This window comes from Litorivivens sp. (assembly GCF_041624475.1).
In the GTDB taxonomy this organism is placed as follows: Bacteria; Pseudomonadota; Gammaproteobacteria; order Pseudomonadales; family Spongiibacteraceae; genus Litorivivens.
Genome location: NZ_JBFJUX010000007.1, coordinates 57,672 through 115,342 on the forward strand (window position 1 = coordinate 57,672; position 57,671 = coordinate 115,342).

The window sequence follows — 57,671 nt, forward strand, 5'->3', positions numbered from 1 at the left end:
ATTCGCGCTTCAAGTTTTTCTAGTAGGCCTTGTGCTCCATACAGCCATTGCTCTGACTATAATTTCAGGTGCGCTTACGATTTATTCTCTAATTTCTGGCTTACTTAAAGCTTTTTCTGTGTGCACGGATCAGTTTGCTTTGGCTATTGTAACATTCCTGTTGTTAATTAAAGCTCTTATTGATTTTTTAGTGGATGCAGTAGTAGGTATAGTTGCGACGCTGCTAGGTGTATTTATTCCAGAACCTGAGTGGAATTGTTAAAGTTATGGACAGAGCAGAGCGAGGTAGTAATGAAGTCTCTGTATTTACAAGATTTGAGCGTTAAAGGTAGCGTAGATATCACGCTTACTAGGTTTGAGTATTTGATATTCTGTGCAGTTGCACTGCGAGTGAAATATGCGCGGTCAAATGCGTCTGACCTTGTTGTGGGCGATGGGGTTTATCTGCTTTTGCGTTTTCCTTTAGATTTTCTGTTGTTAACGTATATGCATATCAAGTGTCCTCACTTAAAGCCAGTTTATTCCCTTCTCATTGAAAACCCTGATGTTGACTACAGAGAGGAGCGCGTGGCAAATAACGATGAGGGGTATTGTAAAGTTTCCCTATACAAAACATAGCTAGAAACTTAGGGGCAGTCTGCAAAAAAAGGAGGCAGAAAGAGTATTTATAAAGTCTATCGTTTAACACTATTTGTTCATTGGATTTCGACTGTTCATGGAAGTAGACTGCTCTAGATCTTAATTTGTAGTCCTAGTTTGCGATATTTCCCCCCATGATTTTTTTTGCTGCGGCCGTCATAACAGCGACGGCTGAATTGCGCCCCATCAAGCCCATAATGCGACTTCCTATCCGCAGTTTGCGCGAGATAATTCGGGTGGGTCCTTTGTCGATGTAACGCAGGGCTTCTTCGGCAACAAACGATGAGGGGGTGGCGCCTTTAGGCGCTTCGTCCATGCTGGCGATTTTTCCTCGAATCAGCATCTGATGTCGTAGCGTTGGGGTGTCGGTATCGGCAAGCATCACACAAAGCACATCCACGCCTTGAGGCTTCAGCTCTCCCCAGAGCGCTTCCGCAAACAAAAGATCAAAGGCCTTAGTGCCTGCGTAAGTGGCCAGTCCCGGCGCACCGGCGCCGGCGGCGCCGGAGCTCATAATGACAATTCCGCCTCGGCCGCGTTCGACCATCTGTTTGCCATAGTGGTGGCATACGCGCATCAGCAAAGTGCAATTGCGAAACAGCAACGCCTCCTCACTTTTCAGGTCACGCTCCAGAAAATCACCGTAGTGCGCATCGCCGCCGGCGCAGTTAACCAGAAAGCCAACTTCCAGATCGGCGGTTGCGGCAATCAGTTGCTCCATGGCGTCCGGCGCAAACAGATCGAGCGCCAGTGTTCGGGTTTGAATGCCAAAGTCGCTTTCTGCCTTTGCTGCGACTTCTTCGATAACCTGCTGACGCCGAGATATCAGGAGAACGTTCAAGCCTTGTGCGGCCAGCATCTCGACAAAGGCGGAGCCGACGCCTTCGGAGGCGCCCAGTACAACGGCCCAGGGGCCGTAACGTTGAACGAGATTGTCTGCTTTGCGCATGTTTGCTTTCGCTTTATTTTTGATGAAACAGAGCGTCCTGAATTGGGCGCTCGCGATGTCTTACAAGTGGACCAGCTTGCCCGAGGGCGGAACCGTTTCTTCAGCCCAGCGTTCAGCGCTGTCGCCATAGGACTTCGCAACCCGATCCCAGTGGCTTTCGCTGTTGTTCTTGAATTCGATATTGAATTGGGTGGCGTTGCGAAATTCCAGTACTTCGACGCCCTCGGGGCCAGCTTCATAGCTGTAGGGCGCATCGGCCGGCACGAAAAAACCGTCGCCTTTGCCCAGTGTTTGATTACCCAGTTTCAGCTCGCCGGCGATGATGTAGTACATGCAATCGGCATTGTGGGAGTGGCGGGGCAGCACGAAGCCACTTTTGAACCACGCATGACAGAGGCTCATGCCGTTTTCTTTGGGTTCTCTGAACAGGCAGCGGACGGTCTCACCTCCCGGGTCTCCGCCGGTGGCCTCCATTACCTTGGCGAAACCGGCCATGACGCTTTCATCAATGCCTTCCATGGGCATTTGGGTTTCGGAGAGGGGTTCGCCGGCATCAGCCCGAAAAACTTCAATGCCGCGACGTGTCTTTTCGGTGGTGGGTTGCTGTTCGCTCATGGAAAGGCTCCTTGTCGGCGTTCTCTGGCAGACAGAGGCATTACCCAGATAAGGAGGTGGGAAAGCCTGCGAGTCTGCACCATCAGGTGCCATTGTCGCAGGCGGTTTCGGCTTTCCCTAGCCTTTGCGCGTGAATCTTTGTTAAGAAAGTGGGCGCTTAGGCGCCGGTTTCATAGCTCTCAATGGGAGGGCAGGCGCAGAACAGATTCCGATCCCCGTACACATTGTCGATACGGTTGACCGCAGGCCAAACCTTGTGGGCTTTCAGGTGGGCCACCGGGGTGCCGGCCTGTTCGCGGCTGTAGGCGCGATTCCAGTCGGCGTCGAGCATATCGGCCATGGTGTGAGGTGCGTTCACCAGCGGGTTGTCTTCTAGCGACCACTCACCGCTTTCGACTTTGGCGGCTTCTGCGCGAATGGTAATCATGGCTTCACAGAAGCGATCCAGTTCTTCCTGGGCCTCGCTTTCGGTAGGCTCGATCATCAGGGTGCCGGCTACCGGGAAGGACATGGTCGGGGCGTGGAAACCATAGTCCATCAAGCGCTTGGCGATATCTTCTTCGGTGATGCCGCTGCTCTCTTTCAGGGGGCGCAGGTCGATAATGCACTCATGGGCTACCCGGTCATTGCGACCGGTATAGAGCACTGGATAGTGGCCGCTCAGACGGTTGGCGATGTAGTTGGCATTCAGTATCGCCACTTCGGTGGCGCGGGTTAGGCCGCGCGCGCCCATCAGTGCAATATACGTCCAGGAGATGGGGAGAATGCCTGCACTGCCGTAAGTGGCAGCAGAAACGGTAACGTTCTCTTTGTTCAGGCCGTCGATATCCAGCACCGGGTGATTGGGCAGGAAGGGCGCGAGATGAGCTTTAACACCGATCGGGCCCATGCCGGGGCCACCGCCACCGTGTGGAATACAGAAGGTTTTGTGCAGGTTCAGGTGGCTAACGTCGGCACCGAACTCACCGGGCGCGGCCAGGCCGACCAGCGCATTCATGTTGGCGCCATCCACGTAAACCTGACCGCCGTGCTGATGAATAATCTCGCAGATTTCGCGAATGCCTTCTTCAAACACGCCGTGGGTGGACGGGTAGGTGACCATCAGGGCGGCAAGCTCGTTGCTGTGGCGCTCGGCCTTTTCACGCAGATCGTCAATATCGACGTTGCCTTTGTCGTCACAGCCGACGATAACCACTTTCATATCTACCATCGCCGCTGAGGCGGGGTTGGTGCCGTGGGCTGAGGAGGGGATCAGGCAGATATTGCGCTGATGATCGCCATTGCTCTCGTGGTATTTCTGGATGGCGAGCAGGCCCGCGTATTCCCCTTGCGAGCCCGCATTGGGTTGCATGGAGAAGGCGTCATAGCCCGTGCATTGAATCAATTGCTGTTCAAGCTCGCCAATCATTTCCAGATAACCCTGCACCTGGCTTTTGGGGGCGAAGGGGTGGATGCGGCCAAATTCGGGCCAGGTGACCGGAATCATTTCAGCGGTGGCGTTAAGCTTCATGGTGCAGGAGCCCAGCGCAATCATGCTGTGGTTAAGAGCGATGTCGCGGCTCTCGAGCTGCTTCATGTAGCGCAGCATTTCCGTTTCGCTGTGGTGGGTATTGAAGATCGGATGGGTCAGATAGGCACTCTGACGCTTCAGCTCAGCGGGGATGGCGGGCTCGTCTTCCAGTTCGGCGTCGATGGCGTCGAGGTCGGGTTTAAAGTCGCCTTCAAAGATGGCCCACAGTGCTTCGATATCGGCGCGGGTGGTTGTCTCATCCATGCTGATGCCGAGTGCGCCATCGAGCTTGCGCAGGTTGATCGCTTGTTCCTGCGCTTTTTCAAAGAACGTATCGGTGTTAACGCCGGTTTCGATCACGATGGTGTCGAAGTAGTTGTCAAAGCGAATTGAAAAACCAATCTGCTCAAAGCCTTTGGCGGCTATTGCGGCGAGTCGGTGGCAGCGCGCGGCAATAGTGCGCAGGCCTTCCGGGCCGTGATAGATGGCGTAAAACACAGCCATGATGGCCAGCAGCGCCTGCGAGGTACAGATGTTGGAGGTGGCCTTCTCCCGGCGAATATGCTGTTCGCGGGTCTGCATGGCCATGCGCAGTGCCTTGTTGCCGCGCTTGTCGACGGAAACGCCGATAATGCGGCCGGGTACCGAGCGCTTGAAGCTATCTTTGGTGGCAAAGAAGGCGGCGTGGGGGCCACCGAAGCCCATCGGAACACCAAAGCGCTGGGCGCAGCCGACGACGACATCCGCGCCCATCTCGCCGGGTGGCGTTAGCAGAGTGAGGCTGAGCAGATCGGCGGCGACGACGACCAGGGTGTCGGCATCGTGGGCTTTTTGAATCAGTCCGCTCAGATCGACGACTTCGCCGGTAGAGCCGGGGTATTGCAGCAAGGCGGCAAAGGCGGGCTGGTCGGCAAGGCTGTCACGGGGTCCGACGACAATCTCCAGGCCCAGCGGCTTGGCGCGGGTTTGCAGTACCGCCAGCGTTTGCGGATGGCAGTTTTCATCGACAAAAAACACATTGCTTTTGTTCTTGCGGGCGGAGCGTTTGCAGAGAGTCATGGCTTCGGCAGCGGCAGTGCCTTCGTCCAGCAGGGAGGCGTTGGCCAGCTCCATGCCGGTCAGATCCATCACCATCTGCTGGAAGTTGAGCAGGGCTTCCAAACGGCCTTGGGCAATTTCCGGCTGGTAGGGCGTATAGGCGGTATACCAGCCCGGGTTTTCCAGCACGTTGCGCAGGATGACATTGGGCGTAATGGTGTCGTAGTAACCCATACCGATATGGGTGCGGGCCACGGTGTTCTTTTTAGCCAGTGTTTTCAGGTAATCCAGAACCCGGGTTTCCGACTGGGGCTCTGGCAAATCCATGGCCTCGCGGCGAATGCTGGCGGGCACGGTCTGGCCGATCAGGTCGTCCAGGGTGCTGACGCCCAGTGTTTCCAGCATACTTGCAATCTGCGCGTCGTCGGGGCCAATATGTCGGCGCAGAAAATCGTCCTGTTGCTCAAGTGCGGACAGCGTGCTTGCCATGGATGATAAATCTCCGGGTTTGGGCGTCGTTTGAAGGCGCGTATTAAAGCATATTGAGGGCGGATTTTCCTTGGCTGACCAAGACGCGAAAGTCATCGCCAGTGATAGCGGCCATAAGCTGCATAAATTATTGGCCGAGGTGCGCGCCTGCCGCCTTTGCGAGGCAGATTTACCCCTTGGGCCCAACCCGGTGGTCCGCGCCAGTAGTGCCGCCCGGCTTCTGATTGTCGGGCAGGCGCCGGGCACTCGGGTGCACAAGACGGGGATACCGTGGAATGACCCTTCCGGTGATCGATTGCGGAGCTGGCTGGGCTGGTCGCGCGAGCAGTTTTACGATGAGTCGCTCACCGCCATTGTGCCCATGGGCTTTTGTTATCCCGGCAAGGGCAAGAGCGGTGATTTGCCACCGCGCCCTGAGTGCGCATCGGCCTGGCATGACAAGCTGCTGGCCTTGATGCCGCATATCGAGCTGGTGTTGCTGATCGGGCAGTATGCGCAAAAGCATTATCTGGACAAACCCTATGGCACGCTGACGGAAACGGTGCGGCACTTTGCCGATTACGGGCCTCTCTACCTGCCCCTGCCGCATCCGTCGCCGCGTAACCAGCTTTGGCTGCGGAGAAACCTTTGGTTTGAGCGGGATGTTGTGCCGGAATTGAAGCGCAGGGTCAGTCGGTTCTCTGGCTGATGTTGGGCCTCAGGCCGCTCTGCGAAGCAGTTGAACTATTGAGAGAGGAAGTATGAAAGCAGTACTCCGGGCGCTGGTCGTCATTGTGGTGTGTCTGGCGCTGGTCTTTGGGTTGGCTTATGTCGTGGGTGATAGCGAGACCCATGTGGCGGGCTGGCCGCTGCTGGTGGTGCTGGCGGCCATAGCCATGGGCGTTCAGTGGCTGGTGTTTATTCCTTCCTTTATTTATCAGACCGAGCACTACTATGATCTGACCGGTAGCCTGACCTATCTGGTGATTGTTGGTCTGGCGGTACTGCTGGCTGGCGGCGCGCTGGATGCTCGCGGCCTATTGGTGGCGGCGCTGGTCAGCTGCTGGGCACTGCGGCTAGGCACCTTCCTGTTTCGCCGGGTTAAGAAAGCGGGCAAGGACGGTCGTTTTGATGTTATTAAAACCCGCTGGTCGCGCTTTCTGGTGACCTGGACTCTTCAGGGTGCCTGGGTGTTCATTACATTGCTGGCGGCGCTGGTTGCCATTACCAGTACTCGTCAGGCTCCGCTTGGGTTGCTTGCCTATATCGGCTTGCTGATTTGGCTGGCGGGCTTTTGCATTGAGTCCATCGCCGATTATCAGAAGTCGGCTTTTAATGGTAAGCCTGAAAATCAGGGTCGTTTTGTGGATGTCGGTTTATGGCGCTGGTCGCGGCACCCCAATTATTTTGGCGAGATCCTGCTGTGGATGGGTATTGCCGTGATCGCCATGCCGGTTTTTGAGGGGCTGCAGTGGCTGGCGCTGATCTCTCCCGTGTTTGTAGTGTTTTTGCTGGTCAAGATCAGTGGTATTCCGCTGCTGGAAAAGCGCGCTGAACAGAAGTGGGGCGATTCCCTCGACTACCACGTGTATAAAAAAGAAACGCCGCTATTAATGTTGCGGCCTCCCCGGAAATAGCATTTGCACTTTCTCCTTTAGCCCGGTTTTGCCCTTTCCCGTCTACACTGAATGGTAGGCGTCAGCGATGTGGAGGTGTCAGTGATTATCGGTCTGCCCAGGGAAATCAAGGCACAGGAGTACCGGGTTGCGCTTATGCCAGAGCAGGTGGCGAGCCTGCGCAAGGCGGGGCATGAGGTTCTGGTGGAGCGCGGTGCGGGTGTTGGTAGCGGTTTTGAGGACGAGGACTATCAGACCGTTGGTGCTGAACTGGTGGATGGCGCTGAGCCTGTTTTCAAGCGCGCTGAACTGATTGTCAAAGTTAAAGAGCCCCAGCCTCGGGAGTGCGAACTGTTGCGGGCCGGGCAGGTACTGTTCACTTATCTGCATCTCGCACCAGACGCCTCTCTGGTTGATCGCTTGCTTGCCACCGGCGTTACGGCGATTGCCTACGAAACCGTGCGCGACGCCGAGGGTCGTCTGCCGCTGCTGTTCCCTATGAGTGAAATTGCCGGCCGGGTTGCGGCGCAGGCGGCAGCGCGCTGCCTGGAGAAAAATGCTGGTGGTCGGGGGGTGTTGCTGGCGGGCGCCACCGGTGTGACTCCGGCCCGGGTGCTGGTGCTTGGCGGCGGTGTTGTCGGGCTCAATGCCGCGCGAATACTGGCGGGTATGGGCGCTTTGGTCACGGTGCTGGAGGCGGCCGAGGGCCGTCGCAAGCAATTGCAGGCTGAATGGGAAGGGGTTTTTGAAGTTGAGCCTTCGGGTGAGTCAGGGTTGGCGAAGCACTTGCCGGAGGTGGAGGTGGTTGTCGGCGCCGTGCTGGTGCCGGGCGATGCCAGCCCAAAACTGATCAAGCGAGCAGATCTAAAGCGGATGAAGTCAGGCTCGGTGCTGGTGGATGTGGCGATTGATCAGGGTGGCTGCTTTGAGAGCAGTCGGCCCACAACCCACGATCAGCCCACCTATATAGAAGAGGGTGTCGTTCACTACTGCGTTGCCAATATTCCCGGCGCGGTGCCGCGCACAGCAACCGCGGCACTGTCGCGGGCGACCTTTCCGTATATCAGTGCCATTGCCAGCGAGGGCTGGCTTCAGGCGCTGTCGGCAGATGCAGGCTTGGCTGCAGGGCTGAGTGTAAGCGGAGGCAAGCTCTACTGCCCCGCCGTAGCGCGGGCTCAGGGGCGCGCATACGAGGCCTCGCCCTTTGTGCCGACAACCGCGAAGGGGTAGGTGTGTTTTTCGTATGAATAGCGTCAAATCGTATGATAAGAGGCGTTGATATAACCTATAACTATAGGAATGCGTAAATATACTCCCTTGGGATTACGCATATCGCTTGCTTCGGGCCCGCCCCCTGACTACACTTGGTGCTCAATTTTTCTGCCAGAGCTATTGAGTCAGGCATGTCACAGAATCCTTCACTACCGTTAAGTTTACCCGCCCTGGTGGCCTGGGCGGCTGACGAATACGGCGACAAAACAGCGATCAAGGAAGGGGAGCGCCGGGTCAGCTATGACGAGCTGGCGCAGCTCGGTTGTCGAGCGGCAGCGGCGTTTGTTGCCGCCGGTGTCGAGAAGGGCGACCGGGTGGCGATCTGGGCGCCCAATATGGCCGAGTGGATTGAGGCGGCGATTGGTTTGGAATCTGCCGGGGCGGTTCTGGTGCCGCTTAACAACCGCTTGCAGGGCAATGAGGCGGCCGACATTCTGCGTCGCAGCGGTGCCCGTATTTTGCTCACCTATACCCAGCTGGAAAAAGGCGAGCCGTTGACCCTGCTGGAAGGCGAAGATCTTCCGGCGCTGCAGCATAAAATACTGCTGCGGGGCAGCGATCATCGCGCCCAGAGCTGGGAGGCCTTCCTGGAACAGGCCGATGAGGTCGAGATCGAGGCGCTGGAAGCGCGGCTGGCCAGTGTTGAGCCTGACGATGTGGCCGATATGCTGTTTACCTCCGGTACCACGGGCAAACCCAAAGGCGTGCTTTGCACACACCGTCAGAATATTCAGGTGTTCAAAACCTGGGGCGATACCGTCGGCCTGCGCAGCAGCGACAACTACCTGATCATCAATCCTTTCTTTCATACCTTTGGTTACAAGGCCGGCTGGCTGGCGGCGATTATTTTTGGCAGCACTATCCTGCCGGTGATGGCCTTCGATAAAGAAGCGGCGATGGCTCAGATCGAGCAGGATAAGGTCACCATGCTGCCGGGCGCGCCCTCGCTCTATGAAATGCTGCTGGCCGATCCCGGACGCGACAAATACGACCTGTCCAGTCTGCGACTCGGCGTGACCGGTGCCGCCTCTGTCCCCGTCAAACTGGTTAAGGACATGCGCGATGTGCTCGGTTTTGAAACCGTTGTGACCGCTTACGGCCTCACGGAATCCACCGGTGTGGTGACGATCTGCCGCCCCGACGACGACGCCGAAACCATCGCCACCACCTCAGGCCGCGCCATTGAGGGTGTCGAGGTGAAATGCGCCAACCCGGATACCGGCGAAGAAGTCGCGCGCGGCAGCGAGGGTGAGATTTGGGTGCGCGGCTATAACGTGATGAAGGGCTACTTTGATATGCCCGAAGCCACAGCTGAAAGCATTACCTCCGAAGGCTGGCTGCGAACCGGCGATATCGGCGTAATGGATGAGCGAGGCTATCTGCGCATCACCGATCGCCTGAAAGACATGTACATCATGAACGGCGAAAACGTTTATCCGGCTGAAGTGGAGAAAACCCTTTACGGCATGGACGGTATTGCCCAGGTGGCGGTTATCGGTGTGCCCAAGCAGCCTCAAGGCGAAGTGGGTATGGCATTCGTGGTGTTAAAGCCCGGCTTCGAGCAGAACAAACAGGCGCTGCTGGATTATGCCGGCGAGCATCTGGCGCGCTACAAGGTGCCGATGCATGTGGCCTTTGTCGACAGCCTGCCGCTGAACGCCTCGGGTAAGGTTGTTAAGCCGGAGCTGAAAAAACTGGCGAAAGAACTCGGCCATGGCTGATGGCGTGCTGAAAGACGCCGTGGCTGAACGCATCCCCATGCATTCACTGGAGATGGAAGAGGCCGACCACAAGCTGGTTTCCCTGCTGCGCCAGGACGGGCGCATGGCCTTCAAGGCGCTGGCAGAGAAAACCGGCTTGACGGAAAACACCGTTCGCAGCCGTTTGCGGCGTCTGGAAGAGCAGGATTTGCTGCGGGTGGTTGCGGTCACCGATTTTGAGGCCGCGGGCTTTTCGCTGATGCTTGCCGTCGGCGTGCAGGTGGAAGGGCGCAGCGCTGCTGACGTGGCAACTGATTTGGCCGCCTTCCCAGAAGTGTTTTCAGTCTGCCAGGTGGTGGGCAGTCACGATATTGAATGCCTGATGGTGGCTGAAGATCAGGAAGCGGTTTCGCAATTGCTGACCAAACGTCTTGCCAGTGTGCCGGGTGTGCGCCGTTTGCTGCCGGCCATGGCAATTGATGTGCTGAAGAATCAGCCCAACTGGGTGTTGTTTGATAAAGCGCGCGGTGCTGTTGATGAGCCTAGCGCCGCTGGCAAAATAGGTGCCGCGTGACCAAACGCCGCCTTGATGAGCTGGATCAGAAAATTGTTGATGCATTGGCAATCGATGCGCGTACCAGCAACCGCAAGATTGCGGCGGAGCTCGGGGTTACCGAAGGCACGGTGCGCGGCCGCATCAAACGCATGGAAGATGAAGGGCAGATCCGAATAACGGCGGTGACCAATATTGATCATCTGCGCAATCCGACGTTGGCCTATATCTGGGTTGAAGTGGACAGCGCAATGGAAGTGAAGGATGTCGCACAAGCGCTGGCGGATACCCCGCAGATAGGTTTTGTGGCGGTCACGCTGGGGCGCTTTGACATACTTGCCATTACGCTGGTGCAGAACAACGGCCAGCTGGCAGATTTTTTGAATACGAAGGTGAGTGTAATTCCCGGTGTGCGCCGAACCGAGTGCTCGCTGGGCGTGACCTTCGTCAAGCACGATTACCGCATGTCGAAGATTTTGACGTGATTAACAGGGTGCCGGTATTCAGTCCGGCGCAAAACAAGGAGTCGATATGAACAAGCAAATGAGCCTGAAGGAAGTGGTCGGCCAGTTGCGCGATGGTATGACCATCGGCATTGGTGGCTGGGGTCCGCGTCGCAAACCGATGGCGCTGGTACGCGAAATCCTTAATTCCGACCTGAAAGACCTGACCATCGTGGCCTATGGTGGCGCCGATGTCGGCATGCTCTGCGCGGCAGGCAAGGTCAAGAAAGTGATATTCGCGTTCGTTACCCTCGACTTTATCCCGCTGGAGCCTTACTTCCGTCAGGCGCGTCAGAGCGGCGAACTGGAAGTCATGGAAATCGATGAAGGCATGATGTTGCTGGGTCTGCGCGCTGCTGCCTGGGGTTGCCCCTTTATTCCCACCAAGGTTGGTCTGGGTACGGATGTCATCAAGTACAACCCGGACATCAAGGTCATCGACAGCCCCTACGATGACAAAGAGTGGGTGGCGATGCCGGCTTTGAAACTCGACGCGGCGCTCGTTCATGTGAACAAAGCCGACACCCGCGGCGTGTGCCAGATCACCAGTCCTGACCATTACATGGACGACTGGTTTGCCCGCGCGGCTGAAAAAACCTTCGTTACGACCGAAGAAATCGTCGATACCGAATTTTTTGCCGATGAAGCGCAAGCCCGTTTTGTTTTTTGGGAGCGCAGTCAGACGACGGGTGTGGTTCACGCACCGGGCGGCGCTCACCCCACATCCTGTGCGCCGGACTACGGCTTCGATGTACCGCATTTCAAAGAGTACAACGCCTCAGCTAAAGAGGGTGGCTTTGCCGTTTACGCGGACAAGTACATCACCGGCAAAAGCGAAGACGACTATCAGCAGGCGGTTGGCGGCATAGACGCCATCAAAAAACTGCCCCTGCCCACTTACTAAGGAGACGACAATGGCTACGCCTGCAAAAGATTACACCTTGGCGGAACTGATTATCTGCGCCAATGCCGCCGCCTACGAGAATGACGGTGAAGTTCTGATTACCGGTATTGGTGTGTTACCGCGCATCGCCGCCAGTCTGGCGATGAAAACCTGCAATACCGATATCATGATGACCGACAGTGAAAGCTGGTTGTTGTCTGAGCCCAATCCGCTGAGCCGCGATAAGGGCTACAAGCAGATGAACGAAACCTGGATGGGTTTCTCGCGCATCTTTGACAATGTGTGGAGCGGTCGCCGACATATTACCGGTGGCCCCACTCAGATCGACCGCTTTGGTCAGAGCAACATCTCCGCCCTGGGCGGCACTTACCAAAAGCCGAAAGTCCAGATGCTGGGCACGCGCGGCTTTCCCGGTAACTCCATCTGTCACGCCAATTCCTTCTTTGTGCCCTCACACAGCACGCGTGTCTTCATTGAAGGCGAGTGCGATGTGGTCTGCACCATTGGCTATAACCCGGAGCGTATGCCCAAGGGTTACACCAATGACGATATCGATCTGCGCATGATTTTTACCGATCTGTGCGTGATGGATTTTGGCGGTCCGAATAATCAGATCCGTCTGGTCAGCCTGCACCCCGGTATCACCGTGGAGCAGGTGGTGGAGAACACCGGTTTTGAAATCTGTATTCCCGATAATGTTCCGACCACCCCGGCACCGACGGAAGAGCAGCTGGCGATTATCCGTGAAATCGATCCGCAGGATCTGCGCAGCAAACAGCTGAAGGATAACCCTCCGGGTGATCGGAGCTAATGTGGAATTCCCTCACCCTGTCCCTCTCCCAGAGGGAGAGGGAACCGATTATCCAGCTTCCAAGCGCCCCCTCTCCCTGGGGAGAGGGTCGGGGTGAGGGGAACAGCGCGAGACCGGAATACGAGTAACACTATGACAAACGTACTCAACACAAGAATCACCGACCTGCTTGGCTGCAAATATCCCGTCATCCAAACCGCGATGGGTTGGGTGGCAGATCCGAAATTGGTGGCGGGCACCTGTAACGCCGGTGGCTTCGGTTTTCTGGCGGGTGCGACCATTCCCCCAGAGGAAATGGAGCGCGACATCCTGCGCGTAAAAGAGCTCACCGATAACCCTTTCGGTGTGAACTTTCATATGTACCAGCCCAACGCCGCCGAGATTGTCGATCTGGTGATCAAGCACGGTGTCAGGGCGGTCAGCTATTCGCGCTCGCCCGGCCCTGAATTCATCAAAAAGCTTAAAGACGCTGGCGTTGTCTGTATGCCTACCGTTGGACTGCCCAAACACGCCATTAAAGCGGTTGAGCTGGGCGCCGACGCGGTAACGGTACAGGGCGGCGAAGGCGGTGGTCACACCGGTTCGGTGCCGACCACCTTGCTGCTGCCGCAGGTCGTTGATGCTGTTGGCGACAAAGTACCGGTGTTAGGCGCCGGTGGTTTCAAGGACGGTCGCGGATTACTGGCTGCTATGAGCTACGGCGCTGACGGTATTGCCATGGGAACGCGCTTTCTTTTAACCAAGGAAAGCCCGGTGCCGGAAGCCACCAAGGCGCGTTATATCGACTGTAAAAATCCCGGTGAGATAGTTGTTTCCACCGCGATGGACGGTCTGCCCCAGCGCATGATCATGAACAAGGTGCTGCGCGAACTTGAATCGGCCAGTGCCTTGAAAAAGCTGATCATCGCTTTGCGCAATGGTCTGGCCTTTCGCAAGTTCACCGGTGCCAGCCTGATAGGTTTGCTGAAGTCGGCGATGGCCATGACCAAGTCCGGTGACCTTACGCTGGCGCAGGCGATCATGTCGGCGAATGCGCCCATGATCATTCAGAAAGCGATGGTCGAAGGCCAGCCGGAAGAGGGCGTGCTGCCTTCAGGTCAGGTGGCCGGTGTTATTGATCAACTGCTTTCTTGTGAAGATTTAATCAACCAGATAGTCGCTGAGGCTGAAGCCGGACTGGCGCGCATGTGCAGTACTGCGCCTTCCGAGTCACGCCCTGCGTCAAGCGAGTGAAACTATGAGCAAACCTTTCAGCCTCAATATTACCGACAACGGTATAGCGGAAATGATTTTCAACAAGCCGCCGGTCAATGCCTTTGATAGTGCCGGCTGGTTTGCCATTGCCAATGAAATCGAAGCGCTGGGCAAAAACGATGCCGTGCGTGTGATTATTATTGCCGCCGAGGGTAAGGGCTTTTGCGCCGGCGTGGATATCAAAGAACTGCAGGCCGACGCCAGCAAAATCACCGCCGTGAACAAGGGTAATTACGACACCTTCAAGGCGATTCACCGCAATGAGAAGCCGGTGATTGTGGCTGTACACGGTTTTGTATTGGGTGGCGGCATTGGTATCAGCGGCGCGGCTGACATTATCGTTGCCTCCGAGTGCGCGACCTTTGCCGTCCCGGAAGTGGATCGCGGTGCGATGGGCGGCGGCGCTCACTTGCAGCGTATGTTCCCGGTGCAGAAAGTGCGCTACATGTACTTTACCGGTGAAGGTATTGACGCACAGGAAGCCTACCGTCTGGGCGCTGTCGAGAAAGTGGTTCCCCGTGACCAGCTGCTTGATACTGCCCGCGAAATGGCAGAGAAAATTGCCGATAAATCACCGCGCATGATTCAGCTGGCGAAAGAAGCACTGACTGGCATTGAAGACGGCAATCTGGAAGACAAGTACCGCTGGGAGCAGGGCTTTACCCAAGAAGCTTATGCGTCAAAGGATTCCCAGGAAGCACGGGATGCCTTTGTCGAGAAGCGTGACGCCAGCTTCTAAGAGGGGGAAGCGCCCCGTCGAGCAACAAATACCAAGAGGTTACGAATGGACCTGACATTTACCGCAGAACACGAAGCCTTTCGCCAGGAAGTGCGCGAATGGCTTGCCGCCAATGTTCCCAGTGAGCCGTTGAAGACTTTCGATACGGAAGAAGGTTTTCAACAGCATCGCGAATGGGAAAAGAAACTCTACGAAGGTCGCTGGGGCATGATTACCTGGCCCGAGGAAATGGGTGGCCGCGGTGCCGACCTTATCCAGTGGCTGATCTTTGAAGAAGAATACTATGCTGCCCGGGCACCGCTGCGGGTAAACCAGAACGGTATTTTCCTGCTCGGCCCGACCCTGATGGAATACGGCACCGAAGATCAGAAAAAGAAATTCCTGACGGGTATGGCGACAGGCGAAGACATCTGGTGTCAGGGCTGGTCTGAACCCAATGCGGGTTCGGATATGGCGGCGATTCGCTCCAAGGCTGAGCTGAGCGAAGATGGTAGTCATTACGTGATTAACGGCCAGAAAACCTGGTCGACGCGCGCGGTCTGGGCCGACTGGTGTTTCGGTATGTTTCGTACTGATCCTGAATCCCAGCGCCACCATGGCCTGACTTTTATTTTGGTGCCTCTGGATCTGGAAGGCATCACCGTGCGACCCATCCCCCAGCTGGACGGCTTGCCCGGCTTTGCGGAAATCTTTTTCGATAACGTTAAAGTACCGGCTGAGTACCGTTTGGGTGGCGAAGGCGAGGGCTGGAAAGTTGCCATGGCTACCGCCGGCTTCGAACGCGGTTTGATGTTGCGCTCCCCCGCACGTTTCCAGGAAACGGCGAAACGTCTGGTTAACCTGTACAAGGAAAATCAGGCGAGTGCCGATCGCGACCCGGCGATTCGCGAGGCGGTATTGCGCGCCTACATGGACGCCGAAGCTTATACCCTGACTACCTATCAGACAGCCTGCCGCTTGATCAAAGGCGGCAAGATTGGAGCGGAGGCCTCGACCAACAAAATTTTCTGGTCGGAGCTGGATCAGCAGATGCACGCCACAGCGCTGAGCATACTGGGTGCGCGCGCAGAATTGCAGCCGCACGCTCCTGATGCCGCGGGTGTTGGGACTTGGCTGGACGGCTGGATGTTTGCGCAGTCCGGGCCGATTTATGCGGGAACAAACGAGATTCAGCGCAATATTATTGCTGAAAGAATGTTGGGAATGCCTCGAAAGTAATCCCTCACTCCAGCGCCATCTTTGTGGAAGAGGGCAGGGTGAAGGAAGGTAAACGAGAGAGAATTATGGATTTCACATTTTCAGAAGACCAGCTCCTGTTTCAGGAGTCCGTTCACGACTTTCTGGTTAACGAAGTCACGCCGGAAAAAATTCGTGAGCTGTGGGAAAGCGAAACTGGCCGCAGCCCTGAGCTGTGGGCGCAACTGGCCGAAATGGGACTGACGGGCATCACGGTGCCTGAAGACTTTGGTGGTCTGGGCATGCAGATGCTGGACTTTGTGCTGCTGGGACAGGAGTGCGGCTATGTAGCGCTACCGGCCCCGCTGGTGCATACCGCGATGGTTGCGGTGCCGCTGCTTGTTAATAGCAAGAGCGACAGCCTGAAGCAAACCTGGTTGCCGAAAATTGCCGCCGGTGAGGCCGTGGTCATGGTCGGGCTGGAACAGAATGTTTTTGTAGAGGATGCGCACATTGCCGATCTTCTGATTCTGGAAAAAGCCGGTGCTTTGTATGCGGTTGACCCTCAAGCCGCTGCGCTGCGAGCCAACGAATCGGTCGATCTGTCGCGCAAACTGTTTACGGTTGAGTTTGACGAAACCAAAGCAGAAAAGATCGCCGACGGCGCCGCTGCGCAAACGTTGACAGAGGCGGCCCGCAATGGCGGCGCTCTGGGCGTGGCAGCAGAAGCCCTGGGGCTTGCCCAGCGCATGGTGGATATTTCGGTGCAGTACACCGGCGAGCGCAAGCAGTTTGGTGTGGCGATCGGGACCTTTCAGGCGGTGAAGCACCACATGGCGAACATCGCCTACCGACTGGAGTATGCCAAGGCGCCGGCAGCGAGAGCAGCCTACGCCATCGATAACGGGCAAGACTGTATAGCGATGGCGGTCAGCCACGTGAAGCTGGCGGCTTGCGAAGTGGCCAACCTGGCAGCGAAGAACTGTATTCAGGTGCACGGTGCCATGGGTTACACCTGGGAAGTGGACCTGCATATTTATATGAAGCGCGCCTGGGCTTATGCCAATACTTGGGGCGATGCAGCCTTCCACAAGCAGCGGGTTGCGGCCTATGTGCTGGCGGATGACGCCAAGCTCGGTGCTGGAAATACTTTTTGAGGATGATGTCCTCATCCACTGACAGGAGGCAATCATGCCAGAAGCCTACATAGTAGATGCAGTAAGAACACCCACAGGCCGACGCAAAGGCGGTCTGGCCCACGTACACGGTGCCGACCTTGGCGCCCACGTGCTCAAAGCCATAGTTGAACGCAATGGTATTCCAGACAGCGAATACGACGACGTCATTTTCGGTTGCGTTGACACCATCGGTCCGCTGGCTGGTGATATCGCCCGCACTTGTTGGTTGGCGGCGGGGCTGTCTGATGAAGTGCCGGGCACTACGATTGACCGTCAATGCGGATCTTCACAGCAATCCGTTCACTTTGCCGCGCAGGCGGTCATGTCTGGCACGCAGGATGTAATCGTCGCCGGTGGTGTTCAGACCATGACCCAGATTCCGATTTCATCAGCTATGATTGCCGCCGAGCCTATGGGTTTTAAAGACCCCTTCTCAGGCTCGCAGGGCTGGGTAGCCCGCTATGGCGCGGAGCCGCCGACACAGTTCAAGTCTGCGCAGATGATCGCCGACAAGTGGGGTTTTTCTCGCCGCGATCTTGAAAAGTATTCGCTGGAGTCGCACAACCGTGCGTTGAAGGCTATTGAAGAAGGTCGCTTTGACCGGGAAATCATTCCGATGGAAGGGGTGGCGATGGATGAAACGCCACGTAATTCCACGCTGGAGAAAATGGCGGAGCTCGATTACCTGTTTGGTTGTGACAAGGTGACTGCGGCGGTATCGAGCCAGACCTGCGATGGCGCCAGCGCGATGCTGATTGTCAGCGAGGATGCGCTCAAGCGCTACAACCTCAAACCGCGTGCCCGCATTCACCATATCAGTGTGCGCGCTGCCGACCCAATCTGGATGTTGACCGCCCCCATTCCCGCCACACAGTACGCGCTGAAAAAAGCGGGTATGACGATGGACGATATCGATCTTGTCGAAATCAACGAAGCGTTTGCGTCAGTGGCAATGGCCTGGTTGAAAGATACCGGCTACGACCACGCCAAAACCAACGTCAATGGCGGCGCTATAGCGCTGGGTCACCCCTTGGGTGCGACCGGTACCAAACTGATGACGACGCTGCTGCACGAATTGGAGCGCAGCGGTGGCCGCTATGGTCTGCAGACCATGTGTGAAGGCGGTGGTCAGGCAAACGTAACGATTATTGAGCGACTGTAATAGCGTCGCTAGCAAGGACATCAAGAGGAAACAACTATGGGAATTCTGGACAATCGAGTAGCCATCATCACCGGCGCCGGTGGTGGACTGGGTGCAGCTCACGCGCGTGTTTTTGCAGGTGAAGGCTGCGCCGTTGTGGTCAACGACATCAACGAAGAGGCAGCGCAGAAGGTGGTCGACGAGATCACGGCGGCTGGTGGCAAAGCCATCGTTAATACCTCTGATATCACCAATTACGACGACAGCCTCAATGCGGTAAAGCAGGCCATCGATACCTATGGCGACCTGAATATCGTGTTGAACAACGCCGGCGTCAATCGCGACCGCATGTTTGCGTCCATGACCGAGCAGGAGTGGGACACCATCATGGCGGTTCACCTGAAGGGGCATTTTTGTATCAGCTCGCATGCCGTTCATTACTGGCGTGGTCAGAGCAAGGAAGGCAAGGCCGTATCCGGACGTATTATCAACACAACCTCCGGGGCCGGCTTGCAGGGCTCCATTGGCCAGAGCAATTACGCGGCGGCTAAAGCCGGTATTGCTGCACTGACCTTGAATCAGGCAGCCGAACTCGGTCGCTATGGCATTACCGCCAACGCGGTTGCGCCTTCGGCTCGCACCGGCATGACCATGGGTGTGCCGGAAATGGCGCAGCGCATGGCGCCGCCGGAAGACGGCAGCTTTGACCATTTCGCCCCGGAAAACGTGTCGGTTTTGCTGGCCTGGCTGGGCAGTGCGGAGTCTTCACATGTCACCGGGCGTGTATTTGAGTCAGAAGGCGGTAGAATCTGCATTGCCGATGGCTGGCGAACCACTGAAGGCGTGGATAAAGGCGCTCAGTGGCAGCCTGCTGAAATTGGCTCTGCGATGGACGAACTGCTGAAAAAAGAAGTTCCGGCGCAGAAAGTGTGGGGAACCTGATATCAGGGCCCCGCTATAAGGAACCAATACCGCACAGGGGTAACACCATGAAGAAAGCGCTTTTTCTGCTGGCAGCACTGGCAACACCGGCTTTGGCCAACGACCTGAGTTTCCGATTCAGCGATGATGTGGCGGGCTTGTCTCTCAATGCCAATTCGCCGGATGGGAAAGCGTCGGTGGAATTCGGCGCTAACCACAACGAAGACGACGATGTGGAAATTTACAATGCCGGTTTTTATGCCAATGGTCAGCGCGGTCGCCTGCAGGGGCGCGTCGGGGTGAAAGGCTTTTACGCGGATCTCGACGGCTTTGAAGGCCCGGGGCTGGCCTTTGGTGTGGACCTGAAAATGCCGACCAGTGATCTTTTCAGTCTGGTTGCCGCGTATTACTACGGGCCGTCGTCCACCTCCTTTGATGATATGGACGGCTACCGGGACTGGAAAATTGGTGCCCAGTTGATGTTGTTTGAAAACTCCGCGCTGGAGTTTGGCCTGTCGGATATTGAAGTACAGGTCGAAGACGTGCGCGGCGACTATGATTTTCAGGACGGTGCCTACGTTGAGCTGAAACTGCTCTTCTAGAAGGCGCCTTGAACCGAGGCAAAGAATGGATTTTGTATTTACCGAAGAGCAGCAGATGATCCGCGATACCGCGGAATCATTTCTGGCTGAGGTGTCCACCAGTGAGGCCGTGCGCAAGGCAATGGCTTCCGACACCGGTTTTGACGACGCACTCTGGCAGCAGATCTGTGCCGAGATGTACTGGCAGGCCATCCACATCCCCGAGGAATTCGGTGGTATGGGGCTGGGCTATGTTGAGCTGGTGGCAATGATGGAACAGATGGGGCGCTACCTGTTGTGTGCGCCTTTCTATTCAACGGTTTGTCTCGGAGTTAACACACTCCTGCTGGCCGCGAGCGAAGAGCAGAAGGCTAACTATCTAACGGCTATCTGCGAAGGCAGCCTGACGGCCACGTTGGCCTACTGTGGTCCTCGTGGAGGGCGCGGCGCCGATGCGGTTACCGCTACGTATCGTGAAGACGGCGACAGTATTGTCATCAACGGTGAGAGCAGCTTTGTGGTCGACGGCATGACGGCGGGCTTGATTCTTGTTGCCGCGCGCGCTGAAGGTTCCCGTGGTGGCGAAGGTGTCAGCCTATTTGCCGTGCCGGCGGATACCGCTGGTCTTGAGCGCAAAAGCCTGCCGACTTTGGACCAGACGCGAAAAATGGCCTCTCTGTCATTCAGTGAGGTGAAGGTTTCTGCTGACAATCGGCTCGGTGGTGCTGGTAAGGGCTGGGCGGTACTGGATAAGGCACTGGATCTGGCGACCATTGCGCTGGCGGCGGAGCAGATGGGTGGCAGTCAGCAACTGCTCGACAGCACCGTGGAGTACACCAAAGAACGCGTTCAGTTTAACCGCCCGATTGCCAGCTTTCAGTCAATCAAACACAAAGCGGCGGATATGATGCTGCGGGTTGAAGCGGCGCGCTCTGCGGTTTATTACGCTGCCTGTGTGGCCGATGAAGCATTGCAAAACGGCCCACTGGCCAATGAGCTGGCGGAAGCCGCGAGTATTGCCAAGACCTATTGTTCCGAGGCCTATTTCAAGAACGCCGGTGAATCCATGCAGATGCACGGTGGCGTCGGTTTTACCTGGGAGTACGACGTACATCTCTATTTCAAACGCGCCAAAGGCTCCGAGCACATGCTGGGCAATCCCAGCTGGCACCGCGAGCGTCTGGCTGGCGTCGTACTGGACTGAGGAGGAGTAGTCATGAAGTTGAGTTTCAGTCCGGAAGATGAACAGTTTCGCGAAGAAATCGCGGGGTGGTTGAAAGACAACCTGACCGGGGAATTTGAAAAGCTGAAGTTTCGCGGCGGCCCCGGCGACGAGCACATGTTTCCGGAAGAGCGCAAAGTCTGGGAACAGAAGCTGGCCGAGGGCAAATGGACCTGTGTGGGGTGGCCCAAAGAATACGGTGGGCGCGGACTGTCGATCGAGCAGCAGGTTATCTTCTTTGAAGAATATGCCCGCGCTGGTGCGCCGGGGCGGGTCGGTCATATTGGTGAAGGCCTGGCCGGCCCGACCATCATTGCCTTTGGCAGTGAGCAACAGAAACAGAAATACTTGCCGGGTATCGTGGCGGGCACCGAGTTGTGGTGCCAAGGCTATTCTGAACCCAGTGCCGGCTCTGATCTGGCCAACGTTAAAACCAAAGCGCGCTTCGACGAGGCCAAAGGCAAGTGGATCATCAATGGCCAGAAGGTCTGGACCTCGCTGGCCCACGAATCCGACTATTGCTTTGTGATTGCCCGCACTGATCCTGACTCCAAGGCACATAAAGGGCTCGGATTTTTTCTGATTAAAATGGATCAGCCCGGTGTTATCGTGCGCCCCATCGAGCAGATCACCGGCACATCGGAATTCAACGAAGTCTTTTTTGACGACGCTGAATGCGATGCCGAGGACATCGTTGGCGAGCCCGGCGATGGTTGGAAAGTCGCCATGGGGCTGCTGGGCTTTGAGCGCGGCGTATCCACGCTTGGTCAGCAGATGGCTTTCCAGAATGAACTGGATGAAGTGGTCAAGGTTGCCAAAGAGAGTGGCGCTCATAAAGACCCCGTTATTCGCCAGCGGATCGCCGATCTGTACCTGCGTTTGAAAATTATGCGTTTCAACAGTATGCGCATGCTCTCTGACGATGTGGGCGATGGCAGCCTGCAGAAAGAAGCCCTGATATACAAACTGTACTGGGCGACCTGGCACCGCGATCTGGGTGAGCTGGCCGTGGATGTGCAAGGCGAAATGGGGCAAGTGCTCGACGGCGCACCCTATGAACTGACCCGACTGCAATCGCTCTACCTGTTTGTGCGCTCGGATACGATCTACGGCGGTACCAATCAGGTTCAGCGCAATATTATTGCGGAGCGGGGGTTGGGGATGCCCAAAGAACCCAAATGGTAGACGGGCTTCGTCTGAGGCACGCTGGCGGCGTTGAAGCTCACATTCAGATCGGTCATTTACTCGTTGTAAACTCCCTCACTGAATGCGAGCTTCGCCTTGCCCGCGCACCACAGCCAAACCCCTTGGTTCTGTCGTAAATTAAACACTGACGAATACAGCAAGAGATTCTTATGGATATTAAAAACCCCACCTACGTTCCCGGCCACGGCCTGTTGAAAGACAAGGCGGTACTTATTACCGCAGCAGCCGGCGCAGGCATCGGCTTTGCCGCCGCCAAAAAAGCGGTTGAAGAGGGCTGCCGCGCTATTGTGATCAGCGATATTCACGAGGGACGTTTGGACGCTTCGGTGGAAAAACTGAAAACCGAAACCGGTCTGCAAAATGTGTGGGGTAAAACCTGCAATGTGGCCGTCGAAGACGACGTTCAGGCGCTGATAAACTTTGCTGAAGAGAAACTCGGCGGTGTCGATATTCTGATCAATAATGCCGGCCTCGGTACCTCCAAGCTGCTGATCGATATGGACGATGATGAGTGGAATAAGGTTATTGACGTAACGCTGAACGGCACCATGCGCATGACTCGCTATATGATGAAAGTCATGAAAACGCGGGGTACAGGCGTAATCGTTAACAACGCATCGGTGCTTGGCTGGCGCGCACAGAAAGAACAGGCCCACTATGCCGCGGCAAAAGCCGGCGTCATGGCCCTCACTCGATGTGCCGCGGTAGAAGCTGCAGACTTTGGTGTGCGCATTAACGCGGTGTCGCCATCGCTGGCGGTACACCCCATGCTGAAAAAATCTGCGCCAGAGGAACTGCTTGCCGAATTGGAAGGGCGCGAAGCCTATGGCCGCGGCGCGGAAGTCTGGGAAGTGGCGAACGTGATGATGTTCCTCGCCTCGGACTACTCATCGTACCTGACAGGTGAAACCATCAGCTGCTCTTCCCAACACGCTTGATTTAAACGGCAGCCCGGCTGCCAACAGGAGATGAATCATGAAAGAAGCCGTAATAGTTTCAACCGCACGTACTGCCATGGGCAAAGCCTTTCGCGGTGCCTTTAACGACACTGATGCGCCGGTACTGGGCGGCCATGTTATCCGCCACGCCGTAGAGCGCGCTGGCATTGAGGGTGGCGAGGTAGACGATGTGCTGATGGGCGCGGCAGCCCAGCAGGGCAGTCAGGGTTACAACATAGCGCGCTTGAGCGCGATGGCAGCGGGTTTGCCGGTGACTGTGTCCGGCGCCTCACTGGATCGTATGTGTTCTTCTGGTTTGATGACTATTGGCTACGCCGCCAAGGCCATCATGACTGACGAAATTGATATTGCTGTTGCCGGTGGTCTGGAGTCAATTTCCCTGACCCAGAACAAGCACAAAAACGGCTACCGTAATGTGTCTAAGGCGGTGACTGACCACACCCCTTACATGCACATGGCGATGATTGAAACAGCGGAAATTGTCGCGGATCGTTACAACATCTCTCGCGATGCCCAGGATGAGTTTGCCTATCAGAGCCAGATGCGCACTGCCGCTGGTCAGGAAGCGGGCAAGTTCGACGACGAGATTGTGCCGCTGACTACCACCAAAGCGGTATTCAACAAAGAAACCAAAGAGACCACCTACGAAGAAGTGACTCTCACAAAGGACGAAGGCAATCGTCCGTCCACCACACTGGAAAGTCTGCAAGGTCTCGATCCGGTTTTCAAAGACGGTATGCTGATCAAGGAAGGCAAGCACATCACTGCCGGTAACGCCTCGCAACTGTCTGATGGCGCCTCAGCGGTCTGTCTGATGGAAGCGTCCATGGCCGAGAAGCGTGGCTTGCAACCCTTGGGAGCCTACCGTGGCATGGCGGTAGCCGGTCTGGCACCGGAAGAAATGGGTATCGGCCCAGTCTTTGCCATTCCCAAGCTGCTCAAGCGTCACGGTTTGAAAGTGGGTGATATTGGTCTGTGGGAAATCAACGAGGCCTTTGCCTGTCAGGCACTGTATTGCCGCGATCAGCTGGACATTCCCAATGAGCTGCTGAACGTCAATGGCGGCGCCATCTCTATTGGTCACCCCTTTGGTATGAGCGGTGCGCGCATGGTCGGTCACGCCCTGATCGAAGGTAAGCGCCGCGGTGTTAAATACGTGGTGGTGTCCATGTGTGTGGGAGGTGGTATGGGTGCTGCCGGTCTGTTCGAAGTACTGTAAAATGCCCCACCTTGTTTGAGAACGGGGCCTGTTGGCCCCGTTTTTCTTTTCAACTGCATAGGCCCCGGGCCATGAAAAGCCTCGACCCACAATCGCGCTGGACACTCTGGCTGATGTCGGCCTTTGTCGCCTTCGGTCCCTTGTCGACCGATATGTACCTGCCGGCTCTGCCGTCGCTGGTGGCGTATTTCGATACGACGCTGCCCGCGGTGCAGTGGACCCTAAGCGCCTATCTGATCGGTTTCGCGGTATTTCATCTGCTCTGCGGCCCCATGGCCGATCGCTTTGGTCGCAAGCCGATTCTGCTCGGCGGTATTGCCCTGTTTACTATTGCCTGTGTCGGCTGTGCCCGGTCCGAGACGGTGGAGTCCTTGGTGTTTTGGCGTTTTATTCAAGGTATCTCCGCGTGTGTGGGCCCGACGCTGGGGCGGGCCATGGCTCGGGATATCTATGGGCCAACCCAGGCGGCGAAGGCGCTGGGCTATATGGCGGCGATTATGGCGATTGCGCCGGTCATTGCGCCCTTGCTGGGTGGCTGGATGCTGACCTTCACCGGCTGGCAGGCGATTTTCTGGAGTCTGGCGGGCTACGGTTTTCTGGCGCTGGTCACGGTATGGCTGGTGCTGCCTGAAACACTGGCCAAGCCGACCCAGTTCAAGCTGTCAGTCATTCTCGCGAATTATCGCTTTCTGTTGGGCCATAAGCATTTTGTGATTTCCACGCTGGGTATTGCGACCATGTACTCTGGCGCCTTTGCTTTTATTTCGGGCAGCAGCTTTGTGCTGATTGATTTTATGGGCGTGCCGCCAGAGCACTTCGGTTGGTGGTTTATGTTGATTGTTGCCGGTTACATGGGCGGCAGTCTGTTCACTGCCCGACTGGCTCACCGGCTCGATCCGGTGCAGACCATGATTGGCGGTGCCGTGCTGGCGGCGAGCTCTGCCGGCGTTATGGCGCTGCTGGGCGCCGTTGGTTGGCATCACCCGCTCGCCGTTGTCTTGCCGATGGTGTTCTATACTGCGGCGGTTGGCAGTACCATGCCGCAGGCCATGTCGGTGGCGCTGGCGCCTTTTGCGGATATGGCAGCTACCGCGAGCGCATTGCTGGGCTTTCTGCAAATGGGCACCGCTGCACTGGCGGGCGCCTTTGTCGGCAGTCATCTGGACGGCACTGCGGTACCCATGGCGTTGACCATGATGTCGGGCGGTCTGGTAGCGTCCTGTGGTTTTTGGCTGTTACGGCCTCAGAAAAATTGAAGTGTTGCTATGCTTAAGGCTGTTGCTGGTCGCGAGCGATAAAAAAAGGTTTGTTCAATGAAGTGGTTACGGCGTTTAGCGTTTGTCTTTGTTCGGGTGTTGCTGCGGCCGGTGTTGTGGGCTGTGAAGCCCCAGGTCATCCCTGAAAATCTGGATGCGCTGCGTGAAACCCTGCAAGGCAAGCCGGTATGCTACGTCTTGCGCCAGCACAGCTGGTCTGACCGGCTGGTGCTGGAGCGGCTGTGCCGACAATTGGATTTGCCGGTTGTTAACACGCCCTCCGGTGATCTGCCCACTGCCGACAGCGCAGCTTGTCTTTATTTGCCTGTGATTGCCGAGCTGGATGAACAGCGCTCGCCACAGCAGCTGGTGCAGGTTATCGCAGGCGCAGCCGGTCAGCACGATGTGGGCATCCAGATCCTCCCCGTATCCATTTTCTGGGGGCGTGATCCGGGCAGTGAGACCTCTATTCTTAAACTGCTGGTCGGTGATGCGGAATTCGCCGGCGGTTTGCGCAAGTTACTGATCATGTTGGTTCAGGGGCGCTCAGCGCTGGTGAATTTTGCCGAACCGATCGACTTTGACAGCTTTTTAAAGCGTCAGCCGAACCACCTGCGCGCCGCCGAGTTGCTGCATCGCGGTCTGTCGTTTCACTTCTTGCGGCAAAAGACGGCAACCCTCGGGCCGAGCCTGTTGTCGCGTCAGCATATGATCAACGTCACTCTGCGTCGCCCGCTGGTGCAACAGGCGCTGCAGGAAGAGGTGCAGGACCAGAATATCAGCCGCGACGAGGCCTATAAGCGCGCACGGAAAATGGCCAATGAAGTGGCCGCCAATTTTGATCCTCGGATGATTCGCTTTTTGGATATTGTCCTGAGCTGGGTCTTTCGCAAGATCTTCAGCGGTGTTAAAGCCTACAATGTGGATCGGCTGCGCTCGGTTGCCAACAAGTATCATGTTATTTACATGCCGTCCCACCGCAGCCATCTGGATTACCTTCTGATTTCCTGGACCCTCTACTATCAGGGGCTGGTGCCGCCGCATATCGCGGCGGGCGTGAATCTGAACTTCTGGCCTGCTGGCGGCCTGCTGCGCCGGGGTGGGGCCTTCTATATTCGCCGCAGTTTTGCCGGTCAGCAGCTGTATTCCGCGGTATTCAGAGCCTACCTCGATGTGCTGTTGGGGCGCGGTTATCCGGTGGAGTTCTTCCCGGAAGGTGGGCGCAGCCGCACTGGCCGTTTGCTTCCCGCCAAGCGCGGTATGCTGTCGATGGTGGTTGAAAGTTTCCTGGCGCAGCCGAGCCGCGCGGCGGCGCTGGTGCCGGTATATGTTGGCTACGACAAGCTGGTGGAAGGCGGCAGTTATGCCAAGGAGCTGCGCGGGGCGGGCAAGAAGAAAGAGTCCGCGGGCGAGTTGCTGAAGGCGCGCAAGATTTTTAAATCCTCTTACGGCAGTCCGCACGTTGCGTTTGGCGAACCCATCATTCTGTCCGAAGCGCTTAATCGTCTGGAGCCCCAGTGGCGAAACCGCTGGCAGGCCGGTGATAAAACCTGGCTCCCTCTCGCCATCGAGCGGCTGTCGCGCCTCAACATGGAGCGCGTTAATCAGGCTGCGATCGTCAATCCAATTGGCCTGGTCTCGGCGATTCTGCTGTCGAGCCCGCAGCGGGCGATGGCAGAGACTGAACTGCTAGAGCAGATTGAGCGTTTCCTGACATTGATGCGTCGGGTCCCCTACAGCCAGGATATTGTTCTGCCGGAGCAATCAGCGGCGGAGATATTCGAAGCGGCGGCGCGAACGGCCGGCCTGTCTCGTATAGAACACGCCTGGGGGCCGATTATTACGGTCACCGGTAATGAAGCCGTCATGCTCACCTATTACCGCAACTCGGTGATGCATGTACTGGCTTTGCCCTCCTTGATTGCGCGTTTTCTCAGACACAGCAACAGTATTGATGAAGAGGCGCTGGTACAGCGCTGTGTCGGCTTGTATCCATTCCTAAAACGTGAACTTTTTCTACATTGGCCGATAAGAGACGCGGAAGAACGGGTGCGAGAGCTAATTGAGGCCATGGTTGAGCTTGGTCTGTTGAACCGCAGTGGCAGCAAACTGTATCGTCCGGATATCGGCTCGAGCGAGTACAGCGCATTGATCGGGCTTGGCCGTCTGCTGCGGGAAACTCTGGAACGCTACACCATGTGCAGCCTGTTGCTGGTGTATCAGCTCAGCGAGCGACCCACCGAGCGGTCAGCGATCGAGCAACACATTATCTTTATGGTACAGCGCCTTGCAATTCTGACCGGCAGGGAAGCGCCGGAATACTTCGATAAAACCCTGTTCCGTATTTATATTGATGCGCTGGTCGATCAGGGGCTGCTTGAAGAAGAGGGCACATTGTTGAGTGTAAACCCGCGCCTGCAGGAACTGGCGGAACAGTGGGTTTGGTTGCTGGGCCCTGCTGTACAGCAGGGGATGCAACATCTGGTGCGCGACCCGCGATTGTCTCTGCAGAAACTGGAAGACGGTGAATCACAGGAGCAGTGAAAGTGACCTAGCTGTCACAAAACTGTTTCTCAACTGACATTTGACTGTCACTGCCACTCGCTAGTCTGGCTCCGTGTTAAAGCGCGGAGCCAAACCAGTGAGCACTCCCTTGCTGCGGTACAAAGCAGTCTGGTTGTCTGATATTCACCTGGGTTTCAGGGACTGTCGGGCCGACTACCTTCTCGATTTTCTCAATAGCGTCGACTGTGAAACCCTCTATCTGGTGGGTGATATTGTCGACCTCTGGTCTTTGAAAAAACGCTTCTTCTGGCCTGCCGCCCACTACGATGTGCTGCGCGCTATCCTGAAAAAATCCCGACACGGGACCCGGGTGGTTTACATTCCGGGCAATCACGACGAACCCTTGAGGGACTACGTTGGCGAGTCGCTGGGTGCGGTGGAAATCAAGCACGAAGCTGTGCACACCACCGCCGATGGTCGCAAACTCCTGGTCTTTCACGGCGATGTTCTAGATCCCCATATTCGCCTGAACCGGCTGGAGCACCTGGTGGGTGATGTCGCCTACGACTTTCTCCTGTTTCTGAATCGTTGGGGCAACTTTATCCGCAGTCGCCTGGGGCTGGGTTACTGGTCGCTGGCAACCTACATCAAGCGGCGAGTAAAAAATGCCCGGCAGGTGATTGATGTCTACGAGCAGGCCGCGGTGCAGGAGGCACAGCGGCGCGGGCTGGACGGTGTCATCTGCGGCCACATTCACCAACCGGGCATGCGCATGATCAATGGCATTGTGTACTGCAATGACGGTGACTGGATCGAAAGCTGCAGTGCGCTGACTGAAACTGATAGCGGCGAGTTGCAACTGCTCCACTGGAGTGACCGCCAGCGTATTGTCCGCGAATTCAATTCTCAAGTTGGTCTTCACGAGGCGGAAGTAATTCCGCTGCGCAAGGCGGGGTAGGTAATGTCATGATTTGTGTTGATACGGTCGTCAATGAGCGTTTTCCGGCAATAGCCGAGAATCACCCTCGCATTCGAAGTACTTTGGTTACACTGTTCCGCTATCTCTTTCACGAGCGCGAATTCAAACAGTTTGAACGAGACTATCCGCATCTTGTCGGCATCGACTTTGTTGACAAGGCGTTGGAGTACTTTGACTTTGACTACAGCGTAAAGGCCTGGGAGAGAGAGCGCATTCCGGTGTCCGGAAAAGTGGTCCTTGTGGCTAACCACCCCATTGGCAGCCTCGATGGCCTGGCGCTTTTGAAGCTGCTGAGCGAGATCCGCCCTGACGTAAAAGTGGTGGCCAATGAATTGCTGTACAGTCTGGCGCCGCTGCGGCCCTTGCTGTTGCCGGTTGACAATATGAACGGCAATACACCAAAGCAGAACCTGAAAAACATAGAAGCCCATCTTAATGAGGGTGGTGCTTTAATTATTTTCCCCGCGGGTGAAGTATCGCGGCTGGGGCCGACCGGCGTTAAAGACAGCCGCTGGCGTACCGGTTTTCTGCGCTTTGCCAGCAAAACCCAGGCGCCGATTCTGCCGGTGCATATCAACGCCCGTAATTCACTGTTCTTCTATGCCCTGTCGCTGTTGGCGAAGCCGATATCAACTCTGTGGCTGATTCGCGAGATGTTCAAGCAGCATCATCGCAGTGCGCGCATGAGCATCGGCCCGATTGTGGAAACTGGCAGCTATGAATCACTGCCGCTGACGCCGCGCGCCAAAGCGCAGTTGTTTAAGCGCCACGTGTACAAGCTAGGGGCGCGTCAGCAGCGCGGTGAAAAATACTTTATGCCGCAGATGCAATCTGTGGCTCACCCGGAAGACCGACGCCTGCTGCGCCAGGCCTTGAGGGCCAGCGAACGCCTGGGGACGACCCGCGACGGTATGGAAATCTACTGCTACCGCTACGCGGGCGACAGCGTGATCATGCGGGAGCTGGGGCGACTCAGGGAAATCAGCTTTCGCGCAGTGGGTGAGGGCACCGGACAGCGCCGCGATACCGATATTTACGACAGCTACTATGATCATATTCTGTTGTGGGATGACAATCAGCTGGAGTTGGTAGGAGCCTACCGTCTGGCGCGCTGTGCCTCTCTTGCCGCGGATCAAACCCTGTATACCGCGACGCTGTTTCACTTTACCGAAGACGCCGCCCCTTACCTTCAGCAGGGCGTTGAGCTGGGGCGCAGCTTTGTGCAGCCCCAGTATTGGGGCAAAGCGGCGCTGGATTATTTGTGGCAGGGTGTCGGCGCCTACCTGTCGCGCTACCCCGAAGTGCGTTATCTGTTTGGTCCAGTCAGTATCAGTAATGAGCTGCCGTCCTCGGCCCGAGAACTGATGGTGGATTTTTACAGCAAGCACTTCCCGCCCGCTTCCCGCTGGGCTGTTGCGAAACTGCCTTACACGCCGACGGCGAGTGAGGGTTTTGCCGGGGAAGATTACGCCAGTGAGTTTATCGAACTAAAGGCCCGGCTCGCCGAGCTGGGCGCCAGCGTACCGCCCCTGTACAAACAGTATTCGGAGTTGTGCGAGCCCGGTGGGGTGCAGTTTGCCGCCTACAATATCGACCCCGACTTTGCTGACTGTGTGGATGGGCTGGTGATGGTGGATATCGAAAAAATGAAACCCGCCCGCCGCAAACGCTATCTGGATAGTTCAAGATTAGAAAAAGACCAGACAATAGAAACCGAGCAGGCCGCCTGAGGCCTGCCATTCCTAACCGGCCCTCACCCTAACCCAGTGACTCACTTCGTTTAGCATGCCCCGCGAAGCGCAGTGGGTACGGGGCTTCGCCCCATCGTCGCAAGCTCTGATGCCCAAAGCCTATCGGCTTTGTCCCAGAGGGAGAGGGGAGTACAGAGGAGAGAGCTTTGGGGCAAGCAGCCACCCTCATCCCAGCCTTCTGCTAAAGTGAGAAGCAGCAAACTTGCGCCAATTTAGTCCCCTCTCCCTCTGGGAGAGGGTTAGGGTGAGGGCGATCATTAAGCCAGCCGGGTTTTTCGCCAGAGATCTTCGCTGAGGCTGTGAGTGTCGTGCCACTGTTCCGACAGCACCCACTCTACCAGCGCCGCCGCAACATCCGGATACTTTACGCGCCGGCCCTCTGGCAATGCAGTCAGCCAGTCTTGAATTTGAGCCAGACTAAGCTCATGCATGATATCGGCATAGTTCAGCTGGGAGAGCGCAAGAGCGTTGGCGATCTGTTCACCCTGACCGGAAACCGGTTTTGCGAGAACGGTCTTGCCAAGGTAGAGACATTCACTGATCAGCTCAAAGCCCGCGTTACAGATCACCGCGCGACAACTTTGCAGATCCTGCTTGAAGCCGCTGAAGCTGGTTTGGCGGGTATCGACATTGCCATCTCTGCCGTCCTGCAAATCCGGTGAGTACTGAATGAAATGCCAGCCGTTTAGCTGGTTTAACAGACGGGTGACACGCTGCTGATCTTCAAAGGGCAGGTAGACCAGAATGCTGTTGCCCTCTTGACTGGTGACAGAAGTATTCACAATCGGCGGTACTATCGGCCCGCCAAAATCGGACCAGTGTAAACCCAGGCCCGTGGTAACCGGTGCGAAACAGCGCAAAATCAGTCGACTGAGAATGTCGCCTTTGCTGCGTGGCACACCGGGGTGGTGAAAAGCGTACTGGTGCCCGATGCCGATCACGGGGCGGCTCTGCAGTTTACCCGCCCAGGCTGTCACCGGCTCGAAATCGGTGAGGATCACATCGTAGTTGGAAACGTCCAGGTTGCGCACTTCCCGCAGGAACTGGACGGGACGATTTTGCAAAGCGGTGCGAAGATAGCTGACCGAGCCCTGATGGGTAATAAAGCTAAGGCCGGTGCGCGTTTGATAATCGCCAAAGCACGCCATCTCAAAGTAGCGCTCAGGATCGCGGCCGGAAAACAGGAAGTCGACATTGGCTTTTCTATCCTGAAAGTGCTTCGCCATCATCCGCGCGCGGCTGATATGACCGTTGCCGGTGCCCTGTACGCCGTAGAGAATTTTCATATCAGACCACAGTGAAACTCAGGTAGGCCAGCGTGGCACCCAGTGTTGCCCCAGCGAGAATATCGCCGGGAAAGTGCACGCCAAGAATGACGCGTGAGGCGCCGACCATTGCCGCCCAGATCATCAGCGGCAGGGCCAGCATGCCAAAGCTCAGGTAGACCAGCGTCGCGAGCATGGTGGCTGCAGCGGTGTGGCCGGACGGAAAACTGAATTTGTCCGAGGCGGTTATCAGGCTTGAAAAGCTGGGTATGGCTTCTGGTGGCCGACGCCGCCGGAAGCTGTTCTTGAGTATCCAGTAGATAGGCAGCTCTATGGCAAATGCCAGCAGGGTGGCAAGCAGCAGGTGCTTGCCGGCCTCACCGGCTACCAGCGCCAGCCCCGTGGGGATAAGCACCTGAAGATAGCCGTCACCACTGCGGGAGACCTGTCTCGCGGTTTTGGCCAGCATGGTCTGGTGGCGGCTGTTTACGCACCAGAGGAACATGCGAGTATCATACTGTGTAAGCGTATTGAGTATCTGCATAGTGTTCTCCTGACTATGCAGTCTGTGCCCGATGTATGTACTCACTGTGACAGAAATATGATTATTTTATGACAGGCGAAAAGGCAAGCCGCAGTATTCTGCAGTGCCCGAAATGCGGTTTCAAAGTGACGGAGCGTCTCCCGCCAGCGCGCGGCCCTAAGCAGTGCGGTTGTGTTGCCTGCGGCGAAACGCTGAAAGCTCAGACCTGCTGCGTTTTCTGCGAGTTTGGCTCAGAGCCCTGCCGGGCTAACCGTTCTCAATGACCAGTGCGGTGCCGGTGAAACGGCGCGGCTGTTCGGTTTCGATCTGCAGTGCTTCGGCGAAGTGCTCTTCAACGCAGCGATCAGCCAGTGCGTTAAACGGCGGGCGCTGTGGGTCGGTCAGGATGATTTTGGGTACGCCGGCTTCAATCGCCCGGTCAATCATCTCGGATACGTCGTCCGCCAGTGCATCCCAGAAGCAGATGTCGGCGCCAATCACCACGTCAAACTTACTCAGATCTTCGACGGTCAGCTCATCAAAGCGGGCCACGTGATTTGTGATGGCGACGCCATTCTGCTCGGCGAGCAGCTGCAGGTAGGGGAAGACGGCCGGGTCGGCATCCATCGCCGTTACCTGTGCGTCGAATTGCTTGGCGCAGTAGATGCCGCCGAGCCCCCAGCCGCAGCCGGCATCCAGTACTCGAGCCCCTTGCGGAAGAGGTGCCTGCTCCAGGTATTCCATCATCAGGTAGCAGGCGCCCCACAATTTATTGCCGTGAATGGAGGGCGTGCTCTGGGAATTTTTCAGGCGGCGCAGGGCGGGGTTGCGGCTGGTGGGCGAGACAATACCGTAGGCTTCGCGGACGTGAGGGTTCTTTGGCATTAGCGATCCTTGTTTGGGCGAAGGATTCTACACAGGGAACGACAGGAAGTCCCTGCTTGCGATAGAATGTCCTCGGTTCTCATGAGCATTTGGACCAATGGGGGGGGAGAAGAGATAGCCGAAACTCAGATCGTTTTGGCCTGCAGTCTTGTCCGGAGAGTGATAAATAAATGACAAATCCTCACTACGACCTTCTGGTGATTGGCAGCGGCCCAGCCGGTGAAAGTGCGGCGCTGAATGCGGTAAAGCATGACCAGCGCGTAGCCATCATTGAACAGCAAAGCTGGGTAGGCGGCGCCTGTACTCATCAGGGCACCATCCCGTCCAAGGCCTTGCGCCATACGGTGCGTCAGGTGATGCGCTTCAACCGCAATCCGCTGTTTCGCGATCTGGGTGATCCGCGCACGCTGACCTATCCCCGCCTGCTGAGCGCCGCCGACGATGTGATCAAGCGTCAGGTGGCCATGCGCAGCAAGTTCTATCAGCGCAACCGAATCGAAGTGATTGCCGGGCAGGCCCGCTTTGTCGATCGCAACACACTCGCCATCAGTCAACAGGGGCGGGAGCATAGGGTGAGTGCCGATCAGGTTGTTATTGCCACGGGTTCGCGGCCCTACCGCCCGGACAATATCGACTTTTCTCATCCGCGTATTTACGACAGCGATACGGTACTGGATATGGCCCACACCCCGCGCAAGATTCTGATCTATGGCGCCGGGGTAATCGGTTGTGAGTACGCGTCAATCTTTTCGGGTTTGGGTATCAAGGTGGAGCTGATCAATACCCGTGATCGCTTGCTGGAGTTTCTCGATGGCGAGATTTCAGATGCACTCAGCTACCACCTTCGGAATCTCGGAGTAATGATCCGGGATCGAGAAGAATTCAGTCAGGTGAGCGCGACTGAAGACGGCGTGGAAGTAGTACTCAAGTCAGGCAAAAGACTGCGCGGCGATGCCCTGCTCTGGTGTAACGGCCGCACCGGGAATACAGACAGCCTGAATCTGGACGCCATTGGGCTCAAAGCTGACCACCGCGGCCAGCTTGAGGTGGATGAACACTACGAAACTTCGGTCGAAGGCATCTTCGCCGCCGGTGATGTCATCGGTTGGCCCAGCCTGGCCAGCGCCGCCTACGATCAAGGTCGTTCGGCTGCTGCCTCGGCCAGGGGCAAAGAGAACTGCCGCTTTGTCGACGATGTGCCCACTGGTATCTACACGCTGCCTGAAATCAGCTCGGTCGGCGCCACCGAGCGCGAACTGACCGAGGCGCGTGTGCCCTACGAGGTAGGCAGGGCGCTGTTCAAGGACACCGCCCGCGCCCAGATCAGCGGCGAAACGGTAGGTATGCTTAAATTGCTTTTCCATGTGGAGACGCTGGAGATACTTGGCATCCACTGCTTCGGCGCCGAAGCCGCCGAGATCGTCCATATCGGCCAGGCCATCATGAAGCAGAAAGGGGAGGGCAACTCCCTGCGCTACTTTATAACCACAACCTTCAACTACCCAACCATGGCCGAGGCCTATCGCACCGCGGCTCTGAACGGCATCAACCGTCTTTAACACCCTCTCCCTCTGGGAGAGGGTTGGGGTGAGGGCATGCGCGGGCAAAATGGCCAGATCTGCGTCACGCAACCAAGAAAATTGAGTCATAGGGCTTGACGCCAAGACATGAACGGATATACAGTAAAGCTTCGTTCAGAAGGAATCTGCACGCAAACCAAAGGGATTTGGATGCCTCACACCATCTTTCTTCCCCTGTAGATTTTTCTGAATGCGTCAGCGGCGTAGCTGTTTGTTCGCCTGCAGACAATCTGCAATGGGGCTCTCAGGGACGAGAGGTTAGGCGAGGGATCGCCATTCCCCACCCAGATCAAACGCGGCGGTGGCCACCCGGCCCCGTCGCGTATCCAGTCATAAATTGTTAATCATTTTTTTATTGACACCCCCCGCGTTTAGACATAAATAAGCGCTGACGATAGCCGGTTCCGGCAAGTCGATATTTCAGGTTTATCTATCGCATTTGAGAGGAGTGATAGTTATGGCGAAAGACCTGTCTGAAGCGGCGACAGACGATTTCGATGATGCCTTCGAAGACGATTCTCCCGATGGCTTTGACCGCGGGGTGTTTATGGGAGGCCGGGATAACTCCATCCGCAGAAAGATCGAAGAGCGAATGGAGCGCCGGCGCCTGATTGAGGATCTGGGGTTGGATGATATGGAGTTGGATTTCTAGCATAGCGACAGCCTGTATGACAAAATATGTCACCAGTGCGCTCGAAACTTGTCAGTTCGCTTGGGCTAGATGGAATCCTTTTGGGTTGCTTTATATTAAGTCTTTGATTTTTAAGATTTTGTATAGTTTTTCCGTGTTGGCATGCCTTCTGCATCAGAACTAGGGTGCAAAAGTGGCTCTCTACGGGGTGACGCTGGAGTAAACAAAAATGATCTGGAGATTATTATGAAGAAAGTTCAGCAAGGTTTTACTTTGATCGAGCTGATGATCGTTGTTGCGATTATCGGTATTTTGGCTGCAGTTGCGCTGCCAGCTTATCAAGACTATACGATTCGAGCGAAAGTTTCTGAGGTTGTCGTTATTGCTAGCGCTGCCCGTACAAATGTTGCCGAATACTATCTCAGCCAAGGCAGCATGCCGGCGAATACCAATGAAGCTGGTATCAGTACTGATGCTGGTCAGAGCCAGTATGTTACAAACATTACATTTGCAACTAGCTCCACTGGTACTCTCTTGACCTATACGTTGGGCAATTTGGGTGGGACTGCAGATACCACCACTTTTGAGTATCTTGTGCAAGGATCTAATAGTGGTGTTACGGTAGATTGCACGGGTGGTACTCTTCCAGCTAAGTACCGTCCTGCGAATTGCCGCTAAGAACTATTTAGTTCTGTTTTGATATAGAGCCCCCTTCACTGGGGGCTTTTTTTTATGGATTTATTGTTAAGTAATATGACGGGATTTGGTAATTGGACGGTCTAACATTTAAGCAACAAGCGCTGTTGTCTGTGGCATTTATGCTGGTTCTGGTGACTGTGGGTTTTGCATTTAAAGCAGGCCTTCCCGGCGCATTTATGTTGGACGATTTTGACAATCTGGGGGCGATGAGCGGCGGCGTTGATGTGAATGATGCTTCGTCTGTCAAAAGCTACCTTGACAAAGGAAAGGCGGGGCCCCTAGGTCGGCCGATAGCGAAACTCAGTTTTCTTTTAGATGATAATGCGTGGCCGTCTGAGCCCGCGGGTTATAAAAAGACAAATATACTTATACACCTTCTCATAGGTGTGGTTATTTTCTCGCTGGGAAGACGCTTGTTTTTACTGCTCACGCCGGCTATCACCGCGAACTGGCTGTCTTTAGGAGTGGCGGCCTTGTGGCTAGCTCACCCTATGCAGGTGTCAACTGTTCTCTACCCGGTGCAAAGGATGTCGCAGCTTGCAGCGCTTTTTGTGTTGCTCGGGGTGTTTCTGCACGTTGTCGTGCGGATGCGTTCGGGAGAAAGGCCTGGTCTTACCGCCTTGTTGCTTATGTCCGTATCTTGGGTTATTTGCACGGCGCTGGCAGCTTTCAGCAAAGAAAATGGCGTATTGCTCCCGGTGCTTTTGTTGGTAGTTGAGTTAACCGTACTTTCGAGATTTCAAAGTGGAAAGTTGCTGCTTTGGTGGAAGATACTTTTTCTTTATCTGCCAACCATTGTGATTGTGGCTTATGTATTTAACCTTCCTCGTTGGGCCGATAGTTATACAATTCGAACGTTCTCAATGTACGACCGGCTTTTGACGCAACCTGTTGTGTTGCTGGACTACCTTGGCAGTATTTTTAGTTGGCAAGTGTCTGGTCTTGGTCTATTTCAAGATGACTTTAATATCTATCGTTCAATACGCCCGCCTGTTGTGTTTTCTTTTTTGATCATTGTGGGTTTGCTGGTCCATGCAATATCGGTTCGTCGAAAGTACCCTGCGATTAGTCTTGGTATCCTTTGGTATTTCGCAGGACATCTTCTTGAGTCAACGACTATTCCCTTGGAGATTTATTTTGAGCACAGGAATTATTTGCCCCTAGTTGGACCTGTGATTGTCATCGTTTGGGGGGTGTATGCCCTTCTGAGGCGTTTTTCTCAGGATGTCGATATGACGCGTTTTTCCGGCATCTTTATTCCTATTCTTTTCGCTATCTCTACTTCCATAACCTGGGGCTATGCGGGAGAGTGGTCAGAACTGCGAAGAATCATACCGATATGGGCCGTTGAGCATCCGGATTCTCCTCGCGCACAACGCACGTATGCCCACTTTCTAGCAGCATCGGCTATGCCGAGGGAGGCCTTATTCAGTTTAGAAGAATCTTACGCGCGATTTCCCTTTGATATAAGTATCCCGGTGATGATGACTGATATTGCCTGTCGGTACGGTGAGAAGTCTCCGGTCGCATTGAGTGATGTGTTGGATAATGTCGATCATCATCGTTGGACAGATGGGTTAAGGCCTGCTTTGGATAGTATCGTTCAAGGGATAATGGAGGGTCGTTGCGGATTGAACCCAGGGGAAGTACATGAATTTATCTGGGCGATGTTTGACTTACATGAGGGCGAGAGGCATCGGGCTTCCATGGCAAGCATCCTGGTACTGGATGGTAACCTTCATATGTGGGAGAGAGACGCTAATTCGGCGCTGCGGTCCTATCAGACAGTGGATCAAATGCTGCCCAGTGTCGATTCTATACTCAGAATAGCTGGCGTGTTTGTGGCGGTTGGTGACTATCCCAAAGTAATCGAAGCGCTCAACATTGCAATGGAGCGTGAGCGGCAAGCTGGCAGATTAACGAATAAGTTGCGGGATGAATATCTATTAAAGATAGAGCGATACAAAGCACTTGCGCACGCAGCACGTTGATCTGGTAATGCGAAAGTTAGTAAATTGAGAAATAGATAGATGCCAAAGTTTAGTGTCGTTATACCTGCGAAGAACGAAGAATTAGGTCTGCGGAGGCTAATTCCGGAACTAAGAGCGGTACTCGATGAAGACAGTGAGATTATCGTAGTGAACGATGGGTCTACAGACTCAACGAGTGCTGTGTGTAATGAGAATTTCGTTATCCAGATAAAACACCCGTATTCTAAAGGGAATGGAGCGTCAATTAAAGCTGGCGCACGAGTTGCGCAGGGCGAGTATTTGATCTTCATGGATGGTGATGGACAGCATGCCCCGGAGGATATTAAGCGGTTGATTGCCCGGTTGGAAGAGGGGTACGACCTTGTCATAGGGGCACGAACGAACGACTCTCAAGCGAGCGTAGCGAGGAGGCTGGCTAATGGCTTTTATAACCGCTTTGCTTCATTTATTACGGGTCATAAGATTGAGGATCTTACATCGGGGCTAAGGGTCGTTAATGCAAAGAAGTTTAGAGAGTTTCTCTATATTCTTCCAAATGGCTTTTCGTACCCAACTACATCGACAATGGCATTCTATCGAGCAGGGTATTCAGTTGCTTTCGAATCCATTCGCGCCCGAAGTAGGCAAGGAAAAAGCCACATTAACGTAGTCAGGGATGGTTTGCGATTTTTGCTTATTATATTCAAAGTTGGGACGTTGTATTCCCCGCTGAAGGTTTTCTTTCCGTTGTCACTAGCGCTCCTTGCTGGCGGATTGGGCTGGTATGGCTATACATTCCATAGTTTTGAGCGATTTACTAATATGAGCGCGCTAATGATTACATCAAGTTTGATTGTATTTCTTATGGGATTAATATCGGAACAGATTACGAGCTTGCTATATAAAGATGTCTAGGGTGAATTTGTGAGCGGCACGAAACTAAGCGCAATGATAAAAAAACTTCGTTTATTCCCCTTTCACCCTCAGTTTTTACTTAGTTATATAGAGCGCCATCGCTATAAGTTGGCAGTCTCTAACGCTTGCGGACGGATACTAGATATTGGATGCGGTGACCAGCCTGTTTATTGGGTAGGCGATAACTCTGTCGAATACTTTGGGTTGGACTATCCGATAACGGGTTCGCTGTATAAGGGTAATCCGAATGTATACGGGTCCGCCGACGCGCTTCCATTTTTCAGCGGCGTATTTGACACTGTTTTGATTTTAGAAGTGCTTGAGCACTTGGCGGAGCCATTGGAGTCGGTCAGAGAAGCTGCCAGAGTTTTGGCAGAAGGTGGGGTGGCTATAGTTTCAGTGCCTTTTCTTTATCCAATTCATGATGCGCCAAGTGATTTCAGCAGATGGACTATATACGGGCTAGAAAAGATGTTTTTAAAATCAGGGTTCGATATCGTAGAGAAATATAGTTCTGGCAACAGTGCTTCTACTATAGTTGTGCTTGTGAATCTATTTTTGGCCAAGTCTTTTCTTGATTTTCCTGTATTCCTTAAGATGTTTTTTTTGCCTTTGTTGGTGGTGGTTTTCACTGCGCTAAATTTAAGCGGGTTGCTATTTCATCGTAATGCCGTGAGTGTTGATAACAATATATTCCCTTTGGGCTATACATTTATTCTTAGGAAATCTTCGTGAAAATTGTTGTTACCACTTCAACTTTTCCGATGCATCCGGACGACAAAATTCCAGATTTCGTCTATCAGCAACTGCTCGCCCTCAAAAAGTTTGATCCCGAGATCTCTTTCATTGTGCATGCGCCATACAATTACTTAAGCGAAAGTTCAGCTCGAGATTGCGGAGCGTTTGTCAGATTTTACAAAGAGAGTAGATTCCACTATTTTCTCCCAAGGCGATTGGAGTTGGTTGCTGGCGGAGGCATCATGTCGACTCTTCGGAGTAAGCCTTGGTCAGCTGCCACGTTGCCCTTTTTTCTTGCCTTTCATTTAATTTCTCTATATCTCTTGGTGAAGAAAGAAAAGCCTGAAATTCTGTATGCTCATTGGTTTACGCCTCAAGCAATTAGCTCGGCGATTGTATCGAAATTGACAGCGACTCCTTTTGTTTTTACGACCCATGCGTCAGATGTTTCAGTATTGGGGAACATCCCGTTTTCAAAAGCTATGGTAAGAGCAGTTTGTAGGCGTGCATCGGCGTACACCGCTGTGTCTAAAAAAACATCGTCTAAGCTTAAAAGGTTTTTTACCAACCTAGAATGGGAGAATGAGTTTAAGCAAAAGTTGGCAGTTATTCCTATGGGGATTGTTATGCCAAATCGGAGGCAGAAATACCCTAGAGATAGAGGACTAACAACGATACTATTTCTAGGCAGGTTTGTTGAAAAAAAAGGTGTTGATTTTCTGCTGAAATCTGTGCTCATGCTTTCTAGATCGAAGGATGTTCGACTTGTACTGGCCGGAAATGGTCCGGAGTTTGCGTCTTACAAGAATTTAGTAAAAGAATTTGGTATTGAATCAATTGTTGAGTTTGTTGGCTTTGTGAAAGATCGAAGAAAAGAACAGCTTTTGTTGGAGGCAGATATAGTTTGCATTCCGTCGGTAGACACATCTTCCGGTGATGAAGAGGGTATGCCCGTTGTGCTGATGGAGGCTCTGGCAGTCGGTGCGGTCGTTGTTGCAACGACCAGTTCAGGGGCGGATGAATATCTAAAGGATGGTTTCAACGGCTATCTTGTGCCTGGCGGTGATCATGCCGCGCTATGTCAAAAGCTGCGAGAGGTGATAGATGAGTCGCCCAATAGACTGTCTGTCGTTTCTTACGAAGCTTATAACACGTCAAGGCTCTTTGATTGGGAACTTTTGGTTTGGTCTTACCGCGATCTTCTTGGTAAAAGAGGGTTGGATTAATTAAATCATTTCGTTTTTTCAGTTTCTAGATGGATAAGATCACATTAGTAATCCCTGATTTAAAATTCGGCGGTGCTCAGCGTATTATGATATCGCTGGCACAGGCTTTTTCTATAAAGGGCTACATTACAACTTTGGTGGTCTTACAAGGTGGGGGACCTTTTGTATCGAGTTTACCAGAAAATGTTTCCGTCAAAGTTTTATCATCGAGACGGTTAGGGAAGCTGGCACTGGCGCTAAACAGTATATTTCAGTTGGCTTTCCTCTGGCGAAAGTCAGAGCCTGATATCTTAATTTCCAGTGTAACTGGGACCAACATAGCTGTCTTGATATCTTCGTTTCTTTGTCGTTTTCGCGGTGTTTTGTGGTTGCGACATGAAAATAGCGGGGATGACCTGCGGGGTGTTCTTCAGCGGTTTGGTGTTCGCTTTCTTTATCACCGTGCCGATAAAGTAATTACAGTTAGCGAAGAAGCTCTGAGAGACCTGATCGAAGTTAACCCTGGCATCGCGAGATGTGGGGTTGCGATAGACAATTTCGTGGAGCATGAGCGCATATACGAACTTGCCAAGCGTCCTCCTGATCATTCCTGGCTTGTTGAAAAAAGCACGCCTGTATTGGTGGCCGTTGGAAGGCTTGAGCTACAGAAAGACTACGCAACTCTGATAAAAGCATTGGCAGCCGCTCAAGAGAAGGTTTCCGTGAGGCTTATTATTTTGGGGGAAGGGCGGCTGCGCGCTAGTTTGGAAAACCTCGTAAGGCAACTCAAATTGGACGAATTGGTTTCTATGCCTGGAATTCATTCGAACCCATATAGTTTTATGCAGCATGCAGATGGATTTGTAATGAGTTCTTTGTGGGAAGGGCAACCTATAGCGCTTATTGAGGCAATGGTGCTGGGTAAAAAGATTGTAGCGACTAACTGCAAGTCTGGTCCATCAGGGCTTCTATCGCAAGGTAAATACGGCGCGTTGGTGCCCGTTGGAGACGTAGAGTCGCTTGCTCAAGAGATTGTTAGCCTGATATGTGACAGTAGAATTTACAGGCTGGATGTCGCCGTGAGAAGTATGAAGTATTCTGCAGAGGTTGCTGTTAATCGGCATCTTGAGTTGCTTCTAAGGTGAACTTCGGAAGTAGAACGACTGTCTATTGCGGCGCGGAAGCGAGTTCAGTATGTCTAGAAGCTTAAAAGTGCTGCACGTTGCTTATATGACGAATCCTTCAAAAGGTGTTGTTAAGCAGATGCTATGGGAGCAAGAAGCCGCGAGTCGTTTGGGTATTGCATGGGATTGCAGGTTGTACACTAATGATTTCCCAGAATCTGAAGTTGTTAAAAGTTTGAACGTACCTAAAAGTGCGAGCGCAATTTTTAGTTACTTTAACATACGGAGAGCCTATTTTAATAAAGTAGAAAAGCTGGCTGAAGAATATGATCTGGTTCTACTACGTCATATGATGCATAGCGTCGATCAAGCTGCTTTCCTGAGAAAATATGGCCAAAAGGTTTATACCGTTCATCATACGAAAGAACTCTCGGAGTTGAGGGTGTTATTGTCATTTCCGCTCAATTATTTAGCATGTTTTCTAGAGCTGATGCTTGGTGCCTACTCCATTAATAAATCAAAGGGTGTAATAGCTGTTACTGAGGAAATCCTGAGATATGAGCTGCAACGTATCTGTTCTGATTTGAACGGAAAGTCTGCGTTGATCTATCCTAATGGGATCGCAATGGAGAATATTGAATTAGAAGACCGACGAGAGGATATCCCGGAAATTATTTTCGTTGCGAGCAGCTTCGTGCCTTGGCATGGTTTGGATCGATTGATAGATAGTTTTGATGGAAACTCATCTGATTTCGTTTTGCATATCGTGGGAAATGTTCCGGAGCGATTACAGCGTCGATGCTGCCTAGATGCTCGTATTAAGTTGCACGGGGTTTTGGAATATGCGGAATTGGTGAGCTTGTATGAAAAAAGCTGGTGCGGAATTTCATCCTTGGCGCTTGACCGAAAGTCAATGTCTGAGGCCTGTACTTTAAAAACTAGAGAGTACTTATCTGTAGGTATTCCTGTATATTCAGATCATATAGACTCGGCACTTCCATGTGGGTTTGAGTTTCATGTGGTAGGTGAGGCTTCGATTGGGAAAATTTTGGAATTCTCAAAGGAGCACAGAAGGAGTTCGCGGCAGCTAGTTAGAGAGCGCGCTAGTCACTATATCTCTAAAGTTAAGATTTTTGAGCAACTTTATAGTCGACTTTCCACTAATTTATAAGCTTCTATAGTTCAGGTGCTAGTTTAGTTTGACCCGCTTCCCGCCCCGCTGGCCGCGCCATTTGTAACATAGTAAAATCCGCAAACGACGGGGAATACCGATTTGAAGAAGTGATTCAACGCTGAGAAGGTAGTTGCCGTTTTAAAATAGGCTGAGGCCGGGGTTCCGGTCAAAGACACCTGCTGCAAGCATGGGGTGTCGTACGCCACGTTTTATATTTGGCGCAAGAAGTTCGGGAATATGGAAGTGCAGGAAATTAGACGCCTAAAGCAGTTCGAGGAGGAAAATGCCAAGCTTAAGCACCTGCTGGCTGAATCCATGCTGGATGCCGATGCGCTCAAGGCTAGCCTGAACTCTAAGTACTGATCCCACCCCGCATAATAAACGTGAGGCCGTTGCAACGATTCGAGCGGAAAAGCATTTCTACCAGCGTCGCGTGCCGACGCTGGGTGTATCAGGTTCAACCCTAGGTTATCAGTCGCGGGAGCAGTCGGATGGCCGGGATATACAGGTCAGGCTGCCCGAGTTGGCCGGCGAGGGCCGTTTCTGAGAATTTCGCAGGCTGCCTATCCTGCTGCTGCGCCGAGAAGACCTGGATGTTAACCACAAGGATTTAAAGGCTATAGTGACGCCGGATTGGTACTAAACCGGGGGTAAGGTCAAGCAGAGGATGGCTTAGATTTTGGGTGCAGGTCAGTAGAGGGCGGTGTTTTGAAAAAAGGTAAGTATTTTATTCAGAGAGATCAATGCCCGGTTTGCCAATCGGTTGATTTAACTCTGAAGTACGAATGTGAGTATACGAAGCCGCCGCTGTTTAACTATTTACTAGAATTTTATGGCACGGTGGGTGGTGTTATCGAATTTAGCTATCTAGAGGATGCTTGTTTCTCGCTTGTACAATGTAATCTATGCGACTTGATTTTTCAGAAATATGTGCCCAACAATGAGCTAGCCTTTCGGCTTTACGAAAAGTGGATTGATCCGAGTGTGGTCTTTAATCAGCATCTGATCAATGATGATCTTGATACGTTTTGCGGGTATGCGCAGGAAATTTCGACGTTTATCGATTATTTTAATGTATCACCTCGCAAGCTCGACTTTCTTGATTATGGTATGGGGTGGGGGAAGTGGGCGCTCATGGCAAAGGCATTTGGTTGTAATTCATTTGGATTTGAGCTATCTAACGCTAGAAGAGATTATGCCAGTTTGAATGCGCTGACGGTCGTAAACTGGAAAGATATACCCAAAAGAAAATTCGACCTCATCAATACTGAGCAAGTATTTGAACATTTATCGGATCCGCTAGAGACAATTTTACATCTTAAGTCAGGGTTGAAGGAGGGTGGGATACTGAAAATTAGCGTTCCCAACGCTAGTAATATTCAACAGCGATTGCGTCATATGGATTGGCAAGCAAAAAAGGGAACTAGATTATCGTTGAATCCTGTAGCGCCTCTAGAGCATATTAACTGCTTTCAACGAAAATCCTTAGAGAAAATGGGGGAGCGGGTTGGTATGCGCGAGGTCCAGATTCCTATTGCTATGCAATATTCTCACGCAACTAATTGGCGAACGTTGAAACGATTTTTGGAGAATATAGGGGCGCCAATCTATCGGAATTTCTTGAAGAAGCATAACTATGTACTACTAAGAATAGCAGAGTGATAGTGCGGCTGGTTATTTAGAAAACGGGGGCTCTCCGTGCATGGCTGGTATCGATTACTTCTCGCCAATCTGACAACCTAGGATTGAAAAGGTGAGGGTTCGGCTTCTTCTCTCTTGGCTAGAAGGGCTTCCACGAAACTTATGCCCTGGGCCAGAATTTACCGCCATAGCACACTTGCTGAAGAATAAGAAAATACGAAATTACTTGTTGTAATCAATTCTTCATTTTCCCCTTCTTTCTTCGAAAGACTATCGAAAATTAATGCGAATCATCGAGTAGTCGATAATAGATAGAGCGGAGTTTCTTATTTGACAACGATGAGTTATGCCATAAAAGCGTAAATACACCTCCTACTGATCGGCAGGCATTCTTTAGGTCCAATAGTTTACGGTACGCCCGCTCAGATGAACCTAGACCTAGGTATAAATCCGAAATAATTGTTTGTTCCATTGCGATTAATGGACGTACTCGAAGCTTTAATTGTTTGTCGGCGATGGGGTCAAAGCCTGGGTATTCAAAGCATGTCCCACACCTGAATCCTGGGTGATCGGCATAGCCCAAGCTGCTGTCATATGCTAGTCCGGCTTCGTCGAGTGCCGTAAGGGTGTCCGGCTGTTTCCAGCGGAGAAAGTGCATACGCGCGCCCCATTCCTGTTGGTCAATACCTTCGTTATCGCAAATTTGGCGCAGGCGAATGGCTTCCTGAATAATCTTTTCGGAACTCTGGTAAGTGCCATAACTTGGGTGCAGTCCTATTTCGTGTCCACGTTCATGGATCTGACGCATAAGTCTTCGGACAGCTGGGTGCTCAGGTTCATACTCTGCATCATACGCGAGATCAGTGCGGCCACACATAAAATAGAAGGCGCTTCTTAAACCAAATTTTTCTGATTGATCCATAATCCACTCGAAGGTATTTTCGGGATCAAGTGGATGCAGCCTTTTATCGCTGTTTAGATATACCCAGGGTGCAACAACGGCACTTTTGACCTTGTCGTGCTTAACAATATCGGCCGCAATTGTATGAATTAGTCCTTTGACGTCTTTGAAACCATATCGACTGGGGCTATCGACATCATGGGATATCTTCACTGTGAATCGGTGCTGTTTTATGGCCAGTTGCGGCCACTGACGACAGATAATTTGTCTGAGGATTTCCATCCACTCATCCGCGATGGGCCGCTCCAGATAGCGATGTTGGTGAGCGTGAGAGGCTAATGCCGGAAAGCGTCCGTGACTGTCTAGGTCAGTACGGCCAATTTCCTCCAATCGGGTGAGCATCCAGTAGATTAGCCCAAGAATATCGTAATTCACCACAATGCTGCTATCGGTATGTGTGACTAACGGGCGAACTAAATCCTCGACACCTGGCGCTGGCAGAAAAGATCCTACGTTCGCGATGAAGCCCTCCGGCGTTGCATCCCAGTGGGCGCACCCGAAATCAGATCTCGACTGATGAAACTCTGGCAGCAGCCTATCAAACAGTATTTGGCCGGAGGCTCCGGCCAAACTTAACTTCAAGCTATCGTCTTTTGGGGTTAGACGAAACTTTTGCCCGAACCGTTCTTCCAATAGAATTTCGAGCCAACTGATACTTGCGTGGGTGAAATTCATCATTAGGAACTTTTCGGAGTGGGAGCATTAGACCAGCGAAAGAGCCGGTGCTTTGATCTAATCGTTGACAATATCACGCGCGGCATAAGGGCTGAACCAATTTTCTAGCGTATATTTATTATAGTATGGCGTCTGAATAGTGCCAAAACTTCTGAAGTGCGGCTCGATAAGTTCTACCATTGAGCTTTAAAAAAGCTTCTTGATGCAGTGCGGGCTACTTGGTAGTCCCCCGCATGCCGGTCGAATAGTGATCTGATAGTGCTCCCGGGGCTTGCGAAGATCACCACAGGATTGTTATGAATTTTGTAGAAAATAGCCTCTTCTTTCGGTTTGCTGGTGACTTCTCGTATATTTTCCTAGAACCTTTGTTATACCAAGCGGGAAACGGGAGAGTATCACTTCAAAAACTGCCCGAACGCTTTTACGACTCGAAAAGTGCGAGAGGGCACGTGGCTAACAGCATGATAGGGCACCTGGCGAGCACCAAAATTGCGAAACGATCGTTCCACTGACTCAATCATCGAACCTTCGAAATCGAACTTATTCAGTCCTCTTTCCGCAGTATATTTAATGGCTTCTTTTACAAGCAAGGACGCGGCTCCGGAAGCTCTGAAATCTGGGTCGATTGTGCTTATAAGGTCGTATGCGCTCATTTCATCAAAGACAATAAACAGAGCTGCATGAAGGTTTCTAGAGCTATCGTAAGCCGCCAATATCCGCCCCATTCCACGTTGATGGGAAGAATCATAAACCCTTCTAAAGACGTCATAACTGTAGGCGATAGTCTGCCCTTGCTTCCGGAGGGTCATTTTATGATTATGGTAGAACTCGTCCGGACCAAGATCCCAAGAAACTATGACCGATTCCTCTGCCTTTTTTATGTTTTTTCTTTTGGAATGTTCAAATTCGGAGAAAACCGCGTCAAGCTTTGAAAGCCCCTCAATAACGTATGTATAACGAGTGGTTTGACTAAAGTCTCGCCAGTAGAAAGGTAGCCAGTTGCTCCTCGAATAATGCCAGTTCTGATAAAAGCCATGATAATCAGGAAGATGGTCGATTAGCTTTCCCATTAAATCCTTTTCTCGCGCGAGCCGCTTTGGGTACTTCGCACTTGAATGACTTATCCAAGGGCCTAGGTTTTGAGTTAAAGGTGGCATTCCAAGTACAGTGTATGGCCCTTTTCTGAATTTAATATAGGGCATGCACGCAGCAACAGAACCATCGTTCTCAACTATCGTGACTGACCACCCGTCAGGCGCTACTGCATCAAGCCACCAACCTTTCGAAAAAATTGGAAGCGTTGGTTCAGTGGCTGACCAATCCCTATAATAGCGCTTTGCATTACCGGTCATATGTTCATCTAATCCAATATACATAGGTTGCGGCACTGGAAATCTTATTCTTGTATTCTCTCTTATGAAATCGACCTTTAAATCTATCTTCAATGACGTCCGAATCTACAGGATTAAAATAGATAATAACTATATCGGGCCTTCGACGGTCAATTGATTCTGCAATTCGATCTAGCGTGCGGCGAAAAACTGGGCGAGGAAAAGGATTGTAAAAATAGAAAACGTTACTATCTCTTATTATGGAATTGTCTAAGTCCAAGACATCATTGTTTATTATTTCGCAGTTCTCACACTCTAGAATCGAAACGTTTTTTTTAGCAATGAGACAAAGCTTGCGAGAGATTTCAACTCCCCGGGAGATTTCAACACCGTTCAAGGTAGATGCAAAACATACAACACGCCCCTTGCCAGAACCTAAGTCTAAAAAACGAATTCGCTCCGGAAGACTTACTTTTTCAAAAAGCGCTTTCAGTTCATCTATTTTGGAGCCTTCATATTTCTCTGAAATATCAGGGTTCAAGGACAGGCTGTCGAGCGATTCAATCCGTTCGAAGTCAAGCCCTCTTATCCTGTCTATAAACCCTTGCCTCATACGATAAACGCGTTGTTTTATCTTCAATCGAATGGTAAGTTCTCGTAGAACGAACTGGAGCGCTTCCAAGGTGGTTGGGAAGAAGCCTAGCCTCACAGTTTTTTGGCGAATAATATTTAGAGCCCTTTGCTTATTCTTTCCTGCGTCGATGCCTGGCTTTCCTACCCCGATGGAAACACGCTTACTTTGGCTGGTAACTCTTTTCGTGTAGCCGAGTTCCTCCAGATCCAAGTTAGTGAGGAGTCGGTTCAATTCTTCATTATCCTGATACGTTAATCCTTGAATAAAGTTTTTGAAATCCTCGGCGGTTGAGCCTGTTACTCGAAATCTTGCGTCTATCGCGTTAACCCTGGCGTCTAAGTTGATGCCGTCTTGGTTGACTCTCTCTCCAGTGAATCTTTCCAAAAGCTCTATGCCATCAACGGGCCTCCGCCTCCATATTTCCTGGGGCAGTACCAGCACATTCTCTGCGCCAAATAAATCCGTATAAGTGCCATACAGAGCTAACCAGCTAAAATCAGCGGCAATAAAGTGGCGGGCGCGGCGATTGAAATAATTTTTCCCTATGTCGTAGGTAGATTTATATTCGTTCCACTCTAACCCTGATGGAATGCCAAGGGTGTGCTTGATTTTTACATCCCTTACAAGAGGTGCGTAATTCACAAAATGCCATGGACTTTTTAAGTGTTGCCCAATCTCTTTCGTTCTCAAAGACTTTAAATAAGAATAAACTGACAACAAGAACTCTGGTTGGCGCCTGATAGTTAGTATAATTTTCGCATCCGGAAAGCGTTTCTTTAAAATCATGGCTCGTGAGCCAACATTGCCGAATAGGTGATAAGCTGACCACAACATATGCTCTTCTGAAACTAGTGTTTTTTTGTCAGCACAGAAGTCGATTTCTGGCTTGGCTAGTTCTTTCATTGCAATGGAGAGTTCATCGCCGTCTCCATAGTGCGAGAGTTCATCAAAATAGCAAGTTGTATAATTTTTGACAGACTGTTTGTTTGAAAAATGAATATTGGAAAGCCTGGGGAAAACTTCGCTGCGCAGGAACGAGGTTCCTGTTCTCGGAGCGCCAACGTGTATGAAATAGTTCTGGGGCATTAAATTTAAACCTTGGCCAAACTAGCGTGTTGCAGTGTGAAGGTAATTTGAAATTTCTTTTGCAACTTTGGCTGGATTACCGGCTAAGATCTGATTCCCTTCGGGAAATGACTTGGTAACTACCGCGCCAGCTGCAACCACCGTGTGATCACCCAGTACAACCGAAGGTAAAACAACAGAATTTGCTCCAAACCAACAATCATTGCCGACTCTTATAGGGTCTTCGGCTACCCATTCATGATAATTTGAAGTGCTGTGATTCATTGATATAAACGTTACCCTTGGACCAATCCAGACATTACTTCCGAATATAATGCCGTTCCTGCCATCAATATGACACCCCATTCCCAATCCAGGGAAGCGGCTCCCTCGAACAATTTTATCAGGCGCTATTATCTTCGAGCTCCAGTGTGCCGGCCAAGGCACATGGCGATTAAACCCAATTATTTTCTGTATTAAAAACCACTTCAACACTAACCGAATGGAGAAGTCGCTACTCCCGAACCCCTCGCCACCTAGTGCGGCCATAATGCGTCTAATCACGTTGTAACCTCTTCAATATGTATAGGTAATAGGTGCCCGAGAGGGCTAGTGCGGCAACAAACATAACCGGGCTTTGTCCAATGGAGAAAAACCTATTCAAAAGCATCAGCACGCACACCAGAATCAATGCCGGTGTATAGTTCCTAGCCGGGATATACCAAGGTAAGCCGAGTACCTGAAAAGATACGATCTGGTAACTCAGATACCCGAGTGCGTTAAATAACGAGAAGAATATTACCGCGAGCATAAAGTCTTGGTAAAACACCCCCACTCCAATTCCAGAAATACGGACGATCAAGAGAACAGCCTGCATTATCATTCCGAGGTGCTGCTTCTCAGTAACCATAAACACTGAGCTTAATGGTGATGTCGTAAAGGCCATCAACATCCAAAGTGAGAGCCAAGAAGCAACTTCACCGGATGCTTTCCATTCATCACCAAATACGAAGCCAAACAACAATGGTCCAAATAGAATCAGGATAGCTGTAGGTGGCAGTACGCAATTTATTAGTATCTTGTGGGTCTCATTCAATGCGGCCGATAGTTCTCCGCTCCGGTACTTTGCGGGTGCATCAGACAAGAATACTTGGCCAACTGCCTGGCCGACCATCCCCATCGGCATCGCAATAAGACGGTGAGCAAGTGCGTAAAGTCCAGCAAATCCCGCGCCGAACATAGAGGCGAATAATAATGGTGGTATCTGAGCTCCAGCTGTATTAAGTAAAGCGCCCCATGTTGAAAAGATAGGGAAGCTCCTATAACGCTTTAGTACGTGTCCTATGTGTTTTACTGGTTGCTCCTTCCAGCTTGGTCTTACTAGAACCCTCTTGGCAAGTGTGAAAACGCCTATGCCGGTACCTGCGGTGTTTCCTAGCAGTAAGCCCAAGTCTCCTATCTTGAATAGGGATATCTGCGTAACCGTTGTTACAATTTGTTGGCGGATCTTGGTTCTCGCGACGACAGGGAATTCTTTCAGGCGAACCGCCCAGTAAGTGAGAAGGTTGTAGATGCCAGTAAAAGCAATAGCAATTGGGAAGAGCCATAGATAGCCACCTAAACTCGGTGTTTCCATTCCTTCAGAAAGAGCATTGCCCCACCAATACAAAAAGAGCGTCGAGATTATGACTACTAAAAATATAAAAATCAGTGACAAGATAGTTAGTGCTACTGCCTCAATTTCTTTGTCAGGTAGCGGTATCGCCAAATCGTACTTCAATCCTGCTACTACAGAGAATAGTGAGACTAAGCTAACAAATACCGCAAGCATGCCAAACTGATCCGGACTGTATAACCTAGTGAGAATTGGTGCCGCAACAATTGCAAGAAACTGAGCTCCAGCAGTCCCACCAACTAACAGGGAGACGCTTTTGGCGAATCGATTACTTGACAGTAGTTTTTTGAACCCAATTATTACGCTCACGAATATTTTGTCAAATATTAAGAGGGCTAGCTAACTGTGGCTCATTTAAGAGAGCGTCCAGCACTTGCTGTCGGTCTTGTTCAGTCAGGTAGGGGTGCATAGGAAGACTAACAACTCTTTCTGCCATTTCATCGCCAACAGGTAGATTTACAACTTGCGCCAGCGCAGGTTGTTTGTTCAGAGGGGTTGAGTAATGAACGGCAGTAGGTATGCCTGCGTTGTTTAGTTTTGCTTGTAAAGCATCTCGGTTATTCACTCGGATGGTGTACTGTGCCCACGAAGACACATTGTGAGACTCAATATATGGTGTCGAGTGTATCCCAGCCTCGTTGAGAAGACGGTTGTAATTCCTTGCGACCTCGTTACGCAACGCAATCTCCTCAGTCAGTATTTCAAGCTTGGGCAGCAAAATGGCAGCCTGCAGGGTATCTAGGCGGCTATTCACACCAACACGAATGTGGTGGTATCGGCGGTCTTGTCCGTGGTGGGCAATCTGGCTGATTACTGTGGCCAGTTCTTCGTCGTTGGTGAAGAGGGCGCCGCCATCACCATAGCAGCCTAATGGCTTGCTGGGGAAGAAGCTGGTGCAGCCAATGGTGCTCAGGTTGCAGGACTTTCGGTGTTTATAGGTGGCGCCGAAGCTCTGGGCGCCGTCTTCAATTACGGGAATACCATGGCTGTTAGCAATTGCGTTGATGGTATCAAAGTCGGCGCACTGGCCGTAGAGTGAGACGGGGATAATAGCCTTGGTCTTAGGGGTAATAGCTTTCTCTAATAGAGTAGGATCCATGTTGTAGGTTTTAGGGTCTATGTCGATATAGACCGGTTTCGCCCCAAGTAGTGCGACGGTCTCTGCTGTTGCGATGAAGCTAAAGCCGGGTACTATGACCTCGTCACCCGGCCCTATGCCAACCGCCATCTGGGCTATTTGCAGGGCATCGGTGCCGTTGGCAACAGTAATGCAGTATTTCGAGCCGGTGTATTTAGCCAGCCGCTCTTCTAGCTCGGCGACTTCCGGCCCGAGGATGTATTGTCCGTGTGCGAGCACTCGCTGGATTGCGGCATCAATCTTATCCTTGATGCGGGCCTGTTGTGCCGCCAAGTCTACAAACTGCATTATGCGTTCACCTTGGTGACAGTCCTCTCGTTTAGTCTGTAGCGGGCTCCGGTTTGTTGGCAGGTTGTCTCGCCTTGCCCATCCAGCGGCAGGTCAAGCTGCTCGCCAAATTCACTCATCCATCCGATCTGTTTGCCCGGCACGCCCACGAACAGTGCGTACGCTGGTATATCCTTGTTTATTAAAGCTCCTGCGCCGATGAAAGCGTATTCTCCGACAGTTACTCCGCAGATGATGGTGCAGTTCGCTCCGAGAGTAGCGCCTTTACGGACGATCGTATCTCGATATTCGTCCTTTCGCTCTATCTGCGATCTAGGGTTGTAAACATTAGTAAAGACCACGCTTGGGCCGCAAAACACCTCTTCTTCTAAATAGACGTTGTCGTAAACTGACACGTTGTTTTGTATTTTGCAGTAGTCGCTAATTATTGCATTGTTGCCTACGAAAACATTTTGCCCTAAGGAGACTCCTTTACCTATTTTAGCTCCAGCGCAAACGTGGGAGAAGTGCCATATACGAGAGCCTCGGCCAATCTCTGCGCCTTTATCCACAATAGCGGTTTCATGAATCTGCACATTTATGTATTGGTCGACACTCATTTTAGCACCCTGTTTATAAATGGGTGATAGTCGCCCACAGCTCCCTGGGCAGATGCATTGCGGATGGCGGCCACGGTTTCTATAGCCGCCCGGTTTTCTTCAAGGCCGAAACCATTGCCTTTTAGGATTTCCTCGTAGCTGCGGAGGTGTAGATCGGCGAAGCCAGTAGAAAACTCTATCTCATGACCATCGACGGTTATAGAGCGGTAGGTTCGTTGTTCGACGCTGCGACCTGTCTGTGGTACGTCGTCAAAATCTACTGATAGAAACCAGCGTACTCGTGCATGTTCGTACTCGAGATAACCTGCGGCCTTGGTGGGGGAGTTGAAGTGAACGATATTTTCCTGCAGATCGCCAAAGATAAAATGTAGCATGTCGAAGAAGTGGACCCCGATATTTGTAGCGATGCCACCGGATTTGTTTTCATCTCCTTTCCATGACTGCAGGTACCAGCGCCCACGAGAGGTGATGTAAGTCAGTTGCACATCACGCTTAGATTTTTTGTCTTCGGATTCTGTTTTCTGTTTCAGCTCGATAATGCTCGGATGTAGGCGTAGCTGGAGGATGGTGTTGACCTTCTGTCCAGTATCGCGCTCGACCTCTTGCAATCCATCTATATTCCATGGGTTTAGTACCAATGGCTTTTCGCAGATTGGATTTGTGTCTGAGCGTAGCGCAAATCGGATGTGGGAATCGTGAAGGTAATTAGGTGAGCAGATTGAGATATAGTCTAATTTTTGTTGGTCACTTGCGCGTCGCTGCTTATCGATGTGGCGATCAAAGCGCTCGAACTCGGTGAAGAAATGAGCATCGGGGAAATAGCTGTCAATGATACCTACTGAGTCGTTGGGGTCTAGGGCAGCAACCAATGTATTACCGGTATCTTTGATTGCTTGCATGTGGCGAGGTGCGATATAGCCTGCAGCGCCAATCAATGCGAATCGTTTCATCAGATGTGGGCAGCCTCAACAATATGTTCGGCGAAATGAATCACTTGTGTGAACGAGCAGCAGGCGGCAATCATGCTGGGGTCGAACCACTTTGAATGGGCATTCTGTTTCGCGTGTCGACAAAGGGAATCTCGGTTTCAGAAAGCATTTTGTAATCGAAAGAATCATGGTCGGTAACCAGTACAGCGCAATCATAACTAGATAGTGCCTCAGCCGTTAACTTTACGGAACTCATCTCAAAACGATATTCGCGCTTGCGGGGAAAGTTTGCAATGTGTGGGTCTGAGTAGTCCACCAATGCACCTTTTTGATCTAACAGGTGGATGATTTCTACCGCAGGCGATTCTCTCGTATCGTCTACATTCTTTTTATATGCCAGCCCTAGCACAAGAATTCGACTGCCTTTTACCGCCTTGCCTTGCTCATTTAGCGCATCTGCTGTTTTCTGCACCACCCACGCGGGCATGGCGCGATTGACTTCCCCGGCCAATTCGATAAATCGGGTGTTAACACCGAATTCTCTGGCCTTCCAGGTCAAATAGAATGGGTCGATAGGGATGCAATGCCCGCCGAGCCCAGGCCCCGGCGTAAACTTTGTGAAGCCGAAGGGTTTGGTCGCGGCAGCGTCAATAACCTCGTGGATATTGATCCCCATTTTATCGGCCACAATTTTCATTTCGTTAACCAACCCGATATTGACGGCACGGTATATGTTCTCAAGCAGCTTGGTCATTTCCGCCGTTTTGGTGTTACTGACCGGCACCACCCTGTTTACGACTTCGCTATACAGTGCAACACCGGCCGTGAGGCAGTGTGCGGTGGATCCGCCGCAGACTTTGGGTATCTTTTGGGTGGTGAAGTTTTTGTTGCCGGGGTCTTCTCGCTCCGGGGAATATACTAGGTGGTAATTCTGTCCAATCTCGAAGCCTTGAGATTCAAGCAGAGGCTTGATCAGCTCCTCGGTCGTGCCGGGATATGTGGTGCTTTCCAGGGACAAGATTTGCCCCGCCTTGGTATAGGGTAGAACGTTCTCGACCGTGGATGTCACAAAGCTCAGGTCTGGTTCTCGGTACCGGTTTAGCGGTGTCGGGACGCAGATGATAAGAGCGTCGAGCAATTTGGCGCGGGCGTAGTCGCTTGTTGCCGAGAATCCTCGTTGTGTGGCGGCTGTAATACTTTCGTTACTAACAGTGTTCAGGTAGCTGCGCCCTTCATTTATGGCGGCGATTTTTGCTTCGTCGATGTCAAACCCTATAACCTCGAAGCCAGCCTCCGCAAACCGGATGACCAATGGCAGCCCAACATAACCCAGCCCGAATACCCCAACTACGGCTTGGTGGGTTCGAATCTTTTCCAGCAATGCTTCGAGGCTCATACTTCCGAGTTACCAGCGCACAACTTTGCTAAGGTAGGTGTGCGACGTTGTTATTTTAAGGGGCAATCATAGCATGAACTTTCGGTTTTCAGAGTGGCGGAAGGCGATTTCTGTTGCTCTGGTTTTAGCGGTATTGCAAGGCTGTTCACAGTTTGCGCCGTCTCCCGCCGCAGCTGGCTGGGGGCAGGTACCCGTTGAGCAGGAAGGTGGGGGGCGCCATTGGTATGCAGTGTGCTTTCGTATGCCCTGGAATGGTGATGGGCGCCCGGAGTGGGCGGTAGACGCTTTGCTGGCCCGAGAAGTCGTGTTGCCGCTGCTCGAACAAAGCGGAGGAAATATTGCTCTGTGGCGCTTTCACCGTCGGGCGGGAATGGACTCGGCGGGCCATCAATTGACGTTTTTGATGTATACCCACAAGCCCGTGGCCGATGCTGTTCAGTCGCAGATTAAAGGGAATTCATTGGTAGCCAGTCTGCAGAGGGCGGGGTATTTGAAAGGGGTGGTCACAACCTGTCGCGGCAGAGAGCCGTCGCCCGCTGTCGCTGCGCACAGTGATCCCGCTTGGCACCCGCACATTCAGAAAACCTGGCCGTATTACATTATGGGGGTCAGTGCCAGCTGGCTGGCTTTGGTTGATGGGGTGTCGGCCGAAATTGGTGATAGCTCTGAGCCGAAGTCCGTTACAGAGTTGCTTGAACATTATCAGGCCGTGCACAAAGAGGTTTCTGAAATTTGGCAGGGGCAGGGGCAGCATGCTTACATCCATCACCTGAGTGCGGTTTTTGCGTACGAGCCCTTGTTTATTCAGCGTTTTATTGGTTTTTAATGGGGCGCCTTACATTTGGAGTCGCATGGACAGGTCCAGCGCTTTGCAATCCTTCGTTAAAGTCCCCAGCGAAATATAATCCACCCCAGTTACCGCAATCTGCTTGAGGTTGGCTGAGGTAATCCCGCCGGAGGCCTCCAGTTTTGCCGTGCCTGAGTTAAGCGCCACAGCCCGCACCATATCTCTGGTGCTGAAGTTGTCCAGCATGATAATGTCAGCTCCACCCTGAAGCGCCTCATCAAACTGCCGGAGGTTCTCCACCTCGACCTCAACCGGCTTGCCGGGGGCGATCTCTCTTGCGGCTTCTATTGCCTGGGATATTCCCCCGCAGGCGGCAATATGGTTTTCCTTGATCAAAAAAGCATCAAATAACCCGATCCGGTGGTTGTAGCAGCCACCGCAGGTCACCGCGTATTTTTGGGCCGTACGCAGGCCGGGAATCGTTTTACGGGTATCGAGCAGTTTGACGCCGGTGCCTGTTACCAAGTCGGCGTACTGGCGGCATGTAGTGGCGGTGCCGGAGAGTAGTTGCAGGAAGTTCAAGGCGCTGCGCTCGCCGGTCAGCAAGCTGCGGGCTGGGCCAGTAAGGGTGAAGAGGGTCTGATTGGGTTCGACTTTGTCGCCGTCATTCACTTTCCAATCCACCTGCACTCTACCATCCAGCTGGGCGAAGACCTCGTTCACCCAGGCGCGACCGCATACTACGGCGTGTTCGCGGGTAATGATTGAGGCCTTGGCGCTGGCATCTTCGGGTACCAGCATGGCGGTAATGTCGCCACTGCCAATGTCTTCGGCGAGGGCTTGTTTAACGCTGTTGGCGATGTCGGTTTTGAGGGTGTCCAGATTCAAATCATTTTCCTTGCTGCGAGGTGGTGGGGTATGTCAAAGGAGATCGGTGTCTCATATTTTGGCTTTTCAGGCTCTTTGTACGTACATCTACTGATCTACGCGCTTTTGTGATCTTGGCGTCGCCTCACGTGACATCGCTCTGCTAGAATTAACTTAATTTCAATTGGTTAAAGGAAGTTTTTCACGCTCTGGCTAGGTGCTACGTGACGCCATTCGCAAAATGAGAAATAGTTGACCCGGCGCGGAGGCTTGGATAACCTCATTCGAAAGGTTCACAGTGCGTGATCTTC

Annotated in this window: 52 protein-coding genes and 1 pseudogene (1 of these 53 only partly in view); 37 read left to right on the forward strand and 16 right to left on the reverse strand. The window is 52.8% G+C overall.

Features of this window, described 5'->3' with window-relative positions:
- On the forward strand, positions 1-262 hold the end of the coding sequence (locus ABY734_RS09430) for a transglutaminase domain-containing protein (protein ID WP_372778743.1). Its footprint begins 2,798 nt before the window's first position; only the last 262 of its 3,060 coding nucleotides appear in the window; its start codon lies off the left edge, out of view; its stop codon occupies positions 260-262.
- A gap of 489 nt (positions 263-751) precedes the next feature.
- On the opposite strand, the gene ABY734_RS09435 is transcribed toward ABY734_RS09430, so the two are convergent.
- From ABY734_RS09435 to gcvP, 3 genes are all read right to left on the reverse strand, one after another.
- On the reverse strand, positions 752-1,588 hold the full coding sequence (locus tag ABY734_RS09435; RefSeq protein ID WP_372778744.1) for an SDR family NAD(P)-dependent oxidoreductase: 837 nt from the start codon (positions 1,586-1,588) through the stop codon (positions 752-754).
- Positions 1,589-1,648: 60 nt separating this feature from the next.
- Positions 1,649-2,203 (reverse strand): cupin domain-containing protein, encoded by a 555-nt coding sequence (locus tag ABY734_RS09440; RefSeq protein ID WP_372778745.1) that lies wholly within the window; start codon positions 2,201-2,203, stop codon positions 1,649-1,651.
- A 157-nt stretch (positions 2,204-2,360) separates the two neighbouring features.
- On the reverse strand, positions 2,361-5,240 hold the full coding sequence (gene gcvP, locus ABY734_RS09445) for an aminomethyl-transferring glycine dehydrogenase (protein WP_372778746.1): 2,880 nt from the start codon (positions 5,238-5,240) through the stop codon (positions 2,361-2,363).
- 118 nt (positions 5,241-5,358) lie between these two features.
- Here gcvP and ABY734_RS09450 point away from each other — a divergent pair, with 118 nt between their 5' ends.
- The 23 genes from ABY734_RS09450 (at position 5,359) to ABY734_RS09560 (ending at position 30,644) form a co-directional block, all read left to right on the forward strand.
- A complete protein-coding gene (locus ABY734_RS09450; protein WP_372778847.1) occupies positions 5,359-5,928 on the forward strand; it encodes a uracil-DNA glycosylase family protein in 570 nt (189 codons plus the stop codon).
- 52 nt (positions 5,929-5,980) lie between these two features.
- Complete coding sequence (locus ABY734_RS09455; protein WP_372778747.1) at positions 5,981-6,856, forward strand: DUF1295 domain-containing protein; 876 nt, start codon at positions 5,981-5,983, stop codon at positions 6,854-6,856.
- Positions 6,857-6,937: 81 nt separating this feature from the next.
- Positions 6,938-8,065 carry an alanine dehydrogenase gene (ald, locus tag ABY734_RS09460; RefSeq protein ID WP_372778748.1) on the forward strand — a complete coding sequence of 376 codons (1,128 nt, stop codon included), beginning with the start codon at positions 6,938-6,940 and terminating at the stop codon, positions 8,063-8,065.
- A 173-nt stretch (positions 8,066-8,238) separates the two neighbouring features.
- Positions 8,239-9,828 carry a FadD3 family acyl-CoA ligase gene (locus tag ABY734_RS09465; protein WP_372778749.1) on the forward strand — a complete coding sequence of 530 codons (1,590 nt, stop codon included), beginning with the start codon at positions 8,239-8,241 and terminating at the stop codon, positions 9,826-9,828.
- On the forward strand, positions 9,821-10,381 hold the full coding sequence (locus tag ABY734_RS09470; protein ID WP_372778750.1) for an Lrp/AsnC family transcriptional regulator: 561 nt from the start codon (positions 9,821-9,823) through the stop codon (positions 10,379-10,381). Before ABY734_RS09465 ends, ABY734_RS09470 begins: the two co-directional genes overlap by 8 nt.
- Complete coding sequence (locus ABY734_RS09475; protein WP_372778751.1) at positions 10,378-10,845, forward strand: Lrp/AsnC family transcriptional regulator; 468 nt, start codon at positions 10,378-10,380, stop codon at positions 10,843-10,845. The genes ABY734_RS09470 and ABY734_RS09475 overlap by 4 nt, the downstream gene beginning before the upstream one ends.
- A gap of 46 nt (positions 10,846-10,891) precedes the next feature.
- Entirely contained in the window at positions 10,892-11,767 is an 876-nt protein-coding gene (locus ABY734_RS09480; protein ID WP_372778752.1) for a CoA transferase subunit A, read from the forward strand.
- A 10-nt stretch (positions 11,768-11,777) separates the two neighbouring features.
- Complete coding sequence (locus tag ABY734_RS09485) at positions 11,778-12,578, forward strand: CoA-transferase subunit beta (protein WP_372778753.1); 801 nt, start codon at positions 11,778-11,780, stop codon at positions 12,576-12,578.
- Positions 12,579-12,710: 132 nt separating this feature from the next.
- Entirely contained in the window at positions 12,711-13,811 is a 1,101-nt protein-coding gene (locus tag ABY734_RS09490; protein WP_372778754.1) for an NAD(P)H-dependent flavin oxidoreductase, read from the forward strand.
- A gap of 4 nt (positions 13,812-13,815) precedes the next feature.
- Positions 13,816-14,571, forward strand: a complete 756-nt coding sequence (locus ABY734_RS09495; RefSeq protein ID WP_372778755.1) for an enoyl-CoA hydratase family protein — start codon at positions 13,816-13,818, stop codon at positions 14,569-14,571.
- Positions 14,572-14,616: 45 nt separating this feature from the next.
- The gene (locus tag ABY734_RS09500) at positions 14,617-15,789 is read left to right on the forward strand and encodes an acyl-CoA dehydrogenase (RefSeq protein ID WP_372778756.1); all 1,173 of its coding nucleotides are present in this window, start codon (positions 14,617-14,619) and stop codon (positions 15,787-15,789) included.
- A 65-nt stretch (positions 15,790-15,854) separates the two neighbouring features.
- Positions 15,855-16,904, forward strand: coding sequence for an acyl-CoA dehydrogenase family protein (locus ABY734_RS09505; RefSeq protein WP_372778757.1), 1,050 nt, complete (start codon positions 15,855-15,857; stop codon positions 16,902-16,904).
- A 34-nt stretch (positions 16,905-16,938) separates the two neighbouring features.
- A complete protein-coding gene (locus ABY734_RS09510) occupies positions 16,939-18,087 on the forward strand; it encodes an acetyl-CoA C-acetyltransferase (RefSeq protein ID WP_372778758.1) in 1,149 nt (382 codons plus the stop codon).
- A 36-nt stretch (positions 18,088-18,123) separates the two neighbouring features.
- On the forward strand, positions 18,124-19,008 hold the full coding sequence (locus ABY734_RS09515) for an SDR family oxidoreductase (RefSeq protein WP_372778759.1): 885 nt from the start codon (positions 18,124-18,126) through the stop codon (positions 19,006-19,008).
- 47 nt (positions 19,009-19,055) lie between these two features.
- Positions 19,056-19,589 (forward strand): YfaZ family outer membrane protein, encoded by a 534-nt coding sequence (locus tag ABY734_RS09520; protein ID WP_372778760.1) that lies wholly within the window; start codon positions 19,056-19,058, stop codon positions 19,587-19,589.
- Between the two features lie 25 nt (positions 19,590-19,614).
- On the forward strand, positions 19,615-20,772 hold the full coding sequence (locus ABY734_RS09525; protein WP_372778761.1) for an acyl-CoA dehydrogenase family protein: 1,158 nt from the start codon (positions 19,615-19,617) through the stop codon (positions 20,770-20,772).
- Between the two features lie 12 nt (positions 20,773-20,784).
- Positions 20,785-21,975: an acyl-CoA dehydrogenase family protein gene (locus ABY734_RS09530; RefSeq protein WP_372778762.1), complete on the forward strand. Its 1,191-nt coding sequence runs from the start codon at positions 20,785-20,787 to the stop codon at positions 21,973-21,975.
- A 170-nt stretch (positions 21,976-22,145) separates the two neighbouring features.
- Positions 22,146-22,934, forward strand: a complete 789-nt coding sequence (locus ABY734_RS09535) for an SDR family oxidoreductase (RefSeq protein ID WP_372778763.1) — start codon at positions 22,146-22,148, stop codon at positions 22,932-22,934.
- A gap of 37 nt (positions 22,935-22,971) precedes the next feature.
- Positions 22,972-24,174 carry an acetyl-CoA C-acyltransferase gene (locus tag ABY734_RS09540; protein ID WP_372778764.1) on the forward strand — a complete coding sequence of 401 codons (1,203 nt, stop codon included), beginning with the start codon at positions 22,972-22,974 and terminating at the stop codon, positions 24,172-24,174.
- A gap of 71 nt (positions 24,175-24,245) precedes the next feature.
- Positions 24,246-25,430 carry a multidrug effflux MFS transporter gene (locus ABY734_RS09545; protein ID WP_372778765.1) on the forward strand — a complete coding sequence of 395 codons (1,185 nt, stop codon included), beginning with the start codon at positions 24,246-24,248 and terminating at the stop codon, positions 25,428-25,430.
- A gap of 57 nt (positions 25,431-25,487) precedes the next feature.
- Entirely contained in the window at positions 25,488-27,974 is a 2,487-nt protein-coding gene (gene plsB, locus ABY734_RS09550) for a glycerol-3-phosphate 1-O-acyltransferase PlsB (RefSeq protein ID WP_372778766.1), read from the forward strand.
- Positions 27,975-28,071: 97 nt separating this feature from the next.
- Positions 28,072-28,893: a UDP-2,3-diacylglucosamine diphosphatase gene (locus tag ABY734_RS09555; RefSeq protein WP_372778767.1), complete on the forward strand. Its 822-nt coding sequence runs from the start codon at positions 28,072-28,074 to the stop codon at positions 28,891-28,893.
- Between the two features lie 8 nt (positions 28,894-28,901).
- On the forward strand, positions 28,902-30,644 hold the full coding sequence (locus ABY734_RS09560; RefSeq protein WP_372778768.1) for a GNAT family N-acyltransferase: 1,743 nt from the start codon (positions 28,902-28,904) through the stop codon (positions 30,642-30,644).
- A gap of 278 nt (positions 30,645-30,922) precedes the next feature.
- Here the strand turns inward: ABY734_RS09560 and ABY734_RS09565 are convergent, their stop codons facing one another.
- Together ABY734_RS09565 and ABY734_RS09570 are read right to left on the reverse strand one after the other, a co-directional pair.
- Complete coding sequence (locus ABY734_RS09565) at positions 30,923-31,951, reverse strand: MJ1255/VC2487 family glycosyltransferase (RefSeq protein WP_372778769.1); 1,029 nt, start codon at positions 31,949-31,951, stop codon at positions 30,923-30,925.
- A gap of 1 nt (position 31,952) precedes the next feature.
- A complete protein-coding gene (locus tag ABY734_RS09570; RefSeq protein ID WP_372778770.1) occupies positions 31,953-32,474 on the reverse strand; it encodes a phosphatase PAP2 family protein in 522 nt (173 codons plus the stop codon).
- 68 nt (positions 32,475-32,542) lie between these two features.
- Between ABY734_RS09570 and ABY734_RS09575 the strand changes: the two genes are divergently transcribed.
- On the forward strand, positions 32,543-32,737 hold the full coding sequence (locus tag ABY734_RS09575; RefSeq protein ID WP_372778771.1) for a GDCCVxC domain-containing (seleno)protein: 195 nt from the start codon (positions 32,543-32,545) through the stop codon (positions 32,735-32,737).
- Here the strand turns inward: ABY734_RS09575 and ABY734_RS09580 are convergent.
- Positions 32,721-33,338, reverse strand: a complete 618-nt coding sequence (locus ABY734_RS09580) for a methyltransferase (protein ID WP_372778772.1) — start codon at positions 33,336-33,338, stop codon at positions 32,721-32,723. The two genes, ABY734_RS09575 and ABY734_RS09580, sit on opposite strands and share 17 nt — an antisense overlap.
- Before the next feature lie 170 nt (positions 33,339-33,508).
- Here ABY734_RS09580 and sthA point away from each other — a divergent pair, with 170 nt between their 5' ends.
- From sthA to ABY734_RS09635, 11 genes and pseudogenes are all read left to right on the forward strand, one after another.
- Positions 33,509-34,897 carry a Si-specific NAD(P)(+) transhydrogenase gene (gene sthA, locus ABY734_RS09585; RefSeq protein ID WP_372778773.1) on the forward strand — a complete coding sequence of 463 codons (1,389 nt, stop codon included), beginning with the start codon at positions 33,509-33,511 and terminating at the stop codon, positions 34,895-34,897.
- Positions 34,898-35,375: 478 nt separating this feature from the next.
- On the forward strand, positions 35,376-35,570 hold the full coding sequence (locus ABY734_RS09590) for a hypothetical protein (RefSeq protein WP_372778774.1): 195 nt from the start codon (positions 35,376-35,378) through the stop codon (positions 35,568-35,570).
- 225 nt (positions 35,571-35,795) lie between these two features.
- Positions 35,796-36,227, forward strand: coding sequence for a pilin (locus tag ABY734_RS09595; RefSeq protein ID WP_372778775.1), 432 nt, complete (start codon positions 35,796-35,798; stop codon positions 36,225-36,227).
- 92 nt (positions 36,228-36,319) lie between these two features.
- The gene (locus tag ABY734_RS09600; RefSeq protein ID WP_372778776.1) at positions 36,320-38,239 is read left to right on the forward strand and encodes a hypothetical protein; all 1,920 of its coding nucleotides are present in this window, start codon (positions 36,320-36,322) and stop codon (positions 38,237-38,239) included.
- A 39-nt stretch (positions 38,240-38,278) separates the two neighbouring features.
- Positions 38,279-39,133: a glycosyltransferase family 2 protein gene (locus tag ABY734_RS09605; protein ID WP_372778777.1), complete on the forward strand. Its 855-nt coding sequence runs from the start codon at positions 38,279-38,281 to the stop codon at positions 39,131-39,133.
- A 9-nt stretch (positions 39,134-39,142) separates the two neighbouring features.
- Positions 39,143-39,868 (forward strand): methyltransferase domain-containing protein, encoded by a 726-nt coding sequence (locus ABY734_RS09610; protein ID WP_372778778.1) that lies wholly within the window; start codon positions 39,143-39,145, stop codon positions 39,866-39,868.
- Complete coding sequence (locus ABY734_RS09615; RefSeq protein ID WP_372778779.1) at positions 39,865-41,097, forward strand: glycosyltransferase; 1,233 nt, start codon at positions 39,865-39,867, stop codon at positions 41,095-41,097. The genes ABY734_RS09610 and ABY734_RS09615 overlap by 4 nt, the downstream gene beginning before the upstream one ends.
- Before the next feature lie 29 nt (positions 41,098-41,126).
- Entirely contained in the window at positions 41,127-42,221 is a 1,095-nt protein-coding gene (locus ABY734_RS09620; protein WP_372778780.1) for a glycosyltransferase, read from the forward strand.
- 49 nt (positions 42,222-42,270) lie between these two features.
- Entirely contained in the window at positions 42,271-43,371 is a 1,101-nt protein-coding gene (locus tag ABY734_RS09625; RefSeq protein ID WP_372778781.1) for a glycosyltransferase family 1 protein, read from the forward strand.
- Positions 43,372-43,536: 165 nt separating this feature from the next.
- Positions 43,537-43,737: pseudogene (locus tag ABY734_RS09630) on the forward strand (transposase); the annotation flags it as partial.
- Between the two features lie 345 nt (positions 43,738-44,082).
- Positions 44,083-45,036 (forward strand): class I SAM-dependent methyltransferase, encoded by a 954-nt coding sequence (locus ABY734_RS09635; protein ID WP_372778782.1) that lies wholly within the window; start codon positions 44,083-44,085, stop codon positions 45,034-45,036.
- Between the two features lie 259 nt (positions 45,037-45,295).
- Here the strand turns inward: ABY734_RS09635 and ABY734_RS09640 are convergent, their stop codons facing one another.
- From ABY734_RS09640 to ABY734_RS09680, 9 genes are all read right to left on the reverse strand, one after another.
- The gene (locus tag ABY734_RS09640; RefSeq protein ID WP_372778783.1) at positions 45,296-46,654 is read right to left on the reverse strand and encodes a polysaccharide deacetylase family protein; all 1,359 of its coding nucleotides are present in this window, start codon (positions 46,652-46,654) and stop codon (positions 45,296-45,298) included.
- Positions 46,655-47,046: 392 nt separating this feature from the next.
- Complete coding sequence (locus ABY734_RS09645; protein WP_372778784.1) at positions 47,047-48,003, reverse strand: GNAT family N-acetyltransferase; 957 nt, start codon at positions 48,001-48,003, stop codon at positions 47,047-47,049.
- A gap of 4 nt (positions 48,004-48,007) precedes the next feature.
- Entirely contained in the window at positions 48,008-49,702 is a 1,695-nt protein-coding gene (locus ABY734_RS09650) for a class I SAM-dependent methyltransferase (RefSeq protein ID WP_372778785.1), read from the reverse strand.
- 21 nt (positions 49,703-49,723) lie between these two features.
- Positions 49,724-50,245, reverse strand: coding sequence for an acyltransferase (locus ABY734_RS09655; protein ID WP_372778786.1), 522 nt, complete (start codon positions 50,243-50,245; stop codon positions 49,724-49,726).
- On the reverse strand, positions 50,238-51,665 hold the full coding sequence (locus ABY734_RS09660) for a lipopolysaccharide biosynthesis protein (protein ID WP_372778787.1): 1,428 nt from the start codon (positions 51,663-51,665) through the stop codon (positions 50,238-50,240). The genes ABY734_RS09655 and ABY734_RS09660 overlap by 8 nt, the downstream gene beginning before the upstream one ends.
- 10 nt (positions 51,666-51,675) lie before the next feature.
- The gene (locus tag ABY734_RS09665; protein WP_372778788.1) at positions 51,676-52,782 is read right to left on the reverse strand and encodes a DegT/DnrJ/EryC1/StrS family aminotransferase; all 1,107 of its coding nucleotides are present in this window, start codon (positions 52,780-52,782) and stop codon (positions 51,676-51,678) included.
- Entirely contained in the window at positions 52,782-53,381 is a 600-nt protein-coding gene (locus ABY734_RS09670) for an acyltransferase (protein WP_372778789.1), read from the reverse strand. The genes ABY734_RS09665 and ABY734_RS09670 overlap by 1 nt, the downstream gene beginning before the upstream one ends.
- A complete protein-coding gene (locus ABY734_RS09675; RefSeq protein ID WP_372778790.1) occupies positions 53,378-54,331 on the reverse strand; it encodes a Gfo/Idh/MocA family protein in 954 nt (317 codons plus the stop codon). Before ABY734_RS09675 ends, ABY734_RS09670 begins: the two co-directional genes overlap by 4 nt.
- A 70-nt stretch (positions 54,332-54,401) precedes the next feature.
- Positions 54,402-55,706: a nucleotide sugar dehydrogenase gene (locus tag ABY734_RS09680; protein WP_372778791.1), complete on the reverse strand. Its 1,305-nt coding sequence runs from the start codon at positions 55,704-55,706 to the stop codon at positions 54,402-54,404.
- Positions 55,707-55,779: 73 nt separating this feature from the next.
- Between ABY734_RS09680 and ABY734_RS09685 the strand changes: the two genes are divergently transcribed.
- Entirely contained in the window at positions 55,780-56,532 is a 753-nt protein-coding gene (locus ABY734_RS09685) for a hypothetical protein (protein WP_372778792.1), read from the forward strand.
- Between the two features lie 9 nt (positions 56,533-56,541).
- Here the strand turns inward: ABY734_RS09685 and nadC are convergent, their stop codons facing one another.
- Positions 56,542-57,381 carry a carboxylating nicotinate-nucleotide diphosphorylase gene (gene nadC, locus ABY734_RS09690; protein ID WP_372778793.1) on the reverse strand — a complete coding sequence of 280 codons (840 nt, stop codon included), beginning with the start codon at positions 57,379-57,381 and terminating at the stop codon, positions 56,542-56,544.
- Positions 57,382-57,671 lie beyond the last annotated feature (290 nt).

Bases quoted from the DNA above. Each gene is read 5' to 3' on its own strand.
- ABY734_RS09495 (WP_372778755.1), top strand. From the start codon at position 13,816: ATGAGCAAACCTTTCAGCCTCAATATTACCGACAACGGTATAGCGGAA.
- ABY734_RS09545 (WP_372778765.1), top strand. From the start codon at position 24,246: ATGAAAAGCCTCGACCCACAATCGCGCTGGACACTCTGGCTGATGTCG.
- sthA (WP_372778773.1), top strand. From the start codon at position 33,509: ATGACAAATCCTCACTACGACCTTCTGGTGATTGGCAGCGGCCCAGCC.
- plsB (WP_372778766.1), top strand. From the start codon at position 25,488: ATGAAGTGGTTACGGCGTTTAGCGTTTGTCTTTGTTCGGGTGTTGCTG.
- ABY734_RS09670 (WP_372778789.1), bottom strand. From the start codon at position 53,381: ATGAGTGTCGACCAATACATAAATGTGCAGATTCATGAAACCGCTATT.
- ABY734_RS09540 (WP_372778764.1), top strand. From the start codon at position 22,972: ATGAAAGAAGCCGTAATAGTTTCAACCGCACGTACTGCCATGGGCAAA.
- ABY734_RS09455 (WP_372778747.1), top strand. From the start codon at position 5,981: ATGAAAGCAGTACTCCGGGCGCTGGTCGTCATTGTGGTGTGTCTGGCG.
- ABY734_RS09605 (WP_372778777.1), top strand. From the start codon at position 38,279: ATGCCAAAGTTTAGTGTCGTTATACCTGCGAAGAACGAAGAATTAGGT.
- ABY734_RS09435 (WP_372778744.1), bottom strand. From the start codon at position 1,588: ATGCGCAAAGCAGACAATCTCGTTCAACGTTACGGCCCCTGGGCCGTT.
- ABY734_RS09480 (WP_372778752.1), top strand. From the start codon at position 10,892: ATGAACAAGCAAATGAGCCTGAAGGAAGTGGTCGGCCAGTTGCGCGAT.
- ABY734_RS09465 (WP_372778749.1), top strand. From the start codon at position 8,239: ATGTCACAGAATCCTTCACTACCGTTAAGTTTACCCGCCCTGGTGGCC.
- gcvP (WP_372778746.1), bottom strand. From the start codon at position 5,240: ATGGCAAGCACGCTGTCCGCACTTGAGCAACAGGACGATTTTCTGCGC.
- ABY734_RS09560 (WP_372778768.1), top strand. From the start codon at position 28,902: ATGATTTGTGTTGATACGGTCGTCAATGAGCGTTTTCCGGCAATAGCC.
- ABY734_RS09595 (WP_372778775.1), top strand. From the start codon at position 35,796: ATGAAGAAAGTTCAGCAAGGTTTTACTTTGATCGAGCTGATGATCGTT.
- ABY734_RS09565 (WP_372778769.1), bottom strand. From the start codon at position 31,951: ATGAAAATTCTCTACGGCGTACAGGGCACCGGCAACGGTCATATCAGC.
- ABY734_RS09645 (WP_372778784.1), bottom strand. From the start codon at position 48,003: ATGACCGGTAATGCAAAGCGCTATTATAGGGATTGGTCAGCCACTGAA.
- ABY734_RS09500 (WP_372778756.1), top strand. From the start codon at position 14,617: ATGGACCTGACATTTACCGCAGAACACGAAGCCTTTCGCCAGGAAGTG.
- ABY734_RS09640 (WP_372778783.1), bottom strand. From the start codon at position 46,654: ATGATGAATTTCACCCACGCAAGTATCAGTTGGCTCGAAATTCTATTG.
- ABY734_RS09510 (WP_372778758.1), top strand. From the start codon at position 16,939: ATGCCAGAAGCCTACATAGTAGATGCAGTAAGAACACCCACAGGCCGA.
- ABY734_RS09575 (WP_372778771.1), top strand. From the start codon at position 32,543: ATGACAGGCGAAAAGGCAAGCCGCAGTATTCTGCAGTGCCCGAAATGC.
- ABY734_RS09470 (WP_372778750.1), top strand. From the start codon at position 9,821: ATGGCTGATGGCGTGCTGAAAGACGCCGTGGCTGAACGCATCCCCATG.
- ABY734_RS09675 (WP_372778790.1), bottom strand. From the start codon at position 54,331: ATGAAACGATTCGCATTGATTGGCGCTGCAGGCTATATCGCACCTCGC.
- ABY734_RS09625 (WP_372778781.1), top strand. From the start codon at position 42,271: ATGTCTAGAAGCTTAAAAGTGCTGCACGTTGCTTATATGACGAATCCT.
- ABY734_RS09590 (WP_372778774.1), top strand. From the start codon at position 35,376: ATGGCGAAAGACCTGTCTGAAGCGGCGACAGACGATTTCGATGATGCC.
- ABY734_RS09570 (WP_372778770.1), bottom strand. From the start codon at position 32,474: ATGCAGATACTCAATACGCTTACACAGTATGATACTCGCATGTTCCTC.
- ABY734_RS09530 (WP_372778762.1), top strand. From the start codon at position 20,785: ATGAAGTTGAGTTTCAGTCCGGAAGATGAACAGTTTCGCGAAGAAATC.
- ABY734_RS09680 (WP_372778791.1), bottom strand. From the start codon at position 55,706: ATGAGCCTCGAAGCATTGCTGGAAAAGATTCGAACCCACCAAGCCGTA.
- ABY734_RS09525 (WP_372778761.1), top strand. From the start codon at position 19,615: ATGGATTTTGTATTTACCGAAGAGCAGCAGATGATCCGCGATACCGCG.
- ABY734_RS09485 (WP_372778753.1), top strand. From the start codon at position 11,778: ATGGCTACGCCTGCAAAAGATTACACCTTGGCGGAACTGATTATCTGC.
- ABY734_RS09685 (WP_372778792.1), top strand. From the start codon at position 55,780: ATGAACTTTCGGTTTTCAGAGTGGCGGAAGGCGATTTCTGTTGCTCTG.
- ABY734_RS09535 (WP_372778763.1), top strand. From the start codon at position 22,146: ATGGATATTAAAAACCCCACCTACGTTCCCGGCCACGGCCTGTTGAAA.
- ABY734_RS09580 (WP_372778772.1), bottom strand. From the start codon at position 33,338: ATGCCAAAGAACCCTCACGTCCGCGAAGCCTACGGTATTGTCTCGCCC.
- ABY734_RS09440 (WP_372778745.1), bottom strand. From the start codon at position 2,203: ATGAGCGAACAGCAACCCACCACCGAAAAGACACGTCGCGGCATTGAA.
- ABY734_RS09505 (WP_372778757.1), top strand. From the start codon at position 15,855: ATGGATTTCACATTTTCAGAAGACCAGCTCCTGTTTCAGGAGTCCGTT.
- ABY734_RS09620 (WP_372778780.1), top strand. From the start codon at position 41,127: ATGGATAAGATCACATTAGTAATCCCTGATTTAAAATTCGGCGGTGCT.
- ABY734_RS09520 (WP_372778760.1), top strand. From the start codon at position 19,056: ATGAAGAAAGCGCTTTTTCTGCTGGCAGCACTGGCAACACCGGCTTTG.
- ABY734_RS09490 (WP_372778754.1), top strand. From the start codon at position 12,711: ATGACAAACGTACTCAACACAAGAATCACCGACCTGCTTGGCTGCAAA.
- ABY734_RS09665 (WP_372778788.1), bottom strand. From the start codon at position 52,782: ATGCAGTTTGTAGACTTGGCGGCACAACAGGCCCGCATCAAGGATAAG.
- ABY734_RS09650 (WP_372778785.1), bottom strand. From the start codon at position 49,702: ATGCCCCAGAACTATTTCATACACGTTGGCGCTCCGAGAACAGGAACC.
- ABY734_RS09515 (WP_372778759.1), top strand. From the start codon at position 18,124: ATGGGAATTCTGGACAATCGAGTAGCCATCATCACCGGCGCCGGTGGT.